At 65.3% G+C, this 45,800-nt stretch carries 35 protein-coding genes; 27 read left to right on the top strand and 8 right to left on the bottom strand.

All coding sequences use genetic code 11. The annotated features are described in order from the left end of the window. The 4 genes from GY937_16070 to GY937_16055 all read right to left on the bottom strand — a co-directional run. Positions 1 to 1,005: OmpA family protein (locus tag GY937_16070; protein MCP5058222.1), on the bottom strand; the 1,005-nt coding region annotated here is incomplete at its 3' end. After that, positions 962 to 3,352 carry an endopeptidase La gene (gene lon / locus GY937_16065; GenBank protein MCP5058221.1) on the bottom strand — a complete coding sequence of 797 codons (2,391 nt, stop codon included), beginning with the start codon at positions 3,350 to 3,352 and terminating at the stop codon, positions 962 to 964. The genes lon and GY937_16070, both read right to left, overlap by 44 nt. Before the next feature lie 6 nt (positions 3,353 to 3,358). After that, positions 3,359 to 5,278 carry a molecular chaperone DnaK gene (gene dnaK, locus GY937_16060; protein ID MCP5058220.1) on the bottom strand — a complete coding sequence of 640 codons (1,920 nt, stop codon included), beginning with the start codon at positions 5,276 to 5,278 and terminating at the stop codon, positions 3,359 to 3,361. Positions 5,279 to 5,450: 172 nt separating this feature from the next. Then, positions 5,451 to 5,879: a hypothetical protein gene (locus GY937_16055; GenBank protein ID MCP5058219.1), complete on the bottom strand. Its 429-nt coding sequence runs from the start codon at positions 5,877 to 5,879 to the stop codon at positions 5,451 to 5,453. Positions 5,880 to 6,245: 366 nt separating this feature from the next. Between GY937_16055 and GY937_16050 the strand changes: the two genes are divergently transcribed. The 22 genes from GY937_16050 to GY937_15945 all read left to right on the top strand — a co-directional run bounded on the left by GY937_16050 (position 6,246) and on the right by GY937_15945 (position 32,494). Then, positions 6,246 to 7,127 (top strand): hypothetical protein, encoded by an 882-nt coding sequence (locus tag GY937_16050; GenBank protein MCP5058218.1) that lies wholly within the window; start codon positions 6,246 to 6,248, stop codon positions 7,125 to 7,127. Between the two features lie 5 nt (positions 7,128 to 7,132). Then, on the top strand, positions 7,133 to 9,760 hold the full coding sequence (gene gspD / locus GY937_16045; GenBank protein ID MCP5058217.1) for a type II secretion system secretin GspD: 2,628 nt from the start codon (positions 7,133 to 7,135) through the stop codon (positions 9,758 to 9,760). A 28-nt stretch (positions 9,761 to 9,788) separates the two neighbouring features. Beyond that, positions 9,789 to 11,522 (top strand): type II secretion system ATPase GspE, encoded by a 1,734-nt coding sequence (gspE, locus tag GY937_16040; protein MCP5058216.1) that lies wholly within the window; start codon positions 9,789 to 9,791, stop codon positions 11,520 to 11,522. Between the two features lie 20 nt (positions 11,523 to 11,542). Continuing rightward, entirely contained in the window at positions 11,543 to 12,781 is a 1,239-nt protein-coding gene (gspF, locus tag GY937_16035; GenBank protein MCP5058215.1) for a type II secretion system inner membrane protein GspF, read from the top strand. A gap of 21 nt (positions 12,782 to 12,802) precedes the next feature. Then, entirely contained in the window at positions 12,803 to 13,285 is a 483-nt protein-coding gene (gene gspG / locus GY937_16030) for a type II secretion system major pseudopilin GspG (GenBank protein MCP5058214.1), read from the top strand. Then, positions 13,285 to 13,863, top strand: a complete 579-nt coding sequence (locus tag GY937_16025) for a prepilin-type N-terminal cleavage/methylation domain-containing protein (protein ID MCP5058213.1) — start codon at positions 13,285 to 13,287, stop codon at positions 13,861 to 13,863. Before gspG ends, GY937_16025 begins: the two co-directional genes overlap by 1 nt. Before the next feature lie 13 nt (positions 13,864 to 13,876). Then, entirely contained in the window at positions 13,877 to 14,389 is a 513-nt protein-coding gene (locus tag GY937_16020) for a prepilin-type N-terminal cleavage/methylation domain-containing protein (protein MCP5058212.1), read from the top strand. A gap of 32 nt (positions 14,390 to 14,421) precedes the next feature. Further along, positions 14,422 to 15,363, top strand: a complete 942-nt coding sequence (locus GY937_16015; GenBank protein ID MCP5058211.1) for a hypothetical protein — start codon at positions 14,422 to 14,424, stop codon at positions 15,361 to 15,363. Continuing rightward, positions 15,363 to 16,382 carry a type II secretion system minor pseudopilin GspK gene (gspK, locus tag GY937_16010; protein MCP5058210.1) on the top strand — a complete coding sequence of 340 codons (1,020 nt, stop codon included), beginning with the start codon at positions 15,363 to 15,365 and terminating at the stop codon, positions 16,380 to 16,382. Before GY937_16015 ends, gspK begins: the two co-directional genes overlap by 1 nt. A gap of 22 nt (positions 16,383 to 16,404) precedes the next feature. Continuing rightward, positions 16,405 to 17,970 carry a pilus assembly protein PilM gene (locus tag GY937_16005; protein MCP5058209.1) on the top strand — a complete coding sequence of 522 codons (1,566 nt, stop codon included), beginning with the start codon at positions 16,405 to 16,407 and terminating at the stop codon, positions 17,968 to 17,970. Next, complete coding sequence (locus GY937_16000) at positions 17,967 to 18,521, top strand: type II secretion system protein M (GenBank protein MCP5058208.1); 555 nt, start codon at positions 17,967 to 17,969, stop codon at positions 18,519 to 18,521. The genes GY937_16005 and GY937_16000 overlap by 4 nt, the downstream gene beginning before the upstream one ends. Next, positions 18,518 to 19,384 (top strand): type II secretion system protein GspN, encoded by an 867-nt coding sequence (gene gspN, locus GY937_15995; protein MCP5058207.1) that lies wholly within the window; start codon positions 18,518 to 18,520, stop codon positions 19,382 to 19,384. Before GY937_16000 ends, gspN begins: the two co-directional genes overlap by 4 nt. A 155-nt stretch (positions 19,385 to 19,539) precedes the next feature. Then, on the top strand, positions 19,540 to 20,502 hold the full coding sequence (locus tag GY937_15990; protein MCP5058206.1) for a metalloregulator ArsR/SmtB family transcription factor: 963 nt from the start codon (positions 19,540 to 19,542) through the stop codon (positions 20,500 to 20,502). Continuing rightward, a complete protein-coding gene (metH, locus tag GY937_15985; GenBank protein MCP5058205.1) occupies positions 20,316 to 24,170 on the top strand; it encodes a methionine synthase in 3,855 nt (1,284 codons plus the stop codon). The genes GY937_15990 and metH overlap by 187 nt, the downstream gene beginning before the upstream one ends. 58 nt (positions 24,171 to 24,228) lie before the next feature. Beyond that, positions 24,229 to 24,936, top strand: a complete 708-nt coding sequence (locus GY937_15980) for an HAD-IA family hydrolase (GenBank protein ID MCP5058204.1) — start codon at positions 24,229 to 24,231, stop codon at positions 24,934 to 24,936. Further along, positions 24,933 to 26,372, top strand: coding sequence for a metalloprotease TldD (tldD, locus tag GY937_15975; protein MCP5058203.1), 1,440 nt, complete (start codon positions 24,933 to 24,935; stop codon positions 26,370 to 26,372). Before GY937_15980 ends, tldD begins: the two co-directional genes overlap by 4 nt. Next, positions 26,369 to 27,730, top strand: a complete 1,362-nt coding sequence (locus tag GY937_15970; protein MCP5058202.1) for a TldD/PmbA family protein — start codon at positions 26,369 to 26,371, stop codon at positions 27,728 to 27,730. Before tldD ends, GY937_15970 begins: the two co-directional genes overlap by 4 nt. Further along, a complete protein-coding gene (locus GY937_15965; protein ID MCP5058201.1) occupies positions 27,727 to 28,602 on the top strand; it encodes a beta-lactamase-like protein 2 in 876 nt (291 codons plus the stop codon). The genes GY937_15970 and GY937_15965 overlap by 4 nt, the downstream gene beginning before the upstream one ends. Beyond that, on the top strand, positions 28,599 to 29,426 hold the full coding sequence (locus GY937_15960; protein ID MCP5058200.1) for a hypothetical protein: 828 nt from the start codon (positions 28,599 to 28,601) through the stop codon (positions 29,424 to 29,426). Before GY937_15965 ends, GY937_15960 begins: the two co-directional genes overlap by 4 nt. Then, complete coding sequence (locus tag GY937_15955) at positions 29,423 to 30,661, top strand: CoA transferase (protein ID MCP5058199.1); 1,239 nt, start codon at positions 29,423 to 29,425, stop codon at positions 30,659 to 30,661. The genes GY937_15960 and GY937_15955 overlap by 4 nt, the downstream gene beginning before the upstream one ends. A 54-nt stretch (positions 30,662 to 30,715) precedes the next feature. Then, a complete protein-coding gene (selD, locus tag GY937_15950) occupies positions 30,716 to 31,765 on the top strand; it encodes a selenide, water dikinase SelD (protein MCP5058198.1) in 1,050 nt (349 codons plus the stop codon). A 321-nt stretch (positions 31,766 to 32,086) separates the two neighbouring features. After that, complete coding sequence (locus GY937_15945; protein MCP5058197.1) at positions 32,087 to 32,494, top strand: hypothetical protein; 408 nt, start codon at positions 32,087 to 32,089, stop codon at positions 32,492 to 32,494. Between the two features lie 106 nt (positions 32,495 to 32,600). Here the strand turns inward: GY937_15945 and GY937_15940 are convergent, their stop codons facing one another. Together GY937_15940 and GY937_15935 are read right to left on the bottom strand one after the other, a co-directional pair. Continuing rightward, complete coding sequence (locus GY937_15940; protein ID MCP5058196.1) at positions 32,601 to 34,547, bottom strand: hypothetical protein; 1,947 nt, start codon at positions 34,545 to 34,547, stop codon at positions 32,601 to 32,603. After that, positions 34,544 to 35,242, bottom strand: coding sequence for a hypothetical protein (locus GY937_15935; protein MCP5058195.1), 699 nt, complete (start codon positions 35,240 to 35,242; stop codon positions 34,544 to 34,546). Before GY937_15935 ends, GY937_15940 begins: the two co-directional genes overlap by 4 nt. 125 nt (positions 35,243 to 35,367) lie before the next feature. On the opposite strand from GY937_15935, the gene GY937_15930 reads away from it, so the two are divergent. Genes GY937_15930 through GY937_15920 form a run of 3 tightly spaced genes read left to right on the top strand, consistent with a single transcriptional unit; the run spans position 35,368 to position 40,484 of the window. Continuing rightward, positions 35,368 to 36,183 carry a hypothetical protein gene (locus tag GY937_15930; protein MCP5058194.1) on the top strand — a complete coding sequence of 272 codons (816 nt, stop codon included), beginning with the start codon at positions 35,368 to 35,370 and terminating at the stop codon, positions 36,181 to 36,183. Continuing rightward, positions 36,180 to 38,339, top strand: a complete 2,160-nt coding sequence (locus GY937_15925; GenBank protein MCP5058193.1) for an MBL fold metallo-hydrolase — start codon at positions 36,180 to 36,182, stop codon at positions 38,337 to 38,339. The genes GY937_15930 and GY937_15925 overlap by 4 nt, the downstream gene beginning before the upstream one ends. A 3-nt stretch (positions 38,340 to 38,342) precedes the next feature. Next, a complete protein-coding gene (locus GY937_15920; GenBank protein ID MCP5058192.1) occupies positions 38,343 to 40,484 on the top strand; it encodes a radical SAM protein in 2,142 nt (713 codons plus the stop codon). Here GY937_15920 and GY937_15915 read toward each other — a convergent pair. Continuing rightward, complete coding sequence (locus GY937_15915; protein MCP5058191.1) at positions 40,451 to 41,437, bottom strand: NAD(P)/FAD-dependent oxidoreductase; 987 nt, start codon at positions 41,435 to 41,437, stop codon at positions 40,451 to 40,453. The two genes, GY937_15920 and GY937_15915, sit on opposite strands and share 34 nt — an antisense overlap. 34 nt (positions 41,438 to 41,471) lie before the next feature. After that, complete coding sequence (locus GY937_15910) at positions 41,472 to 43,340, bottom strand: RiPP maturation radical SAM protein 1 (GenBank protein MCP5058190.1); 1,869 nt, start codon at positions 43,338 to 43,340, stop codon at positions 41,472 to 41,474. Between the two features lie 161 nt (positions 43,341 to 43,501). On the opposite strand from GY937_15910, the gene GY937_15905 reads away from it, so the two are divergent. Together GY937_15905 and GY937_15900 are read left to right on the top strand one after the other, a co-directional pair. Continuing rightward, positions 43,502 to 44,746, top strand: coding sequence for a YcaO-like family protein (locus tag GY937_15905; protein MCP5058189.1), 1,245 nt, complete (start codon positions 43,502 to 43,504; stop codon positions 44,744 to 44,746). Continuing rightward, positions 44,743 to 45,540, top strand: a complete 798-nt coding sequence (locus tag GY937_15900) for a tfuA protein (GenBank protein ID MCP5058188.1) — start codon at positions 44,743 to 44,745, stop codon at positions 45,538 to 45,540. The genes GY937_15905 and GY937_15900 overlap by 4 nt, the downstream gene beginning before the upstream one ends. The last annotated feature ends 260 nt before the right edge of the window (positions 45,541 to 45,800 follow it).

Genomic DNA, 45,800 nt, shown 5'->3' with positions numbered 1-45,800 from the left:
CGCCGGAGCGTCGGCACTCTCAGCCGCCGGAGCGTCGGCACTCTCAGCCGCCGGAGCGTCGGCACTCTCAGCCGCCGGAGCGTCGGCACTCTCAGCCGCCGGAGCGTCGGCACTCTCAGCCGCCGGAGCGTCGGCACTCTCGGCCGCGCGAGCGTCGGCGCCTTCGGTTGGCAGCAGGCGGATCTCGATGCGGCGGTTGCGGGCGCGACCTTCGGCAGTCTTGTTGGGCGCGACGGGACGATTCGGCCCGTAGGAGACCGCCACCAGGCGTTCAGCCGCCACGCCCTCGCGCTCCAGGATTCGCACGACGGCGGCAGCACGTGCCCCGGCCAGCTCCCAGTTCGTGGGGTAGATCCGGGCCAATCGGCCCCGGATCACGTGATTGTCCGTATGCCCTTGCACCTGGACCCGGTGGTCATCGGCGGCAAGGCGGGAAGCCACGCGGCTGAGAACGCCCCGCCCAACACTGGAAAGCTGCGCCGAGCCTTTCGCGAACAAGATCTCCTGGGCGAGATTCACCCGCAGGCCTTCGCGCAATCGCTCGATTTCGACCCGGCCCGCCGCCACCTCCGACTGAAGCTCCGCGACCAGATCGTCGTAGGTGTTGCGGAGCTTCCCGACCTCTTGCTGCTCCTCGGCCACCTCGCGTTCGCGGGCTGTCAGGTTGGTTTCGAGTTCGTCCCTGCGGGCGCTCAGCACCTGTACCTGCGACTCCAGATCTGTCTTCCTCTCCCCGAGCTCCTCGCGAACCAGGCGCAGATCCTCGACCTGCTCGAGCAACGCAACGCGCTCGCCGCTCAAGCTCTCATTCGACGCTTCGAGCAGCTTGACCCGACCTTCGAGGCGCGAGCGCTCGGCGCTCTGCGCGTCGCGCTCAGCAACGACCTCGGCGTGCTTGCCCGGAAGCACGCAAGCCGAGGCGAACAGGCCCCCGAGCAAGAGGACCGCAACGACGGCTCGTTCAGACAGCCACGGCAGGCAAGAGGATCCGGTCGAGGGCTTCATCGATGGACGAAACGTAGTCAAAATCGAGGCCCTTGAGCAGCTCCGGTTGGATCTCTTCCACATCCCGGCGATTGCGCTCGGGGAGCACGACGCGCTGGATGCCCGAGCGCTTGGCCGCGAGCACCTTTTCCTTGATGCCTCCAACCGGAAGCACTTTGCCACGCAGGGTGATCTCCCCGGTCATCGCAACTTCCGGAGCCGTGGGCCGACCCAACATCAGCGATGCGAGGGATGTGACCATGGCCACACCGGCCGAGGGCCCGTCCTTCGGAACTGCGCCCGCAGGCACGTGCAGATGGAAATCCCGCTTCTCGAACGCCTCCGGCTCGAGATCGAACTTCTCGGCGCGAGCTTGGAGCCAGGTGCGCGCTGCCTCCGCCGACTCGCGCATCACGTCACCGAGGGAACCCGTCAGCTTGAGACCGCCGCGACCGGGCATCATGGTGCTCTCGATGAACAGGATGTCACCGCCCGCCGGGGTGTAGGCCAGGCCCACGGCCACGCCCGGCATGCCGGCTCGCTCGGCCAGCTCCGGCTCGAAGCGGATCGGCCCCAGCAACTCGGCCAGATCCGGGGCATCGATCGCCACCGCCTGCCCATCCGCCACCTGCCCCTCGGCGATGCGACGGGCCACCTTCCGGCACAGCTTGCCGAGCTCGCGCTCCAGGTTCCTTACACCGGCCTCATGGGTGTAGCTCCCGATCACCGTCCGCAAGGCAGCCTCGCTGAAACTCAGATCGATCTCGGCCACCCCATTGGCTTCGCGCTGCCGGGGAATGAGAAAACGACGCGCGATCTCGAGCTTGTCCTCCTCGGTGTAGCCGGGCAGTTCGATCACCTCCATGCGATCCCGCAAGGCCGCAGGCACCGGCTCCATCTGGTTCGCCGTGGCGATGAAGAGCACCTGGGAGAGGTCGAAGGGAACCTCCAGGTAGTGATCACTGAACGCCGAGTTCTGTTCCGGGTCGAGCACTTCGAGAAGCGCCGACGACGGATCCCCACGGTAGTCCGCACCGACCTTGTCGACTTCGTCGAGCAGGAAGACCGGGTTCCGGGTACCCGATCGACGCATGCCCTGGACGATGCGGCCGGGCAACGCACCCACATAGGTGCGGCGATGTCCGCGAATCTCGGCCTCGTCGCGCACACCGCCTAGCGAGAGGCGTTCGAACTTCCGACCCAGGGCCCGCGCGATCGAGCGGCCCAGGGATGTCTTTCCGGTTCCCGGCGGCCCGACGAAGCACAGGATCGGCCCGCGCAGGTCTTTCTTCAGGGAGAGGACGGCGATGTACTCGACGATCCGATCCTTGACCTTCTCGAGGCCGAAGTGGTCCTCATCGAGGATGCGGCGTGCGTCCTCGACCGAGAGCTGATCCTCGCTGACCTTGCTCCAGGGCAGATCGACCATCCACTCGAGATAGGCGCGGATCACGCCATGCTCTGCGGAAGCCGGCGGCATCTGCTCGAGGCGTTCGACCTCGCGAAGCGCCTGTTTCTCGGCTTCCTCGGGCATCTGCGCCGCTTCGATCTTCTCCCGCATGGCGTCGGCTTCGGCGTCTTCATCCTCTGCCTCGCCGAGCTCCTTGCGGATGTGGTCGAGCTGTTGACGCAGCATGTACTCACGCTGGGTCTTGCCCATCTCGCTCTGGACCTTCTCCCGGATCTCGCTCTCGATCTGGATCGCGTCACCGGCGCGGCGCAGCTCGTCGCGTACGCGGCGCAGACGCGCCACCACGTCGAGCTCTTCCAGGAAGGCCTGCTTGCCCGCGATGTCGAGCTCGAGATTCGAAGCCACCAGATCCGCCAGCCGGGTCGGCTCCTCGACGTTCATGGCGAGCACCTGGAGCTCGTCCGAGAGCCGGCTCGATTCGGAGACCAGACCCACGAACTGGTCGCGCACCTCGCGAGTCAACGCCAACGCCTCGACGGCCTCGGCATCTCCGCAGTCTCGCAGGGCTTCGACACGCCCCCGGAAAAAGGGATCCTCCGCCGTGAACTCGGTCACCCTCGCGCGACCCGTTCCCTGCACCAGCAGCCGGTACGAATCATCCGGGAACTTCAGCATCTTCACGATGCGAAGCACGGTCCCCGTGCGATGCACATCTTCGGTGCTGGGGCTGCCCTCGAGCGAGCGGTTCACCGCCACGCTCATCATCAGCCGCTCCGGATCCGCGAGGACGGAATCGATCAACGCCTTCGACCGCTCGGTGTTCACCAGCAGCGGCGCAAGCAGGTGCGGAAAGATCACCGTGTTCTTGAGAGGAAGAATGGGGAGTTCTTCGGGCAACTCCTCCACTTCTTCTTGAACCGCTGCGACCTCCTCGCCGGTAGGTTCCAACTCCTCCAAGGGGCCCTACTTCTCCTCCGAGAATTCGGCGTCGATCACGTCATCGTCGTCCCCGCCCGCCGGGCCTTCACTCGCCTCGGCGCCAGGAGCCTCGGCCTCGGGACCACCCGCAGCATCGGCCTGGGCCTTGTACAGCACCTCGGCCACCTTGTGCATGGCCTGCTCGACCTTGGTGTAGGCGGCTTCCATGCGCTCCGTCTCGTTGCTCTCGAGGTCTTGTTTGGCGGCCGCGAGCGCCTCCTCGATTTCCTTCTTGTCGGCCTCGGCGAGCTTGTCGCCATTCTCGGAGAGCGTCTTCTCCGTCTGGTAGATCAACGAATCGAGTTTGTTGTGGGCTTCGACGGATTCGAGGCGCTCCTTGTCCTCGGAGGCGTGGCTCTCTGCATCGTCCATCATCCGGTCGATCTCTTCCTTCGACAGGCCACTCGACCCCTCGATCCGGATCGACTGCTCCTTGCCCGAAGCCTGATCCTTGGCGTGCACCGCCAGGATGCCGTTGGCGTCGATGTCGAAAGCCACGTCGATCTGGGGAACACCGCGCGGAGACGGCGGAATCCCATCCAGGATGAACCGGCCGATCTCGCGGTTGGCCGAAGCGATCTCGCGCTCGCCCTGCATCACCCGGATCTCCACCTGGGGCTGGTTGTCTGCGGCCGTGGAGAAGACCTGACTGCGCTTGGTCGGGATCGTCGTGTTGCGCTCGATCAGCGCGGTCATGACGCCACCGAGGGTCTCGATCCCCAAGGAGAGCGGCGTGACATCCAGGAGCAGCACGTCCTTCACGTCACCGGCCAGGACACCCCCCTGGATCGCCGCACCGACCGCAACCACTTCGTCCGGGTTGACGGTCTTGTTCGGCTCCTTGCCAAAGAGTTCGGTGACCCTCTGCTGCACGAGCGGCACACGGGTAGAACCACCGACCAGCACGACCTCGTCGATCTCTCCAGCCGCGATGCCCGCATCGGCCATCGCCTTGCGGCAGGGCTCGAGGGATTTCTCGACCAGATCCTCGATCAGCTGCTCGAACTTCGCCCGGCTGAGCTTCAGGTTCATATGCTTCGGACCGCTCTGATCCGCGGTCACGTAGGGCAGGTTGATATCGGTCGTCTGAGAGGTCGAAAGTTCGATCTTCGCCTTCTCCGCGGCCTCGCGCAGACGCTGCATCGCCATCGGATCGGCGGTGAGATCGATGCCCTGATCCTTCTTGAACTCGGCGACCAGATACTCGATCACCCGATGATCCAGGTTGTCGCCACCCAGGTGCGTATCACCGTTGGTGGCCTTCACCTCGACGACGTTCTCGCCCACTTCGAGGATCGAGATATCGAACGTGCCTCCACCGAAATCGTAGACGGCGATCTTCTCGTCGCTCTGCTTGTCGAGGCCGTAGGCAAGCGCAGCTGCCGTGGGCTCGTTGATGATGCGCTTGACTTCGAGTCCCGCGATCTTGCCCGCGTCCTTGGTGGCCTGACGTTGGGCGTCGTTGAAATAGGCGGGCACGGTGATGACCGCGCTGCTCACTTCCTGGCCCAGATAATCCTCCGCGGCCTTCTTCAACTTCTGCAGGATCATCGCGGAGATCTCGGGCGGCGTGAACGGCTTGCCGTCGATCTCGATCACGGCGGCACCACCCGGGCCCTCGCCGACCGTGTACGGAACGAGGCTCGTCTCTTCGGGCACCTCGTTCTTGCGGCGACCCACGAAACGTTTGATCGAGTAGACCGTGCGCTCCGGATTGGTCACGGCCTGGCGCTTGGCCACGGCACCCACCAGTCGCTCGCCGTCATCCGTGAACGCCACGATCGAAGGCGTCGTTCGGCCCCCCTCTTCGTTCGCGATCACCGTGGGCTGTCCACCCTCCATGACGGCAACCACCGAGTTCGTGGTTCCCAGGTCGATTCCGATGATCTTTCCGCTATCCGCCATGACCGTGCAGGCCTCCTGAAAGGATGTGCCGGCCAAGGCTGGTTCCCAGTTCTACCCCGTCAAATCCCCCAGGGGCGCGGGGACATTCTTTCCGCTGTTTCCGTTACGGGCTGGCAGGCAAAGCCTGCCAGCCCGTACCGGAAACAGCGGAAAGAACGTCCCCGCCCTCCGACTAGCCCTGGTTGAAATCGAGGCGGGGGCGGAACTGGATGTGGAAGGTGCGGGTTTCCTCCAAGAGCAGGCCGGGGGGCCAGTAGCCCTCGCCGTAGATCTCGAGGCGAAGCTCGTTGTCGCCGTGGAGGAGGCCGTGGAGGAGGCCGTGGAGAGAGCCGTGGACGCCGTTCTGGGCGATTTCCAGCTCGTCGGTCACGTCCGCGCCGTTCAGCAGCGCGCGAAACGTGGCGGATCGGGCACGTGCGGGGTCGAAACGCACGAAGACCTCGACGCCCTCGATGCCGACCTGGGGATCCCCCACCGGGGCCTGGACGTGGAGCAGAACCGGCCCCAGAAGCAGCAGCCCCGCCAGGCCGGCCGCGAGCGGCAACCCACACAACCCCAGGAGGGCGAACCAGCGGAATCTGCGCAAGTGAATGCTCGGCATGGACGATTCGGAAAAAACTCCTTGCTTGGGAGTAGCCCAGGGAACGTCTTGGGTGGCGTAGGCGTCGAATTCTCCGAGAAGCTGCAAAGATGTGAAGTCCATCACCCAGTGGTCATGCGAACGACGCGATAACCCCCCGGAATTGCGAGGGAACCGGTTTGGAGACGCGAGTCCGGGCCGATATACTGACCTGCTCGTGGAGGGGTTCGGCGCGGCTGGGCCCGGGATTCTTCGCCTGGCGGCTGCCAGCGCATGTTTTCGGAGGGGATTCGGACTCTTCGTCGCGCGAGACGGCCGGCTGATGCATGTAGGGTCGAGGCCGGGGCCAACCGGGAGGGGCGCAGGGATGAGCGAGGACGACGCACGGTGAGCCGGACTTTGATCCTGGTGGCCAATGTCGCGCTGGTCGCGACCTGCTGCTTCCTGGCGGCACGGATGATCGCATCCGTATCCAGCTCCATGCTGGTCCCCGACGCGGGAGCCGCTCTCAGCCAGCCCTTGCCCGTCCGGCCGACGGATCGCAGTTGGGACGCACGGCAGATCATCATCAGCCGCAACCCCTTCAATGCGTCGACGCTGGCACCGGCGCCACCGCCTCCGGACGAAGACGAGGAATACGCCAAGACCAAACTGCCGTTGCGATTGCTGGGAACCGCAGCCCACGAGTCGACTGCGCTCTCCTGGGCAGCGGTCGAGGATCTCGAAGCTCGCAGCCACCTGGTGGTGCGGGTTGGCGATCGGCTGAAGGGCCGAGCCGATGTATTGAGGATCGAGCGGCGGAGGCTCGTTCTGCAAAACGGTGCGCGCCGAGAGGAATTGGCCCTGGAAGGCGAAGGTGGTGGGAAAACACCTCGCCGCAAGACCGCTCGCGCTCGTACTCGCCCCCGCCCTTCCAGGCGCAACACCCGGGTCGAGCGCCTTGCCGAGAACCGCTTCGCCGTGGAGCGCAACGATGTCAACGAAGTCGCCAACAACCCGGCTGCCCTCTTTTCCCAGGCCCGCATCCTGCCGAAGTATGAGAACGGGCAGATGGTCGGCGTCCAGCTGAATGCCATCAAGGCTGGCAGCCTCTTCCAGGAGATCGGAATCCAGGACGGGGACACCATCACGGAATTCAACGGCATCCAGGTCACAGGCCAGCAGGAGAGCGCACAGGTGTTGAGCGAACTCGCGACGTCACAGACCTTCGCCGTAACAGTCAAGGGACGCGACGGGCAGACGCGCCAGCTGGAGTACGAGATCCGATGAGACAGATGGGGAGTCGATTCCTGATGCGATGGCGGCTGCAACACCGGGTCCGGCTGTACGGGCTGGCCTTGATACTCCTGTTCGTTGCGGGCCCGACACTCGCTCAGGCGCCGCCGGCCCCCGAAGCGGGTCTCAAGGCCGACAACGGCCACGTCCAGCTCGACTTCACCGATGTCGAACTCTCGGTCGTGATCGATACGATCGCGCGGCTGACGAACAAGAACTTCATCTACGACGATCGCGTGCGCGGCCGGGTGACGATCGTGTCGCCCACCAAGGTCACCCGTGAGGAAGCCTACGCGGTTTTCGAATCCGTCCTCCAGGTGAAGGGCTTCACCACGGTCGAAACCCCAGGCGGCGCCATCAAGGTGATTCCGATTCGCGAGGCCAAGGAAAGCAACATCGAGATCGTCCGTGGCAAGACGTCGACACCCAAGAGCGACCGCTTCGTGACGCGCTTGATCGCGCTGCGTTTCATCGACGCCGAGGCCATCACCAATACGCTGAAGCCGCTCGTCTCGAAGGATGCCTCGATGGTGGCCTACCCGCCCACCAACACCGTGATCCTGACGGACTCGGCCTCCAACATCCGACGCATCCTCTCCATCCTCCAGTCGATCGACGTCGAGTCCTACAAGGAAGAGCTGACCGTCATCCAGGTTCGACATGCGGATTCCGCGACGCTGGCCTCTCAGCTGTCGGAGATCTTCGACGCGGATGTCGCGAGCACCACGAACCAGCCGGTACGCGCCCGCGCGCGCCGCGCCGTTCAGCAAGCGGCCGGAGCAGCGACTCAAGGCGCTCCGAAGGGCCGGGTTCGCCTGATCACCGACGAGCGCACCAACTCGCTGATCGTGCTGGCCTCGAGGCCTCGGATGACCGAGATCCGTGAGGTGATCCAACGCCTCGACGTGCCCGTCGTCGGCGGCGGACGCATCCACGTCTACCGCCTGCGCCACGCCGATGCCGAAGAGTTGGCGACGACGCTCTCCTCGCTGATCAGTGGCCAGCCCGCCGGCGGCGGAGGAGGCGGCCGGGCGGTCGTCGGCGGCGTCGCAGCCAACCCCGCCCTGCGTGCCGCCATCACCGAGCTTTCCGAAGGCGTGACCGTCACGGCGGATGCGCCCACCAACTCACTCGTCATCCAGGCCACCCGGGAGGGCTACGACACCCTCTCCCAGGTGATCAGGCAACTCGACATCGAACGGCCCCAGGTGCTGGTCGAGGCATTGATCATGGAGGTCGACGTCACCGACGGGCGAGATCTCGGCTTCAACGGCTTCGGGCGCATCTTCCGTGGCAACACCAGCTATGCGCTCGGCTCGGTCACGGATTCGGGCGCCATTCCCGACGTGTTCGGCTCGAGCAGCACAGACTCGGAAGGCACGACCTCGGGCACGAGCCCCGGCGGCTTGAGCAACTCGATCGTCAGCAGCCTGTTCGCGGCGGCCACGCGCAGCTCGTTGGCCCCGATCATGGTTCCGGGCGTCGATGAAATGGGCAACGAAATTCTCGAAGCGGCTACCGACGCCTTCGGGAACCAACTCCTCACCGGCTCCCTCATCCAGGGCATCATCCGTGCCAGCGCCTCGCTCAGCAGTTCCAACATTCTGTCGGCCCCGCACATCCTCACCCTCGACAACGAAGAAGCCGAGATCAAGATCGGCAACAACATCCCGATCGTGACCAGCCGGGTCGAGTCGGCCGCGGGCCAGAGCACGGGCAGCCTCGCGACCAGCCAGAACATCGAGCGCCACGACATCGGCATCACGCTGCGCGTGACGCCCCAGATCTCCGAAGGCGACAGCCTACGGCTCAAGATCTTTCAAGAGATCACGGCCATCAACCCGGGGCTGACCGCTCAAACGGGCACTGCCGAAGAGGTGGGCGTCGCGCTCTCGAACCGCAAGATCGAGAACGTGGTGGTGGTCGGTGACGGTGAGACGATCGTGATCGGCGGGCTGATTGGCGAGGACGAAGGCGACATCGAGACCAAGGTGCCCTGGCTGGGCGACATCCCGATTCTCGGCTGGCTGTTCAAGACCACGGACGAGGATGTCCAGAAGCTCAACCTGCTGGTCTTCCTCACCCCTTACATCGTGCGCAACGAGGCCGAGCTCGCCACCGAGACGATCCGCAAGCGGGAGGAATTCTGGGAATCGAGCGAGAAAGCCCTGCGGCTGACGGACAAGGAAAAGAAGCAGGCCAAGGAGCGGCGCGAGGAAGCGGAGGCTGCGGGAATCTCGATGGAGCCCTTCAGGGGTCGCAACCCGGTGCGCGGTCGACTGGTCGACCATCGCAACCGCTACCCGGTAGACCAGATGCGCGAGATCGAGCGCCAGCAGAACGAAGCCCGTGAGCAGGCAGCGGCCCCCGCCAGCGTCGACGCGTCCACCCGCTACGGCGTGCTCGCCGCGACCTTCGGCGACGAGGGCGCTGCCGCCGCTGCACTCCAACAGCTGATCGACGCCGGCTACGACGGCACGCTGGTCAGCGGAGAGCGTTCCGGTACGGTGCTCTACCAGGTCCGAATCGGGCCCTTCGACGAGCAGCAAGAGGCGGAGGCCGCGGCCAAGGTGATGCGCGAGGGCTTCGAGCTCTCTCCCGTCGTCACCGTGGAGAACGGCGGATGAACACCACCCACTTCTTCGAGAGTATCCCTTGAACCCCATCGACGAGCGCCTGGGCCTGCGTGAGGTCCTGTTGCGGACCACGCCGCTGACCCTCGACCAGCTCGAGGAAGCCCTTCGCCGCCAGCAGGACGAAGGCGGCCGGTTGACCGAGCATCTGCTGCGCCTGGGCTTCTTGTCCGAGGACCAGCTGCTCGGGGCCATCGGCAACCAGCTCGGCCTGAAGGTCCGACCTTCGATCACGCCCGACGATGTGGACGAGGTGTTGGCAGAGAAGCTGCCGATTGCCTTTGCCAAGACCCACGGTCTGCTGCCCGTCGGCCGCACCGACGACGGTTCGGTACGCATCGCCATCTCCAACCCCTACGACACCGCCTGCCTCGACGACCTGCGCCTGCTCTTCGACGGCGCAGACATCGAGACCGAACTGGTCGGACGCCGCGAAGTGATGGCGGCCATCAACCAGGTCTACGATCGGGGCGGAGCCGGCGCTCTCGATTCGATTCTCGAAGATGCGGCGGACGACTTCGCTGCGGTCGCCAGCGAACTTTCTGCCGAGCCCGAGGATCTGCTCGACGCCGATGACGAGGCGCCGATCATCCGCCTGGTCGATTCACTCGTGCAGCAGGCGGTGAAGGAGCGGGCCAGCGATATCCACATCGAGCCCTTCGAGAAGGAGATCCGCGTCCGCTTCCGGGTCGACAACATGCTCTACGAACCGGTCAGCCCGCTGCCGAAGGCGTTGCTTCCTTCGGTCGTGTCGCGCATCAAGATCCTCGGCGGTCTCGATATCGCGGAGAAACGCCTTCCGCAGGATGGGCGGATCCGCCTCAAGATCGCCGGTCGCGATTACGACGTGCGCCTCTCGACCGTTCCCGTCGCCCACGGTGAGCGTCTGGTCCTTCGGCTCTTGCCGCGCACCACCGACATGCTCGATCTCGAGCACCTGGGCTTCGACAAGCAGAAGCTCGAGGTGTGGAACAGGCTCATCCAGCGCCCGAACGGCATCATCCTGGTGACAGGCCCGACCGGTAGTGGCAAGACCACCACCCTCTACGGCGCGCTCTCCCGCGTGAACCGCAACGATACGAATATCATCACCATCGACGATCCGGTCGAGATCCAGCTACCTGGCGTGGGCCAGATCGAGGTCAACCCGAAGATCGGCCTGACCTTCGCCAGCGCTCTCCGCACCGTGCTGCGCCAGGATCCGAATGTGGTGCTGGTCGGCGAGATCCGCGATCTCGAGACCGCAGAGATCGCGATCCAGGCCTCCCTCACAGGCCACCTGGTGTTCTCGACCCTGCATACCAACGATGCCCCGAGTGCCATTACCCGGCTCGTGGACATGGGCGTCGAGGCCTACCTGGTCGCTTCCTCGCTCTCGGCCGTACTCGCCCAGCGATTGGTCCGTGTGCTCTGCAAGGAATGTCGTGTCGCCTACGAGCCCACCCCCGAGGAGTTGGCCGAGGTCGGCATCCGTGCCAAGGACAAGCTCCAGATCTACCGCGCAGCCGGTTGCTCTCAGTGCCACGATACCGGCTATGCCGGGCGTGTCGGCATTTTCGAACTCATGATCGTGGACGACGCCATCCGCAACCTCGTAACCCAGAACGTCGACGCCAAGGCGATCAAACGCCTGGCGGCGCAGAGCGGCATGCAGACCCTGCGTGTCGACGGGGCCCGCAAGGTACTCGCCGGAGTGACCTCCCTGGAGGAGGTCGTGCGCGCCACGGAAGAAGAGGAAGGGATGGCCGCGGCCTGACCCTTCGGGAGGCCAGCGGCGTGCCGGTCTATCAATTCAAAGGCGTTACCGAAGGCGGCCGCGCGACGAAGGGATTCGTCGACGCGGATAGCGACCGGACCGCCCGCCAGAAGCTTCGCCGCGACGGCGTCTTCCTGACCGAGCTGCTGGAAAGCTCGGCGGCCGCGACACCCACGCGGACCCACAGCCAGGCCAGCACGCCCTCCAAGAGGACCGCTCTCTTCAAACGTGTCTCGGGCACCGACCTGGCCCTGGCGACCCGCCAACTCGCCACCTTGTTAGGTGCGGGTATTCCGCTGGTCGAATCCCTCGGAGCCCTGACCGAGCAGATCGAAAACGCGCGCTTGAAGAGCGTTTTCAGCATCGTTCGCGACCGGGTGAACGAAGGCGCCAGCCTGGCCGACGCGATGGCTTCCGCCGGCCCCTTCAACAATCTCTTCGTCAGCATGGTGCGCGCCGGCGAAACCGGTGGTGCCCTCGAAACCGTCCTCGACCGGTTGGCCGACTACCTGGAAGGCCAGGTGCGAACCGCCAACAAGGTCATTTCGATCTTGCTGTATCCGGCCGTGATGATGCTCGTCGCCGTCGCGGTGGTGATCGTCCTGGTCACGATCGTGCTGCCGCAGATCACCCAGCTGCTCGAGAGCCTCGACCGCGAACTGCCGATCTACACGAGAGCCGTGATCGGTCTCTCCGATTTCCTGCGCAGCTGGTGGTGGGCCGTGGGAATCGGGCTCGTCGGAGGCATCACCGCCCTTCGCGCCTTCATCGCCACCGAGAAGGGGCGTTACCGCTGGGACGGCTTCCTCCTGCGGATCCCGCTCTTCGGCAAGATCGTTCGCCAGCTCGCCATTTCACGCTTCACGCGCACCCTCTCAACACTGCTGGCCGGTGGCATTCCGATCGTGCGCTCTCTCGATATCTCGCGGCACGTGGCCGCCAACGCGGTGATCGGAGAGGCGGTCGAAGAAGCCCGCACCTCGATCACCGGCGGCGCTTCCATCGCCGCACCGCTGCGGGCCAGCGGCCACTTCCCTCCCCTCGTCACGCATATGGTCGACGTCGGAGAACGCAGCGGCGATCTCGCCGGAATGCTCGCCAAGGTGGCCGACACCTACGAGGAGCAGGTGGAGAACACGGTCACCCGCATCACCGCCTTGCTCGAGCCCCTTCTGATCCTGGTCATGGTCGGCGTGGTGTTGGTCATCATGCTCTCGACGCTCGTACCGCTGCTCGAGCTCACCAGCTCGATCCAATGAACCGCTAGAGGAGAACCTCCGATGTCCACCCCCGACCTCCACGACGTGCGCCGCCGCCGCTCCCGTCGCCAACGAGGCTTCTCGCTGATCGAGATCATGGCGGTGGTCGTGATCATGGCCTTGCTGATGGGCCTGGTCGGTACCGCCGTCTTCGATCGCATCAACGTCGCGCGCATCCAGACGACGAAGGTGCAGATCAAGACGATCGAATCGGCCCTGGCGTTCTATCAGATGGACACGGGGCGCTTTCCGACCAGCGAGCAAGGGCTGGGTGCCCTGATCACACGCCCGACGGCGGGTCCCGAGGCGCGGAACTACCGCCCTGGGGGCTACCTGTCGAGCAAGACCCTGCCCCTCGACGCCTGGGGTGAGGCCTTCCTGTATCAGTCGCCGGGGAACCACAACCCGGAACAGTTCGATATCTGGTCCCTCGGTGCCGACGGCCAGCCCGGCGGCTCCGACACGAACGGCGACATCGGCAACTGGGACGCCCAGGCAGGCTGATGCAACCGCGCCGCCCCCCTTCCGGCGGGTTCACCCTGATCGAGACGATCGCGGTGGTGCTGCTGATCGCGCTGGTGGCGGCCGCCGCGATTCCGAACCTCGGCTTGCGTTCGGGACGCGCGAGCCTGCAGGAAGCGGAATCCCTGGGAGCCCTGCTCGCGTTCGGGCGCCAGCGCGCAGTCATGACCGGCCGGCCCCAGCGGGTGATCCTGGATCTGGACGCCCAGCGCTACTGGCTCGAGAGCCTTGGAGCCACGGCAGGGGATACTGGCGAACCCGAAGAAGGCTGGGCGGAGGCCCGCGAACTACCCCTGGTTGCACCCCGCGGCGAGGAAACCCGCTACGCGCCCGCGGCGGGCCCCTCCGGCCGGCCGTATGCACCCGCACGTGGGGTCTGGCTCACCGCTGTCGAAACTTCCGAAGGCCGCATCGAGCGCGGCCAGATATCCGTACCCTTCGCCTGGGACGGCAGCAGCGAGGCCACGCAGGTCTGGATCGAAGCCGACGGCGGCAACAGGGTCCTCCTGAACCTTCCTCCCCTGGCCGATCGAATCGGAATCGAGCGCGTCGATGGTTAGGCGCGGCACACGAATGCGACGCGGCTTCACCTTGCTCGAAGTCATGGTCGCGATCATGGCACTGGGCATCGCGGTCACGATGCTGACCCGCACCGCGGTTGACGGCATGCGCCTCGAAGGGGACGCCTATCGTCGGCTCGGTGCATCCCGGGTGGCCGGCCAACTGATGGCCGACCTGGAGAGTGGAATGATCGGGGGAGTCGTACCCGAGGTGGGACAACGCGAACTCGAGGTCGAAGGTTTCGTCGTGGTCGTCGAGGCCAGCCCGGTCGAGCCCAGCGATCTGGGGATCGACTTGGGCGACAGGGACCGCGATTCCGGCCCGCTGACCGCCCTGGTCGGGGACGACCGCCAAAGCACGGGCCCACCTCTCCTCGAAATCCAGATCGCCGTGACCTGGCAGGAGGGCCTCTACACCCAGGAGGTGCGCCGCACCACGTTCAGCTTCGATGCGGCCAGTGTGGCATCCGATCTGCCAAGCGAAGAAGAAGCCGACGCAGACGACGCCGAGGACTTCGAGCCGTGATCCATCTCACCAGGCATTCCCCTCGCCCCCGCGTGACCGATCTCGCCGGATCCGGACGCCGGCTGCGCGATGAAGCCTTCACCCTCATCGAAATGATGTTCGTGATGCTCTTCACCGCCATCGTCATGACCCTCGCCATCAACTTCTACCTCCAGCTCTCCCGCCAGAGCGCAGCGGCGGTCGAGTTGACGGAAGACGACCGACGAGCGGCCCTCGTCCTGGACCGCATTGCCCGGGAACTCCAGGAGACGGTCCTGATCAAGAAGCCGGCAGAGGTCGACCCCCTGGCCCACCCCTGGTTCTTCCTCGCCGAAGCGAGCCGCGGGGGCGACGGGGCTGACCGATTGAAGTTCCAGACCCGCGCTCATCGCCCCCGATCGAATACAGCCCACGAATCGGATCTCGCCACGGTGGCATTCTTCACGGCGCCTAACGATGCCGGAGACGCGCTGGAGCTCCTGCGCTGGTCCCAGGCCCGCTTGCCCGAGAGCCTCGACGCCGCATTCCCGAGGCGCGACGATACAGGTGTCCAGGTGCTTGCCGAAGACGTCGCTTCGTTTGGCGTGCGCCTGCAGGACGAGAACGGCGAATGGAGCGAGCGCTGGGATTCGGCGATCGGCGTGGAGCACTCCAGCCAGCTACCGATCCAGATCGAACTGCGCCTGAGTCTCGCCGATCCGGACGCGGACCTGGCGGATTTCGGCGCCGAGCCCGAGCCCTTCCTTCGGCGGGTCGTACTGCCGATTCGCCCTCTCGATCTCGAACCGGAAGACGCAGAAGAGGCCGACGAAGAAGACGAGCCCTGCATCACCGTGGCCGAGTGCGAGGAGCTGAACCCCCAGGTCTTTGACGCAGCCGAAGCCGCGGATCCGATCGAGTACCAATCGCTCTTCGACAGCGTCGCGGAACAATGCTTCGACGAAGTGGCGAACTCGCTGGGAATCGACCCAGGCCTCGTCCAGGGATGCGAGTAATGCAAACCACCGGGAAACGTCGCGCCGGTCTCGCCCTTCTCGCGGTGATGTTCTTCATCCTGCTCGCCGTGAGCGGCATCGCCACGTTCTTGCGCCGCGCGACGATCGACGGAATGGTCGTCCGCAATCGCGATTTCAGCGCGCGCTCGGAGGTCCTGGCCCGGGGCGGAATCCGCCTGGCCACTGCGCTTCTGCTGCAAGATCGCCTGGACGAAACCGAGGCCGCCTTCCGGGCGGAAACCCGCCATGAGTTGTGGGCCCAGGTGGGCGCTTCACCTCTCCTCGTGAAGGACGGCGGCGAACTCCGGCTGCGCATCGAGGATGCCGGCGCCCGGTTGAACCTGAACGCACTGGTACAAGACGGCACGGTCCGAGACGAACTTGCAGAGGGCTTCCTCGTCGAGGTTCTGGATCGGGTCATCCAGGAAATCCCCGGTGGGGACGAAGAACGGAGCTACGACGCCGAGGAGCTGGCCCAGAACCTCCTCGACTATCTGGACGAGGACAACGTGGGAATCACCGGATCCCTCGAGGACGACTACTACCAACGTCAGGAGCCCTCCTATCGGGCCGCAAACCGGCCCCTGCTCTCGGTCGATGAACTCGGCCTGGTCCAGGGCTTCAGCGGCCCGCTGGTCGAGGCGCTTCGGCCCTACGTGTCGGTCTACCCCCTCACCGGGGGAGACGGCATCAACCCCAACACGGCCGCACCCTGGGTGCTTGCCCTGCTCTACCACGGCACCACCAGCGACTATCGGCTGGCCGTCGCCGACACCGTTCGCGACATCCTGGAGCTGCGGGAGGCCGGGGACGTCTTGTGTGAGAGTTCCGAGGGAAGCGAGTGCATCGCGGTCGGCGAAGCCATCGAAGGCGAGATCTTCCCGCCGCTCACGTTTCAGACCGATGTGTTTCGCGTCGAGGCCCGGGCCCGCTACGGTGATGTAGAACGCACCGTGACCGCCTGGCTCGATCGAAGTGATCCGGCCGAGCCGCACTGGCTCGCTTGGGACATCCGATGACCGGGAATCGAAGGGGGGATCCATGGCCAGGCGCATCCTGGGGCTCGACCTGGGAAGCCACGCAATCAAGGCCGTGGAGATGCGTCAGACGCTCCGCGACCTGGAGGTCGTGCAGCTTCGCACGCTCTCGCTCGATGATCCGTCGCCCTCGTTGGCGGTGGAGATTCGCGAGTTCCTCCAGCTCCACGATCTACCCACGAGTGGGGCTGTGGTGGCACTCGCCGGTGATCGCGTTTCGAGTCGCAGGCTCAGCTTTCCGTTCCGCGACAAACGCAAGATCGGGCCGGCCGTGCCCTTCGAACTGGAATCCCAGGTGCCCTTCGAACTGGACGACTTCGTCGTCGATTGGGAAGTCGTGGCAGACCAGCGCGAGCAGACGGAAGTCGCCGCGACCCTGGCGCCGCGTAGCGAAGTCACGTTGCTGCTCGACATGCTGCACGAGGCCGGGGTCGAAGTCCGCATCGTCGAGGCCGAAGGGCTCGTACTGGCGAACCTGGCGAGTGCCTTCGAGCTTCCCGGTCCGCGGCTCCTCGTCGACATCGGCCACCGCAAGACGACGCTATGCCTCTGTCTCGATGGCCACGGCATCGCCGCACGCACCCTGCCCGTTGGAGGTGAGGCCATCACCCGGGCCGTTGCAAAGGATCGGGGCCTCGGCGAGATCGAGGCCGAACGGCTCAAGATCGAGCAGGGCATCTTCGGTGGCGCCGGTCGACCCGAATGCCTCAAGGCGGTCGAAGTCATCGATCGCCTGGCCCGCGAGATGCTGCGCACCCTCGGCTCGGCAGAAGAACTTCTCGATCAGGCCGGAGACAACCTCCCGCCCCCGCAAATCGTCCTGATGGGCGGCTCGGCCCGCCTCCACGAGCTGGATCGCTACCTCTCCGAGCGCACGTCGGTGCAGGCCATACGGTTGCCCCTGCCCAAGGGTGAGATGGGTGCCGCCCTGCTGGCCGGCGGAGATCCGATGGTCTTCGGGCCGGCGACCGCCCTGGCATTGCGCGGCAGCGCCCAGGCCGTCTCGCGCATGAATTTCCGCAAGGACGAGTTCGCGAAGCGAGTCGACCTGCGGCAGGTGAGCCGCGATCTCCGGCCGACCGCGATGCTCGCAGGCCTTGCCCTGCTGCTTGGCGGTGCATCCCTGGGAACCGACGCGTTCCTCCAAGGCCAACGCGCCAAGCGCGCAGAGGTCGCGGCCCAGGAGATCTACAGCCAGATCCTGCCCGGTCCGGTACCGGGCAACCTGGTCGCCGCGATGCAGACGGCATTGCGCGACGCGGAAAAAGAAGCCGACACCTTGGGTGTCTTCGGCGGCCACCTCTCGGCCCTCGACATCCTTACGGAACTCTCCCAGCGTGTGCCTCCGGACCTGGGCGTGGTCTTCGAACAACTCTCGATCGATCGCCAGGTGATCCAGATCAAAGGACACCTGCCCGAGTACGGCGGGGTCGACCGGCTGGAGAAGGCCCTCACCCAAGCTCCGCTCTTCCGCTCTCTCACCGTCGGCGATATCACCGGCGATACCCGACGCGGCGGCACCACCTTCAGTGTGCGCATCTCACTCGCACCTCCGGAGAGCACGCAATGAAAGGCTTGTGGAACCGCCTGGTCGATGCCTGGGGCGAACTCAGCGCGCGCGAGCGCACGTTGGTTGGCGGCGCCGGTGTTGCCCTGGCCATCGCGCTCTTCTACCTGGCCATCATCGGCCCGGCGCTCGATTTCGCAGCCGACGCTCGGCAACGCGCCGTGGCTGCAGAAGAACAGCTCCGCGCCGTACAGGCCCTGCGCGCAAGATACGATTTGATCGACGCTCCGCTGCGCAAGGTTCGCGAGCGGATCAGCGGCGGTGCCCAGGGCGAGATCTTCACCACCCTCGAAGAGCTGGCCCGGGAGAGCGCGGTGAAGGTCGCGTCCATGGAGCCGCGCACCTCGTCGGCCAGCGATGCCTACGAAGAGACCAAGGTCCAGGTCGTGCTCAAGAGCCAGACCCTTGCGCAGGTCGTCAACTACCTGCACCGCATCGAATCCGCAGCCCAGCTGCTCTCGATCAAGACCCTGCGCATCCGCACCCGTGCGGACAAGCCGGAACTGCTGGATGTCACCTTCACGGTCTCGTCCTTCGAGCGCATCCAGTCGTGACTTCGGCCAGCCTTCCCGCCGAACGCGGCAGGCTGATGCGCGGCCTCGGGATCGGCTTGGGATGTCTGCTGCTGACCCTGGTCTTTGCAGCCCTCCAGTTCCCCTGGAATCGGCTCACGCCTTGGCTGGTCGGCCAGGTGGAGCAGGCCACCGGCGCTCGCATCGAGGTGGCTCAGCTCGGAAGCGGGTGGGCGATGGGTGGACCAGCTGCGGATCTGCAGGGGCTCGTGCTTCACATGCCCGGTGAAGCTCCCCTCGAGATCGATCGTCTGCGCGTACGCCCCGCCCTCTCGGCCTCCTGGTTCGACGGTGAGCCCGCCCTTGCGATCGACCTTTCGCTTGGCGAGGGGCAGGTGCGCGGAACGGTCTGGCCTGCGGGAGCCGCAGGGTTCTCCGGAAGCTTCGATGACATCTACACGGCCGACCTGCCCGGCGCGCTCGACCTCTCGAGCCTGCCGCTCGACGGCTCCTTGTCCGGCGATGCGGACGTGCGACACCTGGAAAATCGCTGGGCTGGCGATGTGTCGATCCTGGGGAGCGACGGCAGTCTGGTCCTTCCCGGGCTACCGATCGCCCTTCCCTTCGACGAGTTCTCGGCCGATTTCCGCCTGGAAGAGGAGACGGGGGTGGAACTCGACAGCGTTCGCTTCGAAGGCCCCATGGCCTCCTTCGATGGGGAGGGGACGGTGGCTCTCGACCCGGCCGGCCGGCCCGGCGCCCTGGATCTGGAGATCCGCGTCTGGGGCGTTGACCCGTCCCTGCGGGGGATGGCAGAAAGCCAGGGCTTCCGACTGGGCGCCAGCGGAGAAGCGGAGATCTCGTTGAGCGGCACGGCGAACGCGCCGCAGATCGACATTCACTGAGATCGATATTCACTGAGATCGAGATCCACTGGATCCGATCTCCGCTCACAGCCGAATCCGGGCTAGAGCCGATCAGGGGGTTCCGAAATCTCTCATATCCGTTTATCCTGATGGACGGATAAAGAGCCTTCCTCGTCCATCCGATCGGATCCCTGATGAGCAGCGACAACCTCCAGAAGGTCTTCAAGACCCTCTCTGACCCCACCCGGGTGCGCATCCTGGCGCTCCTCGCCCGGGAGGAGCTCGCCGTCCAGGAGCTGATGGAGGTGCTCGGAATGGCCCAATCGCGGGTCTCGCGGCACCTCGGGATCCTCCGCGAAGCCGGCCTGCTCTCGGACCGACGAGATGGCACGTTCGTCTTCTACCGTTTCGAAGAGCCGGAGGCCCCAGCCTGGCGGGACGCCTGGGGGCTCGTCGACCGAGCGCTCCGGGACGATCCGGCGGCGCGCAGGGACGGCCTCGCGGTCGCGCGGGTGCTGGAAGCCCGGGCGGCTCGGAGCCGTTCCTTCTTCGATTCGGTCGGGCCCGAATGGGACGCGTTGCGCAAGGTCTGGGGAGACGAGCTGTTGCGCGCCCGTGCGCTGACGCGGCTCGTTCCCAAGGGGCTTCGGGTGGTGGACGTCGGAACGGGAACAGGCGTTTTCGCGCTGGAGCTCGCCGAGGCGGGCCTCGATGTCATCGCCATCGATCACTCGGCAGCGATGCTCGAAGCGGCTCGCAGCAAATTCGACGAGCTGGGCTCCACGTCGATCGAGCTGCGCGTTGGTGACGCTTCCGACCTGCCCCTCGAGGATGGTGAAGTCGATGCGGCCTTCGCCCACATGGTGCTTCAATACCTGGCCTCGCCCGGCGAAGCCGTAGCCGAGATGGCACGTGTCACGGCGCCAGGAGGACGCGTGGTCGTGATCGACTTCGTGCGCCACGATCGCGAATGGATGCGCGAAGAGCTGGGTGTCCAGTGGCTCGGCTTCCCGCCGGAAGAAATCCAGACATCTCTCGAGGCCGCCGGTCTCGAGGACATCCGTGTCGATGTGCAGCCCGCAGCCTCCCGAGGCGCAGATCTCCCCGAGACCTTCATCGCGAGTGCTCAGCGTTCGCAGAGAAAGACTTCTCCGTGAGCCAACCCCAACACCACCTCCACCAGCTCATGAGCGAGCGCATCCTGATCAAGGATGGCGCGATGGGCACCATGATCCAGGGTCGCAATCTCAGCGAAGAGGATTTTCGTTCCGAGCGTTTTCGTGACCATCCGAATGAACTCAAGGGAAACAACGACCTGCTCGTGTTGACCCAGCCGGAGTTGATCATCGAACTCCACGAGGAATTCCTCGAAGCCGGCGCTGACGTTCTCGGAACCACGTCGTTCAATGCCACCTCGATCTCCCAGGCGGATTACGGCACGGAATCCCTCGCGGAGGAAATCAGTCGACGATCGGCGGAGCTGGCCAGAACCGCGGCCGACCGTTTCACGGCGCGAACACCGGACAAGCCCCGTTTCGTGGCCGGATCCATCGGCCCGACGAACAAGACGCTCTCGCTCTCCCCGGACGTGAACGATCCGGCCTTCCGGGCGATCACCTGGCAAGAGCTGCTCCTGGCCTATCGGGAGCAGGTAACGGGACTTCTCGACGGCGGTGTCGACCTGCTGGTCGTCGAAACCATCTTCGACACATTGAACGCCAAGGCTGCGCTCTTCGCGATCGAGGAGGTCTTCGAGGCGCGCGGTGGGCGTGTGCCCTTGATCATCTCCGTGGCGATCACCGATGCCAGCGGTCGGACGCTCTCGGGCCAGACCCTGGATGCCTTCTACCACTCGATTCGTCACGCGGACCCGTTGGCCGTCGGGCTCAATTGCTCACTCGGTGCGAGCGAAATGCGCGGCCATGTCGCGGCACTCGCGGCGATCGCCCGAAGCCCGGTGTCCTGCTACCCGAACGCAGGCTTGCCCAACGCCTTTGGCGAGTACGACGAGACACCGGAGGTCATGAGCGGCCTCCTGAAAGAGTTCGCCGAGAGCGGCTTTGTGAACCTGCTCGGCGGTTGCTGTGGCACCACACCGGAACACATCCGTGCGATCGCCGAGGCGGTGAAGGACATTTCTCCGCGGCCGATCCCGAAAACCGCCCCTCAGCTCACCGAGCTTTCCGGCCTGGAAACCCTGACGATTCGCCCCGACTCGAATTTCCAGATGATCGGCGAGCGCACGAACGTCACGGGCTCTGCCCGCTTTCGACGCCTGATCAAGAGCGAAGATCACGAGACCGCACTCGAGGTTGCGCTCGAGCAGGTGCGCGGCGGCGCGAACCTGCTCGATGTGAACATGGATGAGGGCCTGCTCGATTCGGTCGCGTGCATGCGCACCTTCCTCAACCTGATCGCCTCGGAGCCGGAGATCGCACGCATCCCTGTCGTGATCGACAGCTCGAAATGGGAAGTCCTCGAGACCGGTCTTCAATGCTGCCAGGGCAAGAGCGTCGTAAACTCGATTTCCCTGAAGGAAGGCGAGGAAGATTTCCTTCGCAAGGCGCGACTCATCCGACGCTACGGCGCCGCGGCCGTCGTCATGGCCTTCGACGAAACCGGCCAGGCGGATACGGCCGAGCGCAAGATCGCCATCTGCGAGCGCGCCTATCGTCTACTGACCCAGGAGGCGGATTTCCCGGCCGAAGACATCATCTTCGACCCGAACATCCTGGCCGTCGCCACCGGCATCGAAGAGCATGCGGAGTACGCCAAGGCGTTCATCGAAGCGACCCGGGAGATCAAGACCCGCTGCCCCGGAGCCCACGTCTCAGGCGGCGTCTCCAACCTGTCGTTCTCCTTCCGCGGCAACGATCGAGTACGCGAAGCCATTCACGGCGCTTTTCTCTACCACGCCATCCAGGCCGGTATGGATATGGGCATCGTGAACGCGGGCCAGCTGCAGCTCTACCAGGACATTCCGAAGGAGCTCCTCGAGCACGTGGAGGACATCCTGTTCAACCGACGCGAGGATGCCACCGAGCGCATGGTGGAATTTGCCGAGCAGGTCAGAGGCAAGGGGAAGAAGCGGGAGGTCGACCTCTCCTGGCGCGAGAGCAGCGTAGAGGAACGCCTCTCCTATGCCCTCGTCCACGGCGTGGTGGACTTCATCGTCGAAGATGCGGAGGAGGCCCGTCAGAAGCTTGGCCGCCCCCTGCTCGTCGTCGAAGGCCCGCTCATGGACGGCATGAATGTCGTGGGAGATCTATTCGGTGCGGGCAAGATGTTCTTGCCCCAGGTGGTGAAGAGCGCCCGCGCCATGAAGAAGGCAGTGGCCTACCTCGAACCCTTCATGGAGCAGGAAGACGGCGTGGCAGTGGCCAAGGGCAAGATCCTGATGGCCACCGTCAAGGGCGACGTTCACGACATCGGCAAGAACATCGTCGCCGTCGTGCTGCGCTGCAACAGCTACGAAGTGATCGACCTGGGCGTGATGGTGCCGGCCGACAAGATTCTCGATGCGGCCATTGCCGAAGGTGTCGACATCGTTGGGCTTTCGGGCTTGATCACCCCCTCGCTCGACGAAATGGTGAATGTTGCCAAGGAAATGGAGCGGCGCGGGATCGAACTTCCACTTCTGATCGGCGGCGCGACGACGAGCCGCCAACATACGGCGGTGAAGATCGCGCCGGGCTACAGCAAGAGCAGCGTGCACGTGAATGACGCGTCTCGGGCAGTCGGCGTCGTGGCCTCTCTTCTCGACGGGGAGAGGGCGATCGCGTATGACGAGGAGAACCGAGAAGAGCAATCGCGGCTGCGAGCGCTGTACGAAGGGCGCAAGCAGAAGCCTTTGCTCAGCTTGACGAAAGCCCGGGCCAAGACCAGCGCTCCCGAATGGCGGCAGGAAGACATCGCGACACCCGAGTTCTTCGGCCGCAAGGTGCTCGACGACGTACCGCTCGAAGAACTTCGCAGCTTCATCGACTGGACGTTCTTCTTCTCGGCCTGGGAGCTGAAGGGGCGCTTCCCAAAGATTCTGGAGCATCCGAAACAGGGCGAAGCCGCACGAGAGCTGTACGCCCATGCCAACGCCCTGCTCGATCGAATCCTCGAAGAAAAGCTGTTGCGCGCCCGAGGCGTCTACGGCTTCTGGCCTGCGGCCAGCGATGGGGATGACATCGTGCTCTACGAGAACGAGCAACGCGAAAAGGAGCAGTGCCGCTTCCCGATGCTTCGCCAGCAGCGCGGCAAGGAAGACGGCACCACCGCCTCCCTGGCCGATTACATCGCACCGCTTGGTAGCGGGGTCGAGGATTCGATCGGCGCGTTCGCCGTGACCGCGGGCCTCGGCACGGACGAGCTCGCGAAGGAATTCGAGGCAGCCGGCGACGACTACCAGGCCATCATGACCAAGGCTCTGGCGGATCGCCTGGCCGAGGCCTTTGCGGAGTGGCTCCACGCGAAAGCCCGACGGGAGTGGGGGTACGGCGCCGACGAGAATCTGGACAACGAGGCCTTGATCGCCGAACGCTACCGCGGCATCCGCCCTGCCTTTGGCTACCCGGCCTGCCCGGACCATAGTCCCAAACGAAAGCTCTTCGAATTGCTCCAGCCCGGCGAATTGGGGATCGAGCTGACGGAGAGCTTCGCGATGCACCCGGCGGCAAGCGTGAGCGGCCTCTACCTGGCCCACCCGAAGGCGCGCTACTTCAACGTGGGCCCGATCGGCCGGGACCAGGTCGCGGACTACGCGAATCGGCGTGGCCTTTCGGTCTCCGAGGCCGAGCGACACCTCGGACCGAGTCTTGCCTACGATCCCGAGTGAATTTTTCCGAATGCGAATGATGTTCCCCCGGCACGAAGACTCTTTCTGAGGGAAGCCGATGGCTGAGTTCCGACCCATTCAAGCGGTGGTCTTCGATGCCGCCGGCACCCTGATCCGGACCTGTGAACCGGTCGGGGACACCTACGCGCGCTTTGCCAGGGAATTCGAGGTCGAGCTACCTGCCGCGCGGGTAGAGGAGGCCTTCGGGCGGGTCATGGCCGCTGCACCGCCCAACGTCTACCCCGGTGAAGCCATGGCCCCGGCTGCCCTCCTGGAAAAGCGCTGGTGGTGGGAGCGCGTGCGCGAAACCTTCAGGGCGACCGACCAGATGGCGCGCTTCAGCGATTTCGACGCGTTCTTCGAGAAGTTGTGGGACCACTACGGAACCACCGCCGCCTGGGAACTCGCCCCGGGCGCTCGGGTCGCCTTGGAAGACCTCCATGAACGCCGCTATCTGCTGGGCCTGCTCTCGAACTTCGATCAGCGGTTGCGGCCGTTGCTCTGCGACCTCGGCATCCACGATCTCTTCGATGCAGTCACGCTCCCCGCAGATGCGGGTGCCGCCAAGCCGGAACGACTGATCTTCGACGTGTGCTTGAAGCGGCTCGGAGTCGCGAATCACCGCTGTGTGTACGTCGGCGACCGAGCCGACGAGGATCTCCGAGCTTCGAAAACCGCCGGCCTGCATCCGATCGACGTGGCTTCGCTTGCTACGCTCGCCGAGCTTCCGGCCCGGGTGGAGGCCCTCGAAAAGGATCTCTCATGAACCAACCCGTCGCGTTGTTTCGCGATCAATTCGGCATCGATGAACGCGCGATCGATCGGACCCTCGGAACCGCTCTCGAACGTTCTGTCGACCACGCCGATCTGTTCTTCGAGTACACGAGCCAGGACTCGGTCGTGCTCGAGGAAGGGATCGTCAAGAGTGGCGACCGCCACTTGATCCAGGGCGCCGGCGTGCGGGTCCAGACCGGCGAGCGGCAAGGCTACGCCCACTCGGATGAGATCACGGTAGAGAGTCTCGAACTGGCCGCAGGCACCGCCCGCGCCATCTCTGAACGCGGAAATGAAGGCGGGGCCGTGGCGATCGCAGGTAGCGGCGCACCGCCGAACGATCTGTACCCGGTGTCCATGAGTCCGACCGACGTACCGGTCGTCCAGAAGGTTGCGCTGCTCGGAGAGATCGACGCCTACGCGCGTGCCCAGGACCCCCGCATCCAACAGGTGATGGCTAGCGTGGTCAGCCAACTTCGGAACGTGATGATCGCCGCGAGCGATGGAACCTGGGTCGCCGACGTTCAACCTCTCGTGCGGCTCAACGTTCAGGTGATCGCCGAGGACGAGAACGGCCGGCGCGAGATCGGATACCAGGGTGCGGGCGGCCGGACGGCGCTCGACGCGTATCTCTCGCCGGAAGGCTGGAAGCCGGTCGCGGACGAGGCCGTGCGGCTTGCCCTCGTGAACCTCGACGCCGTGCCCTGCCCGGCCGGAACCCTCGATGTCGTTCTCGGCCCCGGCTGGCCGGGCATCCTCCTCCACGAAGCCGTGGGCCACGGCCTGGAGGGCGACTTCAACCGCAAGGGAACCTCCGCCTTCGCCGGCCGGATCGGCGAGCGGGTGGCTGCGCCTGGGGTCACCGTGGTCGATGACGGCACCCTTCCCGGCCGCCGCGGCTCGTTGAACGTCGACGACGAAGGCACCCCGACCTCCCGCACCGTACTGATCGAAGACGGCATCCTGCGCGGCTATTTGCACGATCGCATGAACGCCCGACTCATGGGCCACGCGCCCACCGGGAACGGCCGACGCGAGAGCTACGCCCACCTCCCGATGCCACGCATGACGAACACCTTCATGCTGGCCGGCGAAGAGAATCCGGAGGACATCGTCCGCTCCGTCGAGAACGGCCTGTACGCCGTGACCTTCGGCGGCGGCCAGGTCGACATCACCAACGGACGCTTCGTGTTCAGCGCCAGCGAGGCCTACAAGATCGAAAACGGACGGATCACCCAACCGGTCAAGGGCGCCACCTTGATCGGCAACGGCCCCGAGGTACTGACCCAGGTGAGCCATATCGGCCACGATCTCGAACTCGACCGGGGCGTTGGAACCTGCGGCAAGGATGGCCAGGGTGTCCCGGTAGGCGTCGGATTGCCGACGATCCGCGTGGATCAGTTGACGGTGGGAGGAACGGAAGGTTGAGCGCCGAGACCGCCCTCGACCACGCGCTAAGCGTGGCAAAGCGTGCCGGTGCTCATAGCGCCGACTCGGTGTGCATCGAAAGCGATTCCAGCGAGGTCCGCGTGCGCGGCGAGGAAATCGAGCACGTCAAGCAAGCCCGTGAACGAACGCTCGGCCTGCGCGTGTTCGTCGAAGGTGCGACCGGCATGCAGCAGGCCATCACATCCACGAGCGATCTCTCCGAGCGGGCCATCGAACGCCTCGCAGAAGACGGTGTTGCGCTGGCGCGGGAAACGGCGCCGGATCCGGATGCGGGATTGCCCCACGACGGCTTCGCAGGGATGCTGCCCGAACTCGACCTCCTGGTGGCCAAAGACCGGGAAGCCGGCATCGAACACCACGTAGAGGCGGCACGAGAGGCCGAGGCCGCAGCCCGCCAGGTGGACGAGAAGATCGTGAACTCCGAGGGCGCCGACGCGGGCTCGAGCTTTCGGCATGTGCACTACGCCAACAGCGCCGGCTTCGACGGCCAATACGAAAGCGCGACCCATTCGATCAGCTGCTCACCGATCGCGGCGGATGAGCAGGGCGCCATGCAGACCGACTACTGGTACACGGTCGCCCGCTCTCTCGCCGCCCTCGAGGCCCCGGCCGCCGTCGGCAAGCGCGCCGCCGAACGCGCGCTAGGCCAACTCGGCGCACGCCGGATCGCTACCGGGGAATACCCGGTGGTCTTCGACAGCCCGACCGCACGCAACCTCGTGGGAAGTCTCGTCGGCTGCCTCTCGGGCTACGCCGTCTACCGCAAGAGCTCCTTCCTGGCGGGTCGGCTCGGCGAAACCATCGCCTCGAGCGGCATCGCGGTGATCGACGACGGCGGGCTTCCCGCCGGACTTGGCAGCCGGCCCTTCGACGGCGAAGGCCAACCCACCCGCCGCAATGTCATCGTCGAGGGGGGCCGCCTGCGCTCCTATCTGCTCGACTGCTACTCCGCGCGCAAGCTCGGCCTGGCGAGCACGGGCAACGCCAGCCGCGGCGTGGGCAGCGCACCGAGCGTTGGCTCCACCAATCTCTGGCTCGAGCCCGGCGGCGCGGGAAGCCTCGACGACATTCTCGCCGATACTGGAAAAGGCCTTTTGGTAACAGGCATGTTCGGGCAGGGATTCAACCCTGTGACGGGCGATTTTTCCCGAGGGGCCAAAGGCTTCTGGATCGAAAACGGCAAACCCTCCTACCCGGTCGAAGAGATCACCATTGCGGGCAATCTTGGCGATATGCTGTGTGATGTGAATGCGATCGGAAATGAACTCCTATGGCTCGGCAACGTTGCGGCGCCACCCCTACGAATCGCTCGCATGACGATCGCAGGAGACGGATGACCAGTAACGCCCCCGTCATGCTCGGAATGGCTCTGCCGGATGTCGACGTCTGGTCGGAGCGGGTGACCGTGGCGCTGGGCCAGAACCCGAGCGTGTTCTCGGGGCCGGGCACGAACACCTACTTGATCGGCACCGGCCCCCGGCGCTTGCTCCTCGATCCGGGCCAGGGTTTCGAGGAGTACCTCCCCGTGCTCGAGCAGGCGATGGAGCGCTGCGGTTGCGAAGGCTTCCAGGAAATCGTCCTCACCCACGCTCACCCGGATCACATCGGAGGCGTGCATCAGGTGCTGAAGCACTTCGGCAATCTGAAGGTCTCGAAGAAGCCATGGCCCGGGGTCGACGAGTCCTACGGTCTCGAGCTCACGCCGATCGACGACGGATCCGTCATCAAGACGCAGGGAGCCACGCTTCGTGCGCTCCACACTCCGGGACATGCCCCCGACCATCTCTGCTTCATGATCGAAGAGGAGCGAGCACTGATCTCGGGCGACAACGTGCTGGGCGTGGGCACGACCGTGATTCCTGCGGAAACCGGGGATCTCACCCAGTACATGGCTTCACTCGAACGGCTTCGCGCCGAGCACCCGAGCTGCATCTACCCGGCCCATGGCCCGAAGATCGAAGATGGCAAGGCCAAGATCGATGAGTACATCGCCCATCGCCACGAAAGAGAGCGACAGATCGTGGCCGTTCTCGAGGACGGCGCCGCCCTCCCGATGGACATCGTGAAGATCGTCTACGTGAGCTACCCGGAGTCACTGCACCCGGCGGCTAGCCAATCCGTCACCCAGCACCTGATGAAGCTGGAGCGTGACGGACGAACCCGTCGAAATGGCGAAGACCCGGTCCTTGCCTCCTGGAGCCTCACATGACCCATCCGATCTTGCATCAGCTCGACAGCCAGGATCCCGCCCAGCGTCAAGCCGCTTGCCAATCAGCCGCAGGAGACCCCTCGGCCACGCTTCTCGCGGAGGCCCTCGGCACAGCCTTGGGCGATCCGGTGAAGGCGGTCGGCCGTGCCGCTTCCGACGCGTTGGTCGCGATCGCTCATCAGGCCGGCGATGAGGACGTACAGACCGCAGTGCGTGCCGCCTTGCATAGCCAGGATCCCGCACGCCGCTGGCGCGCCGCCTTCACCTCCGCGCGCCTCGAGCCTTCGAGCCCGCGTCTGCTGCCGGCGCTGGTCGAAGCATTCGCCTGCGCGGATGGAGACGTTCGTTGGGCCGCGGCCAAGGTGATGGTCGATATGGGGCATCGGCACGGCGAAGTGCTGCCCGTTCTCATGGGTCTCGTTCGAACGAGCGAAAGCCCGGGGGTTCGTCGCATGGCCACCTTCACCTTGCGCGAACTCGCACCGGACCGTCCCGAGGCCGCCGAAATACTCCTCGAGGCCGCGGGTGATACGGATCTCGGCGTGCGCCGGGCCGCCTTCACCGCCATGGCATCGCTGGTCGAACCGCCGCCCCAGGTGGCCGAGTGCCTCCTCACGACACTGCGCGCCGATAGCGACCCGCCGGCACGCCGATTGGCCGCCCTCGCCCTCGGCGAGATCGGCGCCCAGGATTCCGCTCGTATTCCTCCGCACACGAGCGAAGAACTCGAGCAGGCAAGAGGCGCCTGCCAGGCCGACCCGGAACTCCTCAGGGCGATCGAGCGTGCCCTTGCACGGCTCGAGGCTGGCCGCCCTCGCCCGTGAGCCCGCCTTCGAAATCTGCCTTCTATCGGGAGGCCCGGCGCAGCGTAACCGGGCCCCTGGCCGGCGTGCGGGTCGTCGAGCTGACCACGACCTGGGCCGGACCGATGTGCGGTTGCCTGCTCGGCGATTTCGGAGCCGATGTCATCAAGGTCGAGCACCCCGCCGGAGAGGTTGCGCGCAGCCTGCCTCCCTTCCTCCCGGGGACGGATCCGCCGGTTTCGTTCATGCAAGCGACGTTGAACCGCAACAAGCGAAGCCTCACCCTCGATCTGCATCATTCCGAGGGCCGCGATGTCTTCCGCCGGCTGGTCGCCTCGGCCGACATCCTGGTCGAGAACTTTCGCCCAGGAGTCCTCGATGACTGGGGCCTCGGCTGGAACGAGCTGCGCGCCATGAAACACGATCTCATCCTGGTCTCGATCAGCGGCTTCGGCCAGTTCGGTCGAAACCACCAGCGCGCCGGTTACGACCCTCTGGCCCAGGCCGCGAGTGGTTTCATGTCCCTGAACGGAGATCCGGACGGCGAGCCCGTGAAATCGCCGACCTTCATGGGAGACGATCTGGGAGGCCTGCACGGCGCCCTGGCGGCCATGGCCGCGCTGCACCACAGGAACCAGACGGGCGAAGGCCAGCATGTCGATGTCGCGCTGCTCGATACCATGTTGTTCCAATCCACGGGTTATCTGACCCTGGGCGCGATGGGTGCAGAGCTTCCGCGCCTCGGCAATTCGTTCCGGGTCGCTGCACCTGCGAACACCTACGCGTGCACCGACGGCCAGGTCATGGCCGGCATCCTCGTCGATGCCCATTGGAAGCGCCTCGCCTACTTGATCGATCGGCCTGAGCTCGCCGACGATCCTCGCTATGCCACGACCGCCGCTCGCCTCGAGCGCAGAAACACCGTCGATGGGTTGATGGCCGCCTGGTGTGCCGCGCGTACGTGCGAGGAAGCCGAAGCTGCCTTCCACGCCCAGGGCCTGCCGATGGCCAAGGTACGAACCTATGCGGAAGCGGCTCGTGACCCACACATCGGCGACCGGGACATGTTGCAATCCACGACCGTCGAAGGGAACGAGCGAATCCCGGTGGTGGGGCCCGCTGCAAAATTCTCGCTGACGCCCACCCAGGTACGGGAAGGCGCACCCGCCCTTGGCGCCGATACGGATGAAATCCTGGACGAACTCGGTTTCGAGCCCGACGAGCGGAAGACGCTGCGCGGAAAGGGAATCGTCTAGCCAGGATGGCAGCGTTCCCCGGGGCCTGACCCCCTACGAGATCGGAGATCGGCCATGGCATTCCGAAAGAAGAAGACGCTCACCGGGCTCGCTCGAACCTGTGGTTGAGCGGCCAAGATTGGTCCGGCGGCTCTGTCGGACGCGCTCAGCGGGCTGACGCCACCGTCGGACCCGAACCTGTTGGTCGGCATCGAAACGGCCGACGACGCCGCGGTGTACCGGCTCTCGGACGAACTCGCGATCATCAGCACGGTCGATTTCATCACCCCGCCAGTCGATGACCCCTACTGGTTCGGTCTGATCGCGGCTGCCAATTCGATTTCCGATATCTATTCGATGGGTGGCCGGCCGATGACCGCCCTGAACCTCGTCATGTTCCCGATCGTGCAGCTCGACGCGGGCCTGCTGAGGGAAATCCTGCGCGGCGGCAACGACAAGGCGGCTGAGGCCGGAGCCTGTCTCGTTGGCGGTCATTCGGTCGAAGACGAGGAGCCCAAATACGGTCTCAGCGTCAACGGCACAGTCCACCCGGACCGGATCATCACCAATGCCGGCTCCAGGCCGGGGGACGCACTCGTCCTCACCAAGCCGCTCGGCACCGGCGTGTTGTTCAACGCGGTACGTTCCGGCCGGTTCGACTTTGCGGAGCTCGAGCGAGAGGTCCTGCCGGCGGTCGCCTCTCTCAACGGATCAGCGATGGAGATCGCCCTGGGCTTCGACCTTCATGCGTGCACGGACGTGACCGGGTTCGGCATCGCCGGACACCTCCTCGAAATCGCCCGTGGTTCCGGGAGTCGATTGCGTCTCGACTTCGCAAGCCTGCCGGTCTACCCGGGGGCACTCGAGATGTACCAGCGAGGGGAGACCACCGGGAGCAACGTTGCCAACCGGGCCATGGTCGAGGCGTCCATGACAATGCGAGCAGATGTTTCCCGCAAGCACGAGGAGATCCTCTTCGACCCCCAGACCTCGGGTGGGCTTCTACTCTCGGTCCCCGGGCACGAAGCAGACGATCTCGTGAGTGCTCTTCGGGCCGCGGGCGTGGCGGCGGCCGTGCGCGTCGCCGAGGTCGAAGAGGGGCCGCCGGCGCTCGAAGTCGTCTGAATCCGAGAATGGTCTTCGCCTTCGAAGGTCTCATGGGAATGAGGGACCTTCCTCGGTTTTTTCTGGACCACCGCGCAGCCCTCGACCCTACCAGGTTGATCAGCCCTTGAGGGTTTCTCGCCACACATCACTGCACACCGTAGTTTGAATCTCGTTCATCGGGATTCCCGCACCTACACCACCGGCGATCGTGGATTCGGTCGAGACCTTGCGCCCGCAGCTTCGCCCGAACTACACTCGCGTTTCGCCCGCGTGTAGTTCGTAGCGAGGTCGCTCGGCGCACACTCGCGGGGGCAAGGTTCTATACAGGAGGGGTACTGCATGAATCGTCGAGTCTTCATCAAGCAAGCCGCCATGCGGACTGCGCTGGCAGCCGCAGGATCATCGCTGGCGCTGAAAGCCCTCGCCGAAGACAAGAAGAGCCCGGGAGGCGCCCGGGAGATGAAGATCAAGCCCGCCATGAAGCGGGCACTCCCAGGCATCCAGCAGGGTCCTGGGATGATCAAGATCTCGCCCAGAAACGGCCAGCCGTTCAATGTGACGGCGGAGCAGAAGGCCGCCTTCGACGGACTTCCGGCCAATCTCAAGGGCAAGCTTCGCACGCCGAGAGCCAACGAGACCAGCAAGATGCTGACGGCTGCGCAGTTGCGCGAGCTGGGCAGCGCCTACGAGACCATCGCGAAACTCGACCCGGGCGCAGCGGCCTCGACCACCATGTGTCCCTGGTAGACGGCCACGACGCGGTCCCACCCGGCGGTTCATCCGTCGATCGGGTTTCCTCGACAAACCTGAGGCGGCCGAAGCGCGCCTCAGGTTTGTCGGTTTCTTGGGAGCCTCAGCGCGCCAGAACCTGGCTGGGCAGTGCGCCTCCCGCAGCGTCGACGATCAGCGGAGCTCGCGTCGTCGCTTTGGGATGGATCAGGGCCAGCGGAACAGAGGTCGTCCGCAACAGGTGAACGAGGTAGTCCCAGGCTACGAGCGACTGGGTCGGGAGCGCGGAATGCTTTCCGTTCGCCACGACATCGAGCCATGCAGGTTGACCCAGCACCTCGTGGACCTCCAGGTGATAGAGCCCGGCGAGCGCACGCGCCGTTCCCAGCTTGCGAAGTAGCTCCCGACTCTCGACCGGCTCCAGCAGCCACACGCCATCCCGGGCCCACACACGCCCGAACGAGAGCTGCTCCGCGGCCTCCTGCTCCACGAGCTGCGGAACCAGGTCTGCGGCCCGCGCGTAGCGGGCCGATGCCAACTCCAAGGCAAGTAGCGGCGTAGTCTCCACATCGAGCAGCGCGGAGTGAAAGCTGACCGACTCCCCCGGCGACACCTCAGCCGGATCTCGCTCGGTCTCCTGGAGTCGCACCAGTCGGTTGTCGACCCGATGGAGCGGCGGCCGCAGCGCCTGGCCGTCGCTCACCTGCGGTTCCGAAAAGAGCGGGCGGGAGACCATGCAGACGGCACTCCGCTCGGAAGCCCGCCGCGGGCTGGGATCGACGAACTGGTGGCGCGAGCCCCGTTCGTCGATCCAGCTCACCAGAGCGGCGCCGGGCTCGGCAGTCGGCGGCACGAACGGAAGATCGGCGCCTTCCCCGCCGCCGATCTCGGCGACCCAGTCGAAGAACTCCTCCGCCTCGACACGAATCGCGGCAGGAGAGCGCTGTCGGAGGCGGTAGGGATAGGGCAGGAGAACCGGATGGATCCAGTCCTCGTCGGGCTCGAAGAGTAGGCGGCGCTCGCGCAACCCAGCCCGGTGCTGCACGAAATCTTGCCGGAACTGCTGCGAGCATTCCTGCGCGACGGACTGTTCCTCGGGCAGGTAGCGACTGACCCACCAGGCGTGTGGGTCCTCGCCCCAGATCTCCTCGCCCACCGATTCACGCAGCAGGGCCTCGGTCGCAGTCAGAAAGCCCTGGATGGCTTCGAAGTGCCAGGGCTCTGCCTCTACCTGATTCGCCAGCTCGCGGAGCTGCTCGACTATCTCTGCGTGGTACCGCTCCACCCGCGGATCGGACTGGATGCGAACGCGCTCATCCAGGTAGCTCCAGGGCCGCGTACCCGCTGCCAGGGGCATGGGTTCGAGGTCTCGCCAGTGCCGCTCGATCCAGGCCAGGTCGGGCTCGACGCAGATGCGCTCCCGATCGCGCACGACAGCGATGCTCTCCTCGGAACTCGTCGCCTCGAAGCGGCCGAAGCCAACCCCCACCCAGGCCTGGCGCGGTGCCAACCGGCCCACGCCCGCCAGGGCGTAGCCAACACAGGTGCGCGCCGCTTGAACCGTGGCCCGACCGGCCCGCCGGTACGTCGGCGCCAGCTCTTGCGCACCATGCCCATCGGCGACGAACAGGCGCGCTGCGAGACGCGCCTGGCGCCACGACAGAAGGCTCGGGAAGTCGGTCCGGGCCAGTGCTTCCAGGAACGAGATCATCTCATCGAGAGGTGGAGACTTCTCCGCGCGGCTTCCATCCAGCAGGGAGTGTGCTTCGCCCACCCAATCTTGAATCTCGTACAGCAGACGATCGTCGGCCTCCTCGGCCAGCCGACGGGTGCTGCGCACGGCCTTCAGGCTCGGCGGGCGATCGACACGGGGCTTCTGAAACCAGGCGGCCACGCGCAATGCATCCCGGCTCCAGGCGTCGCGGCGCATGGCCTCGCTGTTGGGTTGTTCCAGTAGCCGGCGCCGCCGCTCCAGCAGCTGGCGCATGCTTGCGATCTCGTCCGACACAGGAAGTAGTTCGGCCAACCGGGGCCGCGCGATCCAGCCGTACCGGAAGTGCAGCGCCTTCATTCGAGGTTGCGCAACACCCGTGTGGCCACCCAGGTCTGGCTCTCGATCAGGCAGGTCGTGATGAAGTCGCTAGACCACACGATGGTGGGGATATCCGACGGCTCGAAGTGCGCGTCCAGATAGGGGCCACAGGGTTTCACGTGGTCGAGATCGTGCTCGCGATGAGTGCGAAGCGTCTCCAGACCGATGTTCCCGAGAGAGCGTTCGAAGCGTTCCATCTCGTCGAGCTCCACCACCAGGAATGACTCCAGGAAGAAGCGCAGCACCATCAGCAGATGCGGGTTGCCGCGCTCGACCTGCCAACGGAAATACCCCAGCAACGCCGCCGTGGCAGGTGACGGGGGAAACTTCGCCAACGCTGCCTCACCGGCTTCGACACTCCCGTACTGTGCGCATACATCCTTGTAGAACACCCGATCATGTCCCAGCTCTTCGTCGATGTGGGCGCTCCAGAAGCGCGCACTCTCGATGTCGCCGCGGGTGTCGAGGGCCTGGACGGCAGCCAGGATCAACCGGGTCGTCTCGCACATCCGCCAGTACGACTCGATCAACGACTGCCGCGCCCACTCGCGCGCCGCGGGCTCCGCGAGCAGGAGTGCGTGCTGCGCCGGAGGGATCTGCTCGTCCCAGCGCAGGATTTCCTGAAACGCATCACGAAAGTGCGAAATCGTGGCGCTCGATACCGCATGTGACATGTCCGTGCCCTCCTGGAACCCATAGCGAATGACGCTCAGCCGTGCCTGCCGCCCAGTGCAAGGGAAGGAATGTCGCGAAGGAGAGCGATCGCGTATGATGGGCGTCCACTGCACGAGGCAGGATCGTGAAGATCGTTCGCGTCCAGCATGAAGAGCCCTTGCGACTAGGCGTGTTCCACGCCGCCGACGGGAACGATGGCGCCCTCGATATCCCGCTGGTCAACGACTGGCTCCAACTCGGCCTGGAAGTCCGACACATTCCTTCCCTCAAGGAGCAGACCGAGTTCTTCTTCGCCCTGCGGAACCTGCGGCGTGATCTCGAACGCCGCGACCTGGTCGAGGCCTGGTTCTTCCTTCACAAGCCCCCGGGCCTACGCCTGCGTTTCAAGGCCGATGGCCCGCCCGAAGCGCTGATCGAGACACTGCTGCTCGCGCAGGGCCAGTGGAAGTGGTCGTGGCTCGGAGCACGCGTATTCGACTCCTATTTCGAGCAGCGCGAGCTCCTTTCCGGGGCCTTCCAAGACGACGTGAACCGTCTGTTGACCGCGGCTTCCGACGCCTACATGGAGGCCCTGATCTCGGGCTCCCGCTGTACGGCCGGTCGTTGGTCGGAGTTCAGCATCGCCTTCCTCGATTGCCATCTGAACGATCGCTGGCTGGTGTGGGAGGCGCTGGGGCGCTTCGCGCGTCTGCGCGGCACGCCGCTCGAAGGAGCTTCCGCACAGCGCGATCAGCCCGCTGCCACACTCTGCGACCCATCAGACTTCGAGGCCCTGCTGCCGCTGCTGGCGGCGCCGCGCAGCGCCGGATTCGAGGCCAGCACGACACTGCTGCAATGTCTCAACTACATCTACAACCTATGGGCACTCGACCTCCCGACCCAGCAACAGATCCTTGCCGAGGCACGGGAGGCGTGCCGTCCGGAGCTGACGAGAACATGAAGCGAGTCGCCGATTTCCTGGACATTTCGGTCGAGTGGACAGATGGCACCCCCTACGGATCGACCCTCTCGGGCCGACTTCAGGATTTCGTAGCAGGCTCCCTCTATCCCGAGACGACCCAGGCCGTGGCCGCGCTCATGCTCGACCCCGCCCGCCGTGCAGAGCGCCTGTCGGTACGGGAGACGGCCGACTCGGTGCTACGCGAGCGCCGATCGGAACCACACCAGGCGGTTCTGGCCGACACCTCCTTCTGGCACCCGAAGGAAGACGACATCGCGCCGGCCTGGGCCCACCTGCGCTCCACTGTCGGGACGGGCCTGGCGAGCGTGCCGCTGGACCGCGTCGGTTGCGACGCGCTGCGGACGCTCTTGCGCGGCGAGGGAGATGCGGGGGGGCCGGCGCTCCAGCGCTTCGTCGAGGAGCTCGAGCCCGCCATCGCTGCCACGGGCTTCGAGCGCGTCGTTCACGGCGGTGGCAAGAAATCCGGCGAGCCGCTCTATGTGGGGCACGCCTGCATCAGCTGGTCCGACGGCGACCTGCGCGTCTGGACGGATCCGTTCTTCTGCCCCAAGGCACCGCGCTACCCGAACCACTACCAGCCGCTCAGCCCACTGGACTTCCCGGAGGAGCGCCACGTCATCCTCATCACGCATACGCACGCCGACCATTTCGCGCCGGGCTGCCTCTTCCAGTTCCCGGCCGACTCGATCTTCATCGTGCCCGACGTCCCCGAGGAATCGTTGCTCTCGATCAACGTGCGCAGGCGCCTCGAACAGCTGGAGTTCCACGACGTGCGCACCCTGCAGTGGGGGGAGAGCCTCGAGCTCGGGAGCTTCGAGATCACGGCGCTTCCCTTCTACGGCGAGCAGCCGCTGGGCTGGGGAAGCGAGGCGGGCCTGTCCGACTTCAACCGTGGAAACGTCTACGCGCTGCGTGCCGGCGGATCGACGAGCCTGCTGCTGGCGGATTCCGGATCGGATCCCCGCATGTCGATCGAGGAGTACACGCGGGCGCTACGTCGCGAAGTCGGCCGCGTCGACTACTTCTTCGCCAACCACCGGCGCTGGAATCTCTACCCCCCACAGTTCCTGCCTTCGTCGGTCCCGCAATACCTGTGCTTCGTTCCCGACGAGGAGCTGGCCAGGCAACAGCGCCTGATGCTCGAGCCCCAGGAGTTCCTGCGAGCGGCGGAGGTGCTCGAGGCGCGCTACGCGATTCCCTACGCCATGGGTGGGGCGCATTGGTTCGAGGAGCGGGGTCTCGGCTTCGATCCCCTGAAGAAGCAGCAACGACCCACGGACTTCGACGCCGATACGCGCGAGCTACTGAATTCCGCGCCGCCCGAACTCGGGCTCACCAGCGACTTCGAGTTGCGCTTTCTGTTGGCGGGCCAGCACCTGACTGAGAACGGGACGCTGGAGTGGCGGGAGGGCCTCCGGCAGCCATCGACATCCGACGCTTTTCGGCCGGCGGGCCGCAGCAGCGACCCGGAGTGCTTTGCCTTCAGCGGACCGGGCCTCGACGCCGAGCTGCTGGGCGACCTCGCCAGTCTGACGACACTCGACACGGGAGCCTTCCTGGTCGCGGGCCCCGGCTTCAGCGAGCTCTACACCTCGCCGAGCGGCAAGGGCGACTTCCTTCGCGAGATGCTGGCCCGCCTCTTGGAGGGGGCATCCGTCACCGTCGTTCGATCGCGACCAGCGCTCTCGGCAGCACCTTTCGGTACCGACAAGGACTGGTACTCCCTGTTCCGCAGACTTCACCTCCAGACCTTCGTCCGCATGCGCGAGGGTGACGTTGTCGCCGGTCACTTGCGAAGGATCGCGCGCAGGCCTCCCTTCCGCGACCTGCCGTACGAGCTATCGGACGGCATCGGCCGCTTGTTGGCCGAACGGCCACCGGCGCAGCCGCACACACCCCAGGGCCCGGGCCTGCCACCCGAGCAGACGAAGCGCTGGAAGCAGATCCCCATCCCCTGGCCCTCCCGGGCGGACGCCCTGCGAGAACGCTTCGAACCCGTCGAGATGACCCTGGCGCTCGTGCTCGGGAAACTCATCCACAACTCCTACATCGGCTGCCTCACTCTGGGGACTGCGATCGATGCCGAGGACGAAGGGGCCTGGTTCGATTCGATCCTCTCGCAAGACAAAGCGTGATCCGTGAAAGCGACCCTGATCTACCCGCCGTGCGGCGATCCGCGAGGACCCCAGCTGGCGCTTCCCTCGCTGGCAGCGGCCCTGCGCGGTTCCGGTGTCCAGGTCGACCTGCTCGATCTCAACGTGTTGGGCTTCGAAGCATTGCTACAGCCAGATCTTCTGGAACAGGCCGTGCGACGTCTGCGCGATTCCCTGGGTACACGCCTCGACTGGAGCGAGCCGCGTAGCCGCATGGCGCTCCTGGGGGAATCCCTGCTTCAGAATGTGCCCGATTCCTTCACGACACTTCGCAGCCCTGAGCACTTCTACGATGCCAACGATCACTCCAGCGCCCGCGCGATCCTGGAATCCGGACTGGCCCTGACGTGCATGGCCGACCCTCGCGGCGTCGCCTGCGCCTTCTTCCCGGCCCGCTACGGCGTGCCGGGCGTCGACCCGCAGAAGCTCTCCCACCTGATCGACGTGACCGCGGACCCCGCCGCAAATCTCTTCGCCGAGCATTGGGAGCAGGACGTATTCCCGGGTCTCGAAGCAGTGCCGCCAGACCTGGTAGGGATCAGCATCACCAACCGCCAGCAGATCCTACCGGGCCTGATGCTGGCGCGGGGGCTGCGCCAGCGCGGCCACTTCGTCGTCATTGGGGGAACGGTCTACTCCAAGTTCGCCGACGCCCTGGCCAGGCGGCCCGCGTTCTTCGAGGCCTTCGCCGACGCGGTGGTCGTCTACGAAGGAGAGACGGCCCTGCTAGCCCTGTTGGACCAACTCGCTGGCTCCCGAGAGTTCGAGAACGTCCCCAACCTGCTCTTCCAACGTGGGGATTCGGTACAGGCGACGATCGCTCACGTAGAAGACGTGCGAAGCCTGCCAACACCCGACTTCTCGGGCTTGCCTCTGGCTTCGTACCTGGTGCCGGAGCCCGTGCTTCCGATCCTTGCCGGCAAGGGGTGTTACTACAACCGCTGCCGCTTCTGCGACATCGCCGCGATCAATCGCGTCAGTCGCAAGGCTTACCGGGTGCGGGAGGCCGAGCAGATCGCGGCGGACGTGCGCGCGCTGGCCGCGCGCTTCGGTTGCCGCAATTTCGTGATCACCGATGAGGCGCTCTCGCCCAAGCTCCTCGTCAAGCTCGCGGACGCGCTGGGAACGGATGGCGATCATTCGTTCACGGGCTACGCGAGGCTGGAGCCGGGCTTCACGCCGGAGGTCTTCGAGCGTCTTCACGAGATGGGGATGCGCAAGCTCTTTTTCGGCCTCGAGTCCGGCTGCCAGCAAACCCTCGACCACATGGACAAGGGAACGCGGATTGCCGACGCCCCCACCATCTTGAAACACTGTCGCCAGGCTGGAATCGACTTCCATCTCTTCTCCATCATCGGATTTCCCGAGGAAGACGAAGCGGCGGCGCGAAAGACCTTCGCGTTCCTGGTCGACAACCAGGAAATCATCGACCACCCCGGTAACTCGTTCGACATGCACGCCTTCGGCCTCGAATTCCGGACCTCCTATTGTGATGAGCGGGCGAAGCTCGGCGTGGAGATCGCAGCCGAAGCCCTGGAGAAAGACTTCGTCATCGGCATCGCTCCGCAGGATTGGACCAACACCCGGGGGCTCGCCAACGAAGACGTCCGTCGCCTGATCGAGGAGGAGTTCTACCCGGCCCTGCGGGCGATCTTCGAGCGTCATCACAACACTGCTGCCCACCTCTGGCCCGGCTTCGAGGAGTACTCGGTTCTCTATGGCCGCCACTACCACGGGCGCCCCTTCCCCTTCACCACCAGCCTGCCAGACACCGGAGACCCGAGCCGCGTCCGACTGCGCTGGAACCCTCTGCTGGACCTGCGGCTCGAGGGAGAGGAAGTGGGGCTCGAGGGGCAGGAAGTGCGCATCACTGGGCCCAGCGCGAGCTTCAGCATGAACCCGACGCTCTTCGATCTACTGGGAGACGGTCTCCCCCGCAACGTCGACGAGTTTCTATCAGCGTGGCTGGGAGAGATGCCCGAACCGGCACGGGAGGAAAGCGAACGCATGTTCCGGCAGCTCGCTCAGCGCTGCATCGGGATGGGCTTCCTCCAGGTCGAACTCGCGGATGTGAAGGATGAGGGACGGACGTTTCAGAACGTGCGGGGAATGGGCTCGGGGAAGTAGGGATTGAGGTCCGGATCGCTCCCGTGTTTCAAGCGGTAGACGTGACGGTAGGCCGAGAAGCCGGCCATCGTCCCCTCGTAAAGAGCTTTGATCACCGAAGAAGGAGGCCCCGTCACGTCCCCCGCGGCGAAGAGTCCCCCCATGTTGGTACACATCTCCCGGTCTACCTGGATGTAACCATTCTTCTCGAGCGCAATACCGCTGGCGGCGACGAAGCCGGTAGAAGCGCAGTGAAGCTCGTAGGAGTTGAAGTCCACCAGCAGGACATCGCCCCGGAGTTCGGTCGGGGCGGCGTTCGAACCGCTGCGAACGGTGACGACGACATCGGTGCCGTCGCTCCCCACTGCATCGACAGTCCCGGCCACGTCTTGCGCGAGCACCTCGTCCGGAGCGCTGGCCTCGACGATGCAGCAGATTTCCAGGCCCGTCTCCAGCGCCCGAAAGATCTGCGCAGTGGCCAATGCCATTCGGCTGCCGCAGAGGATCACCCGACGATGCTCGGTGTGCGCGTCGAGTCGACCGAGAATGCCTGCACCCACCTCGAGATCCGTGAACCAGTAGAGCCGACCTCCGTCGTGGAGCATCTTCTCCGTGTGGAAGGACCGCTTCAGGCCCGTCGTCACCACCACGCTCGACGCCTCGTGGGCAGCCTTCCGACACACCACCCGCGTGTGTTCTCCGGGCTCGAGTGCCACCACCTCATCTCGAATGATCTCCACCTCGTACTCGCGGCAGGCATCCTCCAGAGCCTTGATGTCCCGTTTCGTGAAGTAGCTGTTCGGAGCAAAGGTCTGCGGAGGGCGCCAGAGCGCCAGGCCGCCAAGAAGCTCGGAGGCCTCGATCAGCCCCACCCGTTGCCGCTCGACCCGGGTGGTTCCCAACCACGCCGCGCGTACGGCGGAGGCGAGACCGGCGGGTCCGCCGCCGATCACGAGCGTGTCGAGCGAGGTCAAGGGCGCTTCCTCCCGGTGGTGTTCCGCGTCGGAATCATCCGCCGCTCCGAGCCAGGATCTGCTCCCGCTCGGCGTTCAGGCCCAGACCGACATCCGGCTCGCTAACCAGCGACAGGTATCTGCCCTCGTACAACGCCACGAGCCTGCGGTCCACCAGCTCCTCCAGCAGCGCCCGGTTCGTCTCGCGGATCGACTCCACCCGCGACGGGGCGCGGACGCTCTCCATGGCCTCGACCTGCACATCGGTCAGCAGGTGCCACGGAGCCCGGGCGATTGGACGCTTGTCCTGGACCAGTACCCATCCGCCGTCCAGGGGCCAGGCCTCCAGGCAAGGGGGGTCCCCTTGAACTTGCCAGGAATCGGTCCAGCGAGCGAGCACCTCGTCGAAGCGGCGCACCAGGTCGGGATCACGTGTGAATCCGGTCTCGTAATCTGCATCGAAGTTGCAGGCGACCTGGTCTGCCAGCTTGCCAAATAGTTCCGTGTAGACCGCGAAGGGGCGCACGTTCTCGATTTTCCAGCGAGCCGGATCGCCGTGGTACGGGCTGAAACGCGAGACGTGGATCGGGCCCCAGCGCACGGGCGCACGCAGGTGCTCGATGAGCGGAATGAGCTCGATCATCGCCTCGTAATCTTCGCGGGCCTCGCCGGGGAACGCAGTGAGGAAGTTCCAGATTACCTCGATGCCCCGGGACCTCGCGTTCCGCAGCAGGGCGACATTCTCGAGGGCACTGACGCCCTTGTCCATGAGGCCGAGGACGTGACTTGACAGCGACTCGATGCCGGGCTGTACCTCAGTGACGCCGGCGCGGACGAAAGTGTCGAGCTCGGCCTCCTTCAAGTTGGACTTCACCTCGTAGGCCACTGAGCAGTCGATGCCCCGCTCGATCAGCAGCGGCAGCACGTTCTTCGAAAAATGCGGTGCCATGATGGCGTCGCTGGCGCGCGTCGCGCGAACGCCGTAGCGCTCTATCAGCGACTCGATGGAGGTCACGATCTTCTCGGGCGATCGCACGCGGTAGCGCGTGCCAGGGGTGATGTAGCCGCAGAACTTGCAGGTGAGCTTGTCGGCCCACCAGCAACCGCGCGACGACTCGAAGAGCAGGTTGGCGGGACCTGCGTCGGCCACCGGGTCGTAGGCCCGGTGCAGTTCGAGTTCCGCGAAGTAGGAGTCGTAGTCCGGCTCGGCCACGAGATCGAGGTCGGCAACCGGCGCACAGCTCACGATGCGGCGCTCTGGAAGCTCGCCGGTCTCGAGGTACGTGCGGCAGAACTCCGGGAACCGGAGATCCGCCTCGCCGGAGAACGCGAAATCGAAGGCCTCGGTAGTTGCCAGGATCCCGCTGCCCATGGGTTCGGTGGCGTTGGTCCCTCCCAGAACGGTCACCACCTCCGGGCGCAACCTCTTGACCTCCCTGGCGATGGCGATGCTGGCCAAGGTCTGCTGGCCCATGGCACTCAGGCCCACGATTCGAGGAGACCCGGCCAACACACGCTCCACCGTTTCGGAGATGAAGCCCGGCACTGCCTCGGCACAACTCGACACCTCGGCCTCGGAGAGCGGCTCCCAGGGCAACGCAATCGTTCCGAGTCCTGAAGCCTGTGAGAGAAACTCGAGGACGCGGGGTTGCTCGTCGGCGCGTTCCGGATAGGCCGCAGCCAGGAAAATCGCCTCCCCCAGCAGCTTCCACGGCGGCGAGGCGGCAATCCGGCCACAGAACTCGAAGCCCACCTTTGCTGCGAAGGCGACGTTGGCTTCCACGACCCGGGTGGGAACGCCCGCCTGCACGCAGGCAGGGGCGAGGACACTCGTTCCCAGTGGTGGCATGTTCGGGTGCAGCACCGGCGGAACCACGAGAACCACCGCTTCCGTTCCCTTGCGGATTGGGGAAACCTTCGCCATCGCGCCTCGACCTCGGGACCCCCGCGCGAGGGCGGCCTCGCGATCGACGGCAACACAGTTAGGTTCCGAGACATTCTGGACCGTGGCCACCGCGATGGCAACCACCATCGGGCATCTGACATACTTTGAGCCTCACCACCGGAAACCGAGAGCCACGATTCATGAAGATCCTGGGGCAGGACTACCGACAAGCGAAGTCGCATAGGGTTTCGGGATCACATCGAAGCTGTCGGCCCGACAAGACGCTGGCGGCCTTCGCGCCATTCATGCCAAAGCTGGGCATCACTAGACTCGCCAATGTCACCGGCCTCGATTGCATCGGCATTCCGGTCTATATGGCCATCCGGCCGAACTCGCGATCCCTCGCGGTCTCCCAGGGCAAAGGCATCGATCGCGATCACGCCAAGGTCTCCGCGCTGATGGAGTCGGTCGAAAACTGGCATGCCGAATGGATCGAACTTCCGGTTCGGATCGGATCGTATCGAGAGATGAGCGCGGTCGGGCCGACGATCGATGTAACCCGACTCCCATTGCGCTCCGGGGGCCAGTTGCTGCCGGGAAACCCGGCGCCCTGGGTCGAGGGCTACGATCTGATTCGGGAGCAGCCGGTGTGGGTGCCATACGAATACGTGACCATGAACACGCTCCTTTCCCACAGCATGAAACTGACCTTCTTCAACAGCTCGAACGGGTTGGCCTCGGGAAATCATCTATTGGAGGCGACCCTTCACGGCCTACTCGAGGTCATCGAGCGGGATGCACAGGACGTGTGGGGACGCGAGACGGAAGCGGCACGACAGCAGAGGAGAATCGACCTGGACAGCGTCGACGACCCCGAGTGCAAGAAGCTGATCGCCTGTTTCGAGCGAGCCGAGGTCGACGTCGCGGTTCGGGATTTGACATCGAGCCTGGGCTTCGCCACTTATGAGTGTGTCATCGCTGAATCGAATCCACGATCCTCATGGCGCGGCCTGGGAGTCTTCCACGGCTGGGGCTGCCATCTCTCGCCCGCAGTAGCACTCTCACGCGCACTCTGCGAGGCAGCTCAGAGCCGGCTCACCATCATCTCCGGTAGCCGGGACGACAACCCGGCACACATCTACGATCTTCAGAATGACCCGCAGCGAACACAGACGTTGCACGAAACCTTCTTCACGAGCCCCGGAACGCTGGCCTTCGGGGAGCATGAGGACGTTTCCAGCGAGAGCTTCGAGGAGGACATCGCAGTGGTCCTCGATGCCCTGCGCAAAGCGGACCACGGGAATGCGATCATCGTCGACCTCACACACAGCGATCTGGGCATTCCCGTCGCCAAAGTGATCGTGCCGGGGCTGGGGGTTGGACCGCATCGGCACAACGCTGCGGAAACAGGGGCGGATCCCCGGACGTCTAAGGTTTCGCCTTGAGTGTCGTCGTCTTTCTCGGACCGAGCCTGCCTCTGAAAGAGGCCCGTTCCCTGCTGGATGCGGACTACCGCGCACCCGCCCGGGCGGGAGACGTCTACGCAGCGAGCCTTGGAGACCCGCAAGCGATCGGCATCATCGACGGCCTGTTCGAAGCCGTCCCCGCGGTCTGGCACAAGGAGATCCTGCACGCGCTCGCCAAGGGAATCCCTGTCTACGGCGCCTCGAGCATGGGCGCTCTCAGGGCGGCGGAGCTTCATACCTTCGGCATGCGCGGAGTGGGCCGGATCTTCGAAGGCTTCGTCGCAGGAGAACTCGAGGACGACGACGAAGTCGCGCTCGTTCATGCTCCTGAGATCGGGAAGTACCAGTCGATATCGGAACCAATGGCGAATATTCGCGAGGGGCTTCAAAGGGCCCGTGCATCGGATCTCATCTCACAGCACACCCACGACCTGCTCCTGGGCATCGCAAAGGCCCAGTTCTACCCCGATCGTTCCTGGCCGAAGCTCGACGAACTGGGGATCGAGGCCGGCGCTGCCACAGAAGAAATGGAGCGACTGGTCGACTTCGTACGACAAGAGAGGCCTGATCAAAAGGGGGAAGATGCGCGCAAATTGCTCCGCCGCATGGCGAAAGATGGTGCGGATGGGTTCCGGCCATTTGAACCGGACTTCGAGCTCGAGCGTTCGATCTTCTTTCACCGACTCGCCGAGACGACCGAGCAGAGGCTGGCGGCTGATCCCAGATCCGATCCAGCAACCGGAACACCGCTCCGTCCCTGGCCCCAGAGGTGATTGACCTCGAGCAACAGATCTCCCGCGCGCTCGACCGTGTCGTCGTGTCCGCCTACGGTCGCCGTAGCCACAGATCCCCCAGAGATTGGTCACAACTGAGGCTTCTCGGGCCTCAGAGGCCGCTGTAGAGTAGCCCGGGGCAGTCGCCTACCCCGGGCCCTCGCCAGATCCGGACAAGGAGATTTCCACCATCCGGCTCCTCCGTGAATGAGTCTTGTGGCTACGTACCCCAGAGCGAGACCATGATCCGGGGTCTGGGG

This window comes from bacterium (assembly GCA_024228115.1).
In the GTDB taxonomy this organism is placed as follows: domain Bacteria; phylum Myxococcota_A; class UBA9160; order UBA9160; family UBA6930.
Note: the sequence above shows the minus strand (reverse complement) of the source record. Positions and strands in the feature narration are given on the sequence as shown.

Bases quoted from the DNA above. Each gene is read 5' to 3' on its own strand.
- metH (MCP5058205.1), top strand. From the start codon at position 20,316: ATGGATGCGCGAAGAGCTGGGTGTCCAGTGGCTCGGCTTCCCGCCGGA.
- GY937_15910 (MCP5058190.1), bottom strand. From the start codon at position 43,340: ATGGCGAAGGTTTCCCCAATCCGCAAGGGAACGGAAGCGGTGGTTCTC.
- gspG (MCP5058214.1), top strand. From the start codon at position 12,803: ATGTCCACCCCCGACCTCCACGACGTGCGCCGCCGCCGCTCCCGTCGC.
- GY937_15940 (MCP5058196.1), bottom strand. From the start codon at position 34,547: ATGAAGGCGCTGCACTTCCGGTACGGCTGGATCGCGCGGCCCCGGTTG.
- GY937_15990 (MCP5058206.1), top strand. From the start codon at position 19,540: ATGAGCAGCGACAACCTCCAGAAGGTCTTCAAGACCCTCTCTGACCCC.
- GY937_16025 (MCP5058213.1), top strand. From the start codon at position 13,285: ATGCAACCGCGCCGCCCCCCTTCCGGCGGGTTCACCCTGATCGAGACG.
- gspK (MCP5058210.1), top strand. From the start codon at position 15,363: ATGCAAACCACCGGGAAACGTCGCGCCGGTCTCGCCCTTCTCGCGGTG.
- GY937_16055 (MCP5058219.1), bottom strand. From the start codon at position 5,879: ATGCCGAGCATTCACTTGCGCAGATTCCGCTGGTTCGCCCTCCTGGGG.
- GY937_15965 (MCP5058201.1), top strand. From the start codon at position 27,727: ATGACCAGTAACGCCCCCGTCATGCTCGGAATGGCTCTGCCGGATGTC.
- GY937_15925 (MCP5058193.1), top strand. From the start codon at position 36,180: ATGAAGCGAGTCGCCGATTTCCTGGACATTTCGGTCGAGTGGACAGAT.
- tldD (MCP5058203.1), top strand. From the start codon at position 24,933: ATGAACCAACCCGTCGCGTTGTTTCGCGATCAATTCGGCATCGATGAA.
- dnaK (MCP5058220.1), bottom strand. From the start codon at position 5,278: ATGGCGGATAGCGGAAAGATCATCGGAATCGACCTGGGAACCACGAAC.
- GY937_15945 (MCP5058197.1), top strand. From the start codon at position 32,087: ATGAATCGTCGAGTCTTCATCAAGCAAGCCGCCATGCGGACTGCGCTG.
- GY937_15960 (MCP5058200.1), top strand. From the start codon at position 28,599: ATGACCCATCCGATCTTGCATCAGCTCGACAGCCAGGATCCCGCCCAG.
- GY937_15935 (MCP5058195.1), bottom strand. From the start codon at position 35,242: ATGTCACATGCGGTATCGAGCGCCACGATTTCGCACTTTCGTGATGCG.
- GY937_16005 (MCP5058209.1), top strand. From the start codon at position 16,405: ATGGCCAGGCGCATCCTGGGGCTCGACCTGGGAAGCCACGCAATCAAG.
- GY937_15905 (MCP5058189.1), top strand. From the start codon at position 43,502: ATGAAGATCCTGGGGCAGGACTACCGACAAGCGAAGTCGCATAGGGTT.
- GY937_16000 (MCP5058208.1), top strand. From the start codon at position 17,967: ATGAAAGGCTTGTGGAACCGCCTGGTCGATGCCTGGGGCGAACTCAGC.
- GY937_16020 (MCP5058212.1), top strand. From the start codon at position 13,877: ATGCGACGCGGCTTCACCTTGCTCGAAGTCATGGTCGCGATCATGGCA.
- gspD (MCP5058217.1), top strand. From the start codon at position 7,133: ATGGGGAGTCGATTCCTGATGCGATGGCGGCTGCAACACCGGGTCCGG.
- GY937_15980 (MCP5058204.1), top strand. From the start codon at position 24,229: ATGGCTGAGTTCCGACCCATTCAAGCGGTGGTCTTCGATGCCGCCGGC.